The sequence below is a fragment of the Neorhizobium galegae genome (assembly GCF_017877135.1).
In the GTDB taxonomy this organism is placed as follows: Bacteria; Pseudomonadota; Alphaproteobacteria; order Rhizobiales; family Rhizobiaceae; genus Neorhizobium; species Neorhizobium galegae_A.
The window spans coordinates 513,637-569,510 of record NZ_JAGIPH010000003.1 but is presented as its reverse complement, the minus strand read 5'-3'; the positions used below and the strand labels follow the sequence as shown (position 1 = coordinate 569,510).

Sequence of the window (55,874 nt, the reverse complement as noted above, 5' to 3'; positions counted from 1 at the left end):
CTGACTAGCCATCAGGCGTTCCACGACATCTACAATTCCCTCCAAGGGGCCGCGGCGGTGAAGACGTTGGGGCAGCCGATGACTCACCTCGAACCGGCGTTGAACGAGGATGTGGTCTTCAAGATGCTCTATTGCGCTGGTGTCTTCTCTCAGACTGAGAGCGAGAAATACCGCCACCTCGCGCAGTCGATTGCTTTGAACATGTTGCTTCTGGACCATGGCGAGAATGCCCGAAGCCGAAGTCTTCGTCTGCTTAGCGATCTCGGCAACTTTCCAGCCGTCACCTATGCTGCGGGCCATGGCGGTGCCGAGCCAGGCGGTAATTTCCTGGCGGAGTTCCTCCGGACTTCGATCTCGAAAGCTCTGAATACCGTCGAAGTAGGTGCCGAATCAATCGCGCTTACCGATTTCCAGAAAGAGGCGTGGGACAGTTTACCCGATGCCAACACGATCGCCATCACCGCGCCGACATCAGCAGGGAAGTCGTTCCTGGTGATCGAACACATGTGCCGCTCGATCGAGGCCGCGTCCCAGTTTTGCGCCGTCTTTGTCGCGCCCACGCGCGCGCTACTGTCAGAAGTCTTCGAGAGCGTGACACGGAGGCTCGCCGGCAAATCGGGCATCCGGATATCGACCGTTCCCAGTCGTGACTCCGAAGATTTGCCCAAACAGGTATTCATCCTGACACAGGAGCGGTTCCAAGTCCTTCTGGCCGTTTCCGACATGGTCTTCGACCTGATAATCGCGGACGAGGCGCAGAACATGTCTGATGGTTCCCGTGGCATGATCCTTCAGGAGTGCCTTGAGCAGGCCTTGGAACGCAGCGGCGACACTCGGCTAGTGATGCTCGCCCCCGGCGCTGACGGCTTCAAAGAGGTCGGAACGGCAATCGGCAGGAAGGAGATGCGGATCGCCGCCTCGTCGATGCCTTCTGTCATCCAAAACAGGATCGTGGTTACGAAGAGCATGGTGCCGCACACACTCGAACTGAGTCTGTTGACGGAAACGGGCACGCAGAATCTGGGCCGCCTTACGGGCACTCGCGGATTCGATCTGCCGGCCACCCGTCTGGCCGCAGTGGTGCTTGAACTCGGCCAGCAGGACGGTTCCCTGGTGTACTCGACCGGACCCAAAGACTCCGAGACCGTCGCTAAGCTCATAGCGCGCGAATGCAAAGTAGTCGGCGATAAGTCGCTCGAAGACTTGGCCGTGTTCATCGAGAAACATATCCATGAGCGCTATGGTTTGGCAGACCTTGTGCGCAGGGGGGTGGCGTTTCACTACGGCAAGATGCCGACCCTCCTCAGGGAGTCGCTGGAGGCCGCGTTCAAGCAGGGGGCAATAAAGTTCCTAGCCTGTACAACGACGTTGTTCCAAGGTGTTAACCTGCCCGCGCGAAACGTTTTCATCGATACTCCGAAGCGGGGATCGGGCGACGCGCTCGAACCTGCGGCGATATGGAATTTCGCCGGCCGCGCTGGAAGAATGAAAAAAGACATAGTGGGCAATGTGTTCCTCGTCGACTATCAGGAATGGTCGGCGAAACCGATGGATCGATTCGTCGGCTACAGCATTGAGCCCGCCTTCAGGAGAACTGTCACCGACGCATCGGATCGGGTCCACCGAGCATTGGCGGGTGACATGCCCACCGTCGGCCGGCGAGACGAGGAGGGCCTTCGGGTAAGGTCTGCGGCGGGGCTGCTGATCTCTAGGGCGGCGAAAGGCGATCTCGCGCCCTTCGTCGAACGGACTCTGAGCGAACTTGCAGTGGAAGATCGAACCGCTCTCGTGGAAATATCTAACGCCGCGAAAACGGAGATAGGCCTGCCGTCTACATTGCTCGCGACGAACTGGACCGTCGATCCTTTCGGGCTCCGGCGTCTTTATGACAACATGCTTGCGAAAATTGCCGAAGGCGACTTTGACGAGTTGATACCAGTTAACCCGCACGACACAGGCTCGAAAAAGAGGTACGCGTCGATTTTCCTCAGAATCCAACGCTGTGTCTTCAATGTTCAGAACGCGTTTGGGGCCGTGGCGGCGGGTACCGCGGTAGAGTGGATGAAGGGACTGCCGTATCCCGCGCTGCTAGCGATCGCGGTGAGGAAGGCCGAGGAGAAGCGAGCTAAGAAGATCGCGGATAACGAAGCTGAGAAGGTGGCGAATCCCAACGCCAAAGTGCGGACTCCACGCGAGGTCGACATCAACGGCGTCATCCGACGCGAGTTCGATATGATTGAAGACGTGTTGCGGTTTCAATACGTCCAACTGGGCAAAGCCTATGTCGACATATTGAACCTGGCGCTGCGGGAGTCGGGAAACGCTGCGCGCATAGCCGAAATCTTCGACTTTCCTCTTGCCCTCGAACTAGGTGTGGCAACCAAATCCGGATGGTCTTTCATGGAACTGGGACTATCGAGAATTGCGGCTTCTGCACTTGAGCCGAACTTTCCCAATTCGAACCTATCGGTCCAGGATGCCCGAGCATGGTTGGCTACGGTTGACGTCCGTGATCTGGGTTTGAGCTCCGTTATTGTGGACGAGCTGAAGAAGTTGAATCTCATCCAGTTGGCGGCGTAGGGCGACATCATGGCTAGGACTCTGGTTCTTTCAGACAATCCTGAAGAAGTACGGAAGCTGGCTGAGTCCTACATTCAGTCCGGAAACCTCAACTTCCTGATAGGGTCAGGAGCGTCCATGCCCGCGATCAACGTCGCAGGAAACATCGAGGCGGAAATCAACAGCCTCATGATCGGCGGTAACGTAGCCGACGCTGATCTCAGGGCGCTCGAGTTTATCGAGGAACTTGCCGAGACCAACGTTGATCTGCTCGCGGACATCGACGATCCGGCCCTCAATGAGACGCTTGGAAATTACACCGACTTTCTTTCAGCAGTGGACGGAATTTTGTTCGAGCGAAAGAACATCCTGCTGCCCCGGCAAGCAAACATCTTCACCACCAACTACGATCTTTTCATCGAGAAGGCGGCGTCCAAACTCCCCAATGTTACCTTGAATGATGGCTTCGACCGGACATCCGCGGTTGGGAGTAGATATGTACTCTCGCCCGAGAAATATTTCGACAGGACCTATCGATCCGGCAGCTCGATCGACCGGATCGCGGAACTGCCAGTCATAAACCTAATCAAAGTGCACGGCTCGCTGAGCTGGCAACGCGACGCCGATAAGGAGATTCGTTTCGCGTCCGACGGTGTATCACTTTCAGGTCACGTCCAGAAAAACGATCCAAGTGCTGTTTCTAACGCCTTGGCCAAGAGGGCAGTGATCCTGCCGAACATCCGCAAATTCGAGTCGACGCTTCTGGAACGGGTCTATTTCGATTTGCTTCGTCTCTACTCGAACTGCATGGACAGGGATAACGCGCTCCTCATCGCGTTCGGCTTTTCTTTCGCAGACGAGCATATTCTGGACATCACGAGGCGGGCGCTACGCAATCCAACGTCGCAATTACTGATGTTTGCCTATTCTAACGCTAACGCCCTCGCGTTCTCAGATAAATTCTCGCAGAACAGGAACGTGACCGTAATCGATCCAGGCGCTGGGCCACCGACGGACTTCAAGGTATTCAATTCAATCCTTCGACAGGTCATTCCGCAAGGCGGTAAATCCGTATGAGCGACGTCCGTCTGCAAAAGGAAGCTGTCCTTCGTATCGGAGAAGTCTCGGGTGTCACAGGACGGCGCATTCTGGTGACGGTCGATAAGGACAAAAACCTATCGGAGCTGTTCTACGACGGCGACCTTTTGAGGAACATCGCGGTTGGAAGCTACGTGGATATCCGAAAGGGTTTCATGAGCCTCATCGGGAAGGTTGACGGCGAGAACGCGAACCCGGATTCTTCAAGATTAGAGTACCCTGAGCCTATCGTGCGCGGCCGTCGTGTGCTCTCGATATCGCTGGTTGGTTTCATCGATCGGAAAGGTAGCTTCTTCGGGGGTACAAAGGAGCTGCCACTGGTCGGCAACGAGGCTTTTCTTCTCACCCGCGAACGCGTGCTTCAGGTCCACAATCTGATCGCGGAGGATGGCATCGCCCTGCACATCGCTACGTCGGAATATGAAGGCTACGACATTGCGCTTCCGGTCGACGGGCTCATGAACAGTCACATTGCCATTTTTGGAAACACGGGCAGCGGTAAGTCGAACACGCTCGCAACGCTTTACCAGAATTTCGTCGCGGAGCTACGAGCGATAAACTCCGAAGCGTTCAACGAGAGTTGCCGGATCGTTGTGCTAGACTTCAACGGCGAATACGCGCACGCGGATTGTATTGCGGTGGACAAGACAGTCTACAATCTTTCGACTCGAACCGACCAGGGCGACAGGATTCCATTAGGCAACGCCGGACTTCTGGACATTGAAATGCTGTCGATCGTGTCGGATGCGACCGAAAAAACTCAGAAGCCATTCCTGCGTCGTGTTCTAACGCAGTACGAAAGGGTGATGGAGGGAAACGATCCTGCGGAACACCTGAGGAACATGATCCGCCAACAGGTGGCGCAAATCCTGAGGATGTCGGACAAGGTCAGGGCCGACTTGCTCTTCGATTATCTGCGTCAGTTGCTTCCCGAGCACGACCCCGGTGGAAACGTAGTCGAGATAGCCATGGACCTGGAGTGGCACAACAACACCTCCCAGTTCAGATGCGGTCAGAATTGGCTGCGCGACGATCCAGGCGCGATATTGAACACGGTCGTTTACCAGCACATCGCCAATTTCGCGTTCGCTGGCGACATTATCGAGGATTTCGTCACGTTCTCTTACGTCCAATTGATCTACGACGTGTTAGCGAACCGCGCCCAGAACGAGCATATCGCGCCCGTCATAAACAAACTGCGCAGCAAGCAGAAAGACATCCGCAAGGTGTTCGATCCAGCGATTGAGGGAGAGCTTTTCGAAAGCAACATCGTTGTGATCAATCTCAACGACGTCAATTTGGAAATGAAGAAGACTATTCCGCTACTTCTGTGCCGGCGTATTTACCAGGAGCACAAGACTTCGTTTCAGGGCAAGACGCTCAATATCGTGATCGACGAAGCCCACAATATCCTATCAACTGAGTCCTCGAGAGAGACCGAGGGCTGGAAAGACTACCGTCTCGAAACGTTCGAAGAGATAATCAAGGAAGGACGTAAGTTTGGCGTCTTTGTGACGATCGCCAGCCAACGTCCCAATGACATCTCTCCCACGATAACCTCTCAGGCCCACAACTACTTCATTCATCGGTTGATCAACCAAAAAGACCTGCAATCGATTGCTAGCGCCGTGTCTTACATCGACAAGCTCACGGAGGAGTCCATTCCGACGTTGCCGACAGGAACCTGCATCTTTAGCGGCATGGCTGGGCAGATGCCGTTGAAGCTCAACATCAAGGCGCTCGAACATCGGCTGCAGCCCAAGAGCACTACACTGCGGTTTGATTCGTTGCTTTCTCGCGATGACTAACCGCAGCACAGGCTTCAACGATCATCTATCAATGATCGTGGTCGCGTTGAGGCCCAATTTCGCACCTCGGCTGGTCGCCTTCAGCAAATCCGGTCGTCAACGGTTCAATGTCAGCCGATCGGGATTCTAAACTGGACTTGGGCGTCGAGTTGGTCGTCGATCTCCACTGAAAGGTCACCGCCCCAGTCCGAGGCTATCGACCTCGCATACTCGAGACCCATGGCGGATAATAGCTCCACCGGCATCGCCACACCATAGTGCCCCCCAAATGCCTTTGTAGACCTCCAACTCTTCCCCAGCCTGCCCGTGTACGTGAGGACACAGCTGTTCCCGTCAATCCACCCGGCGACGTCTCGGTCGTGAAGCGGATCGAAGTTTCCTATGCAAAGCGCCGAAACAAAGAACAGGGATTGCTCCACTGGTTCTCTCGCGACATTGATCATCGTGCCGTTGAACTTGAAACTGCGTCTGAGCTTTTCGTCGAGAAGGCCCTCGCACGTAGCGAGCACGCCCGTGACCAGCTTTTCGTAGTCCATCTTTTGGGCGGGGAGGTCGTTGTCGGGAAAATGGACGCCCGCCAGAGGTAGCTTCATCCCTTGAAAGAATTCTTCGTAACTCTTCCCCGACACGCCGATATGGTTCACCTGCGAGCGCACTCGCGTGGCCCACGATGTCCGCACGGCGCGTTCAGCCATGTTGTAATTGACCATCCGCCCGCGCAACGCTTGGAGTTCCTCTCCCAGTTTCGCATTGGCGGAAGACAGCTGCGCGATTTGGAGGCTAAGCGTGTCGATCGCGTTGCGATATATGCTGACGTCGTAGCCGATGCCCAACTTCCTCCCATCAGACATCTTCATTATTCGCCAGCTCAGGACCTTAGACTCATCGAGGCGAACCTCTGACGTATCCCATTCGTCGTAAGTCGACTCGCCGAATGTACGCAGGTAGATGCGCCACGTGTCCAGCGAAGGCGCTCTTCCCTGGCTAGCACCCATTTTCCCCAAAGCGTTGGCGAAGGCGTCGTTGTAGCCGGCAACGTCGTCATCGCGATCCCAAACGATCGCGGGACATGGGAAATTCGCCCACCACTTCGTCTCGTGGGTGGGTACGGTCACTTCCGGAGAATCGGGAGCCGACACATGGGCGATGGCGTTCGTGCCCGCGTCGGTTAGTTTGAAATGCGCGGTCTTTCCGACGAGCTTCCGCGTCACGAGCCCGGAGGACGAGAGCACCAACATCACCCGTGAGAGGTTGGCGTCGCCGATTTTGACATGATCGAGGATCGCCTGTCGGCTTGCCGCCAGGTCTTGGCTGCGCAGGAACAAGAGAATGGAGCGGACATGCTTACGCTCCAGGACCTCTTCGATCGGCTGGGCCTCGGCAAAACGATGCGCACGAGCCATCATCTCGTGCATCGTCTTGATCTGCCCAGCAGCCTCGAGGTTGCCCTTTCGTCGGAAATGACCCGCGACGAATTTCTGGAGATTTTGCCAGTCTATGAGTTCGTCGTCGAAGATGCGCGCCGAAAGCAATCGCCAAGTTGCCTCGAAGAGAGACGCGGAGATGTGGGGCGTGAGTTCGTCGTGGGCAAAAGCCGCTTTCACGATCGGCTGTGCCTCGTCGACCGGTACCTCGCCGCGGCCGATGAGTTCAAGCTGTTTGCTGATTTCTCGAGCTGTCGTTTCCATGGCCATCATCGCTCACTTTACATCGCTTTACATCGTGCTTATCAGCGCAAGTGTCAACCATCTGGCGTAAAGTTCAGGTAAACTTAGTTACCCATGTTTCACTTGTAAGTGTGTCCGCCAACGCAACAAGTGGACCTTCGCGTCGCAGGAGCACATAGCCGACTGTGTCCGGACGCACAGGATAACGCTGTTGGACGACAAACGTTGTCGTGGCATGCCGCACACTCGCGAAGTATGATCGGGTGATGTGACTCTCCATTGTCTTGTCGTCGCCGCACGACGGCACCAGCAGGAAATCGACGTCGAGTTCCGCATAGGGTCCTTCGTGTTGTAGGTCGCAGAAGTCCAGGCATATCGCCAGCGCCACGAGTCCTTCGGATGTGACGATGATGGGGAATCGTTTGCCAGGAACGATGCCTTCGCGCTCGATGCGGCCGCCGCCGTATGCCAGCCTCTTGTCGTAAGTCACGATCTTCTCGCCGTCGCCGTCGAGAACATGCGCCGTGTTCGTGTAGGTGGTGCCGTCGGTCTCGTGCCACGTGCCGGCGATCACGATCGCAGGCGGCAAAGCACCCGAGACGTAAGGGAACGGCTTCTCAGAGAGTATCTTGACCACGTCCTCCAGAGAGGTCGGGGAAACGAGTAGTTCCGGCAAGATGGTCGCGAAGCATCTCTCGTTGTGGGAGCGCGTGAGGCCCGTTTCGATTATGGCGGCGGTATTCTGCGTGGTCACACCATCGATCAGGAAAGTGCCGGACGCCTTCTTCTCCGAAAACTTCGGGGCTTCGAAAAGAACTCCGCCGAAACGGAGCGAGGCGTCGCACGGCCTCCTCTGATCGGCGTAATGGAAGGTGACCTCGGCTCCGTCGGCTGAAACCGGGATCAAGCGGTGGGCATACAAAATGCGCTTCTTGAATGACTCGTGGTCCTGCCCGGGCACCAGCGGCCGCCAACGCCTTCTCGGCACGGGCACCAGAAACGCGTCATCCTCATCGTCCTCGTCTTCGAAGGTAACCCGCCATGCGTCGTTTGGGTCCACTGGATGTCCACCTGTGTCGCCCATCATGAGCGCGAGCTCCAAGCTGCGTATGCGCACGACGAGGGCACGGAAGTTCGCCAGTTCGTCTCCGGGAGAGCCGGGAGTAAAACCGAACGCGTCGGTGGACAAAGAGTCGATCAAGTCGTCGGCATCGCGCTTGAGGTCAGATTCCTCCCAGTCGGAGAACCTTTTCTTGGTGCTAATCAGCGCCGCCGACGCGACCCTGTACATTAGGACGATCGCCGCACGGTAGTTGTCGGCATCCCGCGCCTTGAGAGTTCGCAAAGACTCGTGCAACGCGACCTGTTGGTCGTCGAAAGATTTCGTTTTCGGCATATGTTCCGTCCTCACTCTCGCTTTGGCGATTTGAGGACATGAAGTCAATAGCGACGTTGCAGTGCCAACATAGTACAACCGAATGCCGTCAGCGTTAGCAAATGCGAACGCCTACGCGACATCCATGACGGTCTCTATTCCTCAGCGCGGTCACGTGGTCCTTGGCGCAGCCACCGGGACAGAGCCGCATCGACCTCCTGCTCGATCGCCTCCTTGTCCGCACCTGCTAAGGCATCCTCGGCAGCTTCCGAACCAACGATGAATCGCCGGCGTCGTAACCCAATGGGTCATCAGTAGAGGGAACGGGATTGTCCGCTGTCGGCGACGCCGCTTCCGCGTGCAAGGTGGTCTGTGCCCGCTCGGCTTGCGCCTGCCGTCTGGATACCAGAATACGCCGTCCCAGTGGACGAAACCCAATCTCGTCGAGACCCGAACCGAAGGAGCGATCGTCAATATGTCTCTCTGCTCCTGTTTTGGACTTCATCGACCGTGATCCTCGCTTCTTCCGCGATCGACGTTTCCCCAGCATGTCTACGTACCCATGTTGCGAGGTATCTTCGCAAGGCTGACTGTTGGCCGACGGTGCCTTTCGACGATCTCCCGCACTTCATCGCCAGACAGTGACTTCGCTTGGATCAACCGGGCGGCAATCTCATCCAGGGCAGAACGTCTGTTCCTGAGGATGTTCTTTGCCCGCTCGAACTCGTTGCCAATTGTGTCGTGCACTCTCTTCTTCAAATCGGGGTCGCTCGCGCGAAGGGCGTCCAGGCGGGTGGGAGCGTTGTCCACCACGGCCAGCGTGTGTCCCATGCCGAGACCAACCTCCAGGAGGGTTGCGATTCTGGTCGCGGTATTCAGGTCGGCCGTTTGGGAACCTGCCGCACCGTCGAAGAACGCTTCGAACACCAGCGTTTCGGCAGCGATGCCTCCCAACGACACCGCGATATCGTCGAGGTAGGCAGCTCTAGTCCTACGCAGATGCCGCGGCAAGGAGTAGGTGGCTCCGCCAACCTGATTGCCGTTTCCAGGGATGGCGTAGCTGGCGATCGCAACGCTCACAAGTTCACCGAACCCAAGTTCAACGGCGACAATAGCATGCCCCGCCTCGTGTACCGCGACCGAATGAACGTAACTGGCGGGAAGCTCTAGGGCCGTCGGCAACTCTCGCACAATGTGATCGCCGGCTAAGTCTTCTCTTCTTCGGCGCGCCGATCTCTTAGCAAACCTAACGAGTTGCGCGATATCGGCTCCGGAGTACCCTTGAGTCGAAAGCGTGAACTGCTCAACCTGCTTCGGATCGAGATCGATGCCGCTGTGATACTTCAGGATTGAGTATCGGGCACTTTCATCAGGCAGCGAAACTTCGAAATGCTGACCGAGCCTGCCTGCTCGACGGATTGCCGGGTCCAACTGCTCTGGATTGTTACAGGCTGAGATGACGATCACCCCTTTTCGGCGGTTGAACCCGTCCAACAATTCGAGAAAACCCGCAATCACGGCCCGCATGTAGCCACGGTTCCGGTCCGTCTCACTTCGATCCCCGAATGTGTCGACCTCATCGATAAACAATATCGCGGGAGCTTTGGCCTTAGCCTCTTCGAAAGAGGCACGCATCGCCTTCAAATGATCGTCCAGAGCGCCTGCCGTTTGCCAGCTCGAAACGGAACCGTAAACTAGAGGAACACCGCAGGTTCGCGCCAAAGCACCAGCAAACATCGTTTTCCCTGAACCCGGCGGCCCCGAAATCAAGACTCCGCTGTCGACTTCCTCCCACTGGATTCGTCCAGCCCTGAATTCCTCGAGGTCGAAAGCTAGATCGCACCCCCACTCGAACAACGCTCCGAACCCGTGCATTTCTGCAAGCGTTGGTCCTTCGGATTCGTTGTCCGCTGCAATTGGTGGGTCTCGCGGGTATTGCCGAAGCCGATCCAACGCGGCAGTCGGCGTCCGACGGGTCTGAAAAGCCTGTTGCAATCGAGACCATGTCTCCGAAATCAGGATTTCGACGTCTCTCTCCGTTACGGGAATCCCGAAACGCCGTAGCGCCGCCTCCGCGTGCCTTCTCGTCGGAGGCGCAACGCTGACTACGGCATCCGCAAAAAGCCATGCCTCTGTGTCGAGTGGCTGCTCTGGTCCTGCGAAGAAAATCGCCTGGTCCTTGTTAAGGGCGGCGACTTGGTCCCTATGGTGTTTTTTGTCCCAAGCGCTAATGCACGGATTGTAGTCCCGCTCCTCCCGGAGCGCCATCAGAAAGACCTCGGCAGCCTGAGAGTAAATCGGCAAGAAACAGTCGCGTTGAATCTGCAGGATAGCGATGAACTTGGAATTTTTCCGGTTACGAGATCGAAGTGCCGCCGCGATTCCGCAATATGCAAGGTAGACGGGCAGGGTCACATAGGGATCGTCGCTCGTTTTTGACAGCTTCCACGGGCAACGCAATCGCTTCTCAGAACGTCTAGCCAACAGACCAATCTCCCAGGCGGATTACAAGACCCGGATCGAAATCAGGAACTGGTTCGTCGGGGTAGCCTCGCGGGTTGCAGATCACTCGGGTGTCAACGATTGTGTAGTCGCTACGATTGTGCAGATGACCGTGAAACCAGGCGATAGGTTGGTACATGGCGATGTCCGGCTCGAGGTCTGAGACGAAGCTTGGCGTCAGGGGAGCGCCAACAAATTCCGGAGCGAGAGAAAGAACACTGGGTGCGTGATGCGTTACGACCACCGTCGAGCCAACATATGGCTCTTCAAGGGTGGTCCGGATAAAGTGCTTGTCCATGCTGTTGAATCGGCTCGCATGGCCAGACGTGAACCGCTGAAACGGCTCCTTTGAAACCTTGATTTTTCGATAGTCGTTGAGCTCCGTCTGCGCACTACGCATCGCCCAGGACATATTGCCGTAAAGGTTGAAGTCTCCCCACAGCGTCGCGCCAACGAACCGATAACCGCCAAGCGTGACCACACGGCGGCTCAACACGTGAACGTTTGGATACCGCTCAGCAGCGATTTCCAGCGCTTCCTTCAGTCCCTCTACGATCGAGGCGCGGTAGTATTCGTGATTTCCGGGGACCAGGATTACTGGCATCGACCGCGAAACGTGTTCGCCGAGATAGCGGACCGTCCTACCAGGACCCCCATCGCAAACATCGCCGGCACAAATGCAGACGTCAGCCTCGGGAACCTTCAACGAACCGGGCTTTTCGTCGAACTCGGTGTGAAGGTCTGAAAAAATCCAAGCCTTCATGACCAGCCCCTATTTCGATCATCGAATTGTGCAGGTTCGACCGGCGTCCCAAGTCTGTACCAGCGAGAGAACGTCCTCGCGAGACCGGCTTGCGGGTCGAGGTAGTAGAGCTCACTTGAAAAGCACGGCTTCCCGTCGCCAATCCTCGGGTGTCCGGTTGTAGTGCCAATCAGACAGGGGACCGTCCGACTTGCCAATGCCCATCGGTCAAGCCGAACTGTGGGCAGGGGGGCTGCAGTCCCCTCGCTAATTACGTCCAGATCGTCGGCTAAGGACCTTAAACTGAAAACAAGGTCAGTTCGGCTAACTCCAAACCAGTTATCGGAAAAATTGCCTTGCATCGAACACCTCGCCCTGAGGCCACGCCGGGCACCGCAACCCGCACGGCTGGAAACTGCACCGACCGTAGCGGTCGGCCCCTTGATTCGTTGATATCGGTGTCCGTTCATAGGCGTTTTTTACCGTTAAGCAGAGTCTTTTTTTCATACTGTACGTATAATTTGACAAGGATATCGAATGCCGGTCTTTCAGCGCAATGGCGACGGTATTGACGGCAGATTTAATACGTGCGGCTCGAGCCCTGCTCGGGTGGAGCCAGCTCGAGCTTGCTCATAGGTCAGGAGTGACTCAGAAGGCACTCAGCGACTTCGAGCTTGAGAAGAAGCCGCTGACCGCCAAGGCCAGCGAGAAATTGCGGACTGCACTTGAGGACCATAAGGTCCAATTTATAGCCGTGAACTCCGAAACCAGCGGGGAGATCGTGGGAGGGGGCGTTCGCTGGCGTCCCGACCCGCCTCGTATGGATATCAAAATTCTCTAGTCGCACCCAGTATCGGTGAGGCGCGGGCTGTCGCCAGAACCGTGAATTATCCTAGCGCATGCTCGTGTGTTTTAGGACGTCCGCCCAAGTCGACAGTTCCGCGATCGCTGACCATACTTGGTTCGTACTTTCTCCCGTTAAGTGCACCACCGGCCCTTCTTTTCCCCCAGCATGCAGCCTCAATTCCGCCAGAACAGCGGCAAAAGCAGTACCATCACGGTAAGGATTTCGAGGCGGCCCAGCAGCATCATCAGCGAGAGCAGGTTGAGGGCCGGGTCGCTGATCGTTGAAAAATTGCCGACGGGGCCGATGAGATGGCCGATGCCGGGGCCGGTGTTGGACAGGGCGGTGACGACGGCGGAGCTCGAGGTCAAAAGATCGTAACCGAGCAATGTCATGCCGAGCGTGCCGATGACCCACAGGAAGATGAACAGCGTGACGAACAGGAAGACGCCGCGTTGTACTTCCATGTCAACGGGCGTGCGCCCGTAGCGCACCGGATAGATCGCATTCGGATAGATCAGCCGTTTAAGGCCGGCGCGCACCACATTGAACAGGATGACGAAGCGATAGGCCTTGATGCCACCGGCGGTCGAACCCGAGCAGCCGCCCATGAAAGTGGCAAACAGCGCCAGCGCCACGGCAAAGGGTCCCCACAGCGTATAGTCGTCGCTGGCAAAGCCGCCGGTCGACAGGATCGAGGTGATGTTGAAGAAGGAATGGATGAGCGCGCTGTCGATCGGCACGCCATTGCGCAGGTGGTGATAAATCCCGAGCGCCGTCCCCATGCCTGCCAGATAGCCGAGGAACACGGTAATCTGCGGGTCACGCAGCGTATCCAGCCGCCCCTTGATCGACAGCAGGATCAGCACGGAAAACGGCAGGCTGCATACGGCAAGAAAGATGGTGCCGATGACCAGCAACGCCTCGTTGTCGAAATAGGCAAACGAGGCGTCATGCGTGGAGAAACCGGCAGTCGCCACGGTCGACATGGCATGGTTCAGCGCATCGAAGTGGCTCATGCCGGCCAAGTCATAGGCAATCGTGCATGACAGGGTCAGAGCCACGTAGATGGCCATGAAGGCGCGGGTAAAGCTTGCGAGCTTGGCAAACGGCTTGTCGTTGGTGTCAGACGATTCCAGCTTGAAGATCGACATGCCGCCGACATGCAGTGACGGCAGGATGAACAGCCCCAGAGCCACGATGCCGATGCCGCCAAGCCAGCACAGAAGCGAGCGCCACATCAGGATACCCGGGGCCGTGGTATCCAGTCCGGAAATCACGGTCGAGCCGGTGGTCGTGATGGCGGAAATCGATTCGAACAGCGATTGCGAGAACGTGAGGCCGAGCGGCGAAAGATAAAAGGGAATGGCGCCGGCCAGCGAAAACACCGCCCACAGAAGGTTGACCAGCACAAAGCCGAGCCGCTTGGTGAAGACGGGTGGCGAGCCGCGCATGGCCATGGCGGTGGCACAGGACACGCCGCCGACCAGCGATCCCGACAGGGCAAACAACCGCCAGTCCGGATTGCCGTAATAGAGGTCGACGAATGCCGGCACGAACATGGCGATGGAAATGTAGAGCCCGCAAAGAGCCGCCACATACAGGGAGGATCGGAACAGATTTGCGTTCAAAAGCTGGATGTCCTGATGGTTGGGTCCGGAAAGAAGCTTTTGTCTCTCTCGATCAGCTATGGCATAGCGGGGGGCGAATGGAATTTCAACGGATGGAATATGATGAACCGCGCAGTTGTGGATGAGGCGATGGCCGCGATGCGGGAGATCTTTCCCGAGACCCCCCTGCAACTCAACGAGCATCTGAGCCGCCGTTTCGGGGCGGAGGTGTGGCTGAAGCGCGAGGATCTGTCTCCGGTGCGCTCCTACAAGATCCGCGGCGCCTTCAACTTTCTGCGCAAGGCCATTGCCGACGGCGCCCGCGGACGGACCTTCGTCTGCGCCTCCGCCGGCAACCATGCGCAGGGCTTTGCCTTTGTCTGCCGCCATTTCGAGGTGCCGGGCGTGGTCTTCATGCCGGTCACCACACCGCAGCAGAAGATCGACAAGACCCGCATGTTCGGCGGTCCTTTCATTACCATCCGCCTGATCGGCGATATCTTTGACCAGTGCTATGCGGCAGCGCGTGCGCATGTGGAGGAGATCGGCGGCATGATGGTGCCGCCCTTCGATCATGCCGATATCGTCGAGGGACAGGCAACCGTCGCGGCTGAAATTGCCAACCAACTTCCAGACGGCGTGACGCCCGATCTCGTCATCATGCCGGTCGGTGGCGGCGGGCTGTCGTCGGGCATGACGGGTTATCTCCTGGACACGCTCCAACGCGATGCCTTCCTGATGGTGGAGCCGGCAGGGGCGCCAAGCCTGAAGGAAAGCCTGAAGGCCGGCCATCCCATAACCCTTTCGAAAGTCGACAATTTCGTCGATGGCGCAGCCGTCGCGCGCATCGGCGACCTGAATTTCGAGGCGTTGAAACAGTTTCCCGAAACCCAGGTGATGGCGGTGCCGGAAAACGCCATCTGCGTCACCATCACCGAAATGCTCAATATCGAGGGCGTGGTGCTGGAGCCGGCCGGTGCGCTTTCGCTGACGGCGCTTTCAGCCCTTCCGGACGATGCGGTGAAAGGCAAGGTCATCATTGCCGTCGTCTCCGGCGGCAATTTCGATTTCGAGCGCCTGCCGGATGTCAAGGAGCGCGCCATGCGGTATGCGGGGCTGAAGAAATACTTCATCCTGCGGCTTGCCCAGCGCCCCGGCGCGCTGCGCGATTTCCTGAACCTTCTCGGCCCGGAAGACGACATCGCGCGCTTTGAATATCTGAAGAAATCGGCGCGCAATTTCGGCTCGATCCTGATCGGTATCGAAACCATCCGGCCGGAGAATTTTGCCAGCCTTCTGGCCCGCTTCGAGGAGGCGGGCCTTGGCTACCAGGACATTACCGAGAACGAGATCCTGGCAAACCTCATCATCTGATCATTTCTTCAACCGACGCCGGCTGCCGGCGTTTCGTTTCACACGCGACACGGACAGGGACGACCATGGCCATTCTCTCCAAAATCCTCTCGATGTTTTCAGGCACCGACAAGCCGGCGGCCGCAGCCCAGACGGTCGAGCCGCAGGAGCATGCCGGCTGCATGATTTATGCCGAGCCGATGCGCGAGGGATCGCAGCTTCGGCTTGCCGGACGCATCGAGAAGGAAGTGAACGGGCAGGTGCTGGTGCGCACCTTCGTGCGCGCCGACATGTTTACCTCGATGGAAGATGCGCTCGACTGCACGTTTCGCAAGGCGCGCCAGATCATCGACCAGAACGGCGCCGGCCTGTTTTCCGATGGCGCCGCATCGCGCAGCGCCTGATGCACAAAGAGAAAAGGGCCGCAGCGTGAGCGGCGGCCCTTCGGAAAGTGGTAAGCGTCAGCGGACGGATCAGGCAGCTTTGGCCAGTTCTTCCGTGCGGCTCTTGGCAGAGGCCAGTGCATTTTCGACGGCTTCCGGACCGAAGGCTAGGCCCTCGACATAGATCACTTCCACGTCCGTCATGCCCAGGAAGCCGAGAACGGTCTTGAGGTAAGGAACGGCGTGGTTGAGCGGTGCGGCCGGGCCATCGGAATAGACGCCGGCTGCGGCAAGCACGATATAGACCTTCTTGCCCGTGACCAGGCCTTCCGGGCCTTCTGCCGTGTAGCGGAAGGTAACGCCGGCGCGCGCGACGTTGTCGATCCAGCTCTTCAGGCCGGAATAGACGTTGAAGTTGATGAGGCCGGTGGCGATGACGATTTCGTCGGCGGCAACCAGTTCGGCCACGAGGGCGTCGGAAATGGCAGCGGCAGCGGCTTCTTCGGCCGTGCGGTCGGCCGGAGCCTTGCGGATGGCCGAGGTCGTGACGGTATCGAGATGGGCGATCGGCTGAGCGGCAAGGTCGCGCACGACAACGTCGCCGCCGGTGCGGGTGGCCAGGGCGCTGGCCACATCGGTTGCGACCTTGGTGGATACGGACTCTTCGCCGCGCGGGCTGGAGGTGATGAGGAGGATCTTCGACATGGCAGTTATCCAAACCTGATTTCTGGCGGGAGGCTTGGGAGCGCCTCCATCGGTGCGGAACATAAGATTGGACAGCTATCGAGGAAATGGCGATAATATCGAAGAGATCCATCAACTCTCTGGATAATCCCATGGACGCCAATCCGACGCTCGATCAGTTGCAGGTGTTTCTTGCCGTTGCCGAAACCGGCAGTTTCTCGGCGGCGTCGCGCCAGTTGAACCGGGCGCAATCCGTGGTGAGCTATACGATCGGCAATCTGGAGGCGCAGCTGGAAGTGTCGCTGTTCCGGCGCAGCGGCTCGCGCCAGACGCAGCTGACCGAGGCCGGTCGTGCGCTTCTGGCCGATGCACGCCGCATCCATTCCGATCTGCAGGTGATGCGCGCGCGGGCCAAGGCGCTGAAGCAGGGGCTTGAGGCGGATGTCTCGCTTGCCGTCAGCAACATGGTGCCGACCGACGCCATCGTGGAAACGCTGACGGATTTCGGCAAGCGCTTCCCCTCCGTGTCGCTCAGCCTTCATGCCGGAGAACTTGGCATGGTGATGGACATGGTGGCGGGAGGGCGCGCTACGATCGGCATCGGCGGCAGCCTTCTGAAGGAAGACGACACGCTGACGGCGGAAAAGATCGGCCATTCCTACATGGTGCCGGTGGCTGCGGCCGACCATCGGCTGGCGCAGATGGAGCGCCCGCTGACGCGCCGCGACGTGCGCGAAGACGTGCAACTGGTGGTGACGGATGCTTCCGGCATTACCAAGGGGCGCGATTTCAACGTGCTGTCGTTCAAGGTCTGGCGCGTTGGCGATGTGGCGACGAAACACCAGCTGATCCGCGGTGGACTTGGCTGGGGCGGACTTCCCGCGCCGCTGGTGCGCGAGGATCTGGCGAGCGGCCGGCTGGTGGCGCTCGATATCGACGCCTATGAGACGGTGGAATATCCGCTCTATTACATCCGCCGCACCGCAAATCCGCCCGGGCCTGCCACGAGCTGGCTGGTCGAGGCGCTGGCGAAGCGGCTGAGCCAGTGCCCCAGCAGCCAGGATTTTCATCAGTTGATCGGTCGGCTGTCCGGTCCGGCGCGGTTGGCTGCCGAATAAGGCTCGCTGACAGGCCATCCCGAAGGCCGCGCGACGTGGCCGTTGCGCTGACGGGGCGGTGCCCTGCCGCGCCGCGCCGCAAAAATCGCCTTGAAAAGGCCCGATTGCGGAAAGCTTTCGTTTACCCTGGTCGCCTAGAATCGTCGCGTGTGGCTTTCCCGCACCACGAGATGTGACGAGCTTCGTATGGCGTATGCTTTTTCCTCCCGGCGGGCGATGGCCTTCCTGATGATTTCGACGATGCTGGTCGGATGCTCGGCAGATGGGCTGATGCCGCTCGAATCGGTCGATACCGGCGCGCGCGTGGGTTCGATCCGGCCTCTGGTGCCGCCGGCATCACTTCCAGCCACACCCGCCGAGCAGGGTTATGCGGCAGCGCCGCAGCCGATGGCGCAGACCTATAACCAGACGCAAGGAGCGGCGGGCGAAAGCCCATCCGGTTCCGTCTATGCCGGCGCGTCCGTGCCCCGTCAGGCGACAGACCGACCGATCGTGATGGGGGCACCCCCGACATCGCTTGGCACGCTGACGCTCTCTCCCGCCGGTCACCCGACATCCGCCGCAACCGCCGGAAAGGCCGCATCCGGTGGGGACGGTGTCTTGCCTCCGGTCCCCGAGAGCGCCCGGGTCGTCGGGCTTGCCGAGGAGCAGGATCGGGATATTTCCGGGAACGCCCCGCCAAGGCCGCTCGCGCCTGCACGCCAGGTGGCATCCGTGGTGCCAGCCGGCGCAGTGCCATCGGTTGGCCTCGGAACGAGCGCAACCGTTTCCACACGCTCGGGCCGCATCACAAATGCCGGTGCTTCGGTGGCCGCGGTGCCGCGCTGGAGCGACCAGAGCCCGGTCGTGCCGCCAAGCCGTGCCGAACCCGAGCCGGAGCCGAAGCAGGTGGCGATGCTGATGCCGCGCAATCCGACCGGGCCCATCGAAAGTCCCCGCATGGACGCTCCGGTTGACGGCCCGATGCCGGCTTCCGAGATTGCCTGCCGGCGCGAGCTGAAGCGCATTGGCGTCGAGTTTCGCGACAAGCCGCGCATCTCGGACGGGCCAAGCTGCGGCATCGATTATCCGGTGGAGCTGTCGGGCCTGTCCGGTGATATCGACGTGAGACCCTCGGTCACGCTCAATTGCCAGACGACCCTTGCCTTTGCCAAATGGGTGAAGAACGAGCTCACACCGTCCTCGCGCCTGCGCTATTTCACCAGCGTGAAGACGATCGAGCCGCTCGGCGGCTATTCCTGCCGGCGCATGAACAACAGCCGGCAGCGCTACAACCCGATGTCGGAACATGCTCACGGCAATGCAATCGATGTCGGCAAGTTCGTGCTGAACAACGGTCATGAGATCGATGTGCGCAAGAAGGGCCTGTTTTCGTTCCGCGAAGGCGCGCTCCTGAAGGCCGTGCGCTCCGACAGCTGCAAGTATTTCAACACCGTTCTCGGTCCCGGCAGCAATCCGGAGCACTGGAACCATTTTCACTTCGACCTGCGCAGCCGCGCCACCGGCAACCGCTATTGCGATTAATTTATTTGTCGACGCACGGTGGCTGCCCATGCGTGCGGCCCGACTTTCGACATAGTGGCGATGATGCTCACACATGCAACCGGAGCGGAATTGACCCCTTCTGCTCGGCTGCAGACGGCCCGACCTCCTTCCATCGCCCTTCCATTGCTGTCAAAAATCCTTTTCCGGAGATCCCATGAGCCCAAAAATCCGCATCGGCGTCCTGTTTGGTGGCCGATCCGCCGAACATGACGTGTCCATCCTGTCTGCCACCAATGTGATGAAGGCGATGGACCGCAACCGCTACGCGGTGGTGCCGATCGGCATTGCCCGCGACGGCGGATGGTGGCTGCAGGAGGATGACGAGACGGGGCGGGCGCTGGAAGCGCAACGCGGCATCAGGGTGGCGCTGGTGCCGGGCGGCGAGGGCCTTCTGGTGGCCGTCGAGCCCGGCGCGCCAAAGGACCTGCCGAAGCTCGATCTGCTGTTTCCGGTGCTGCATGGGCCGTATGGCGAAGATGGCACGGTGCAGGGTTATGCAGAGCTGGCGGGTGTCGCCTATACCGGCTGCGGCCTGCTCGGCTCGGCGGTTGCCATGGACAAGGATGTCGCCAAGCGGCTGCTGCGGGAGGCCGGCGTTCCCGTCGCGCCGGCACGCTGCCTTGCGGCTGGAGACGTGCCGGATGTGGCAGCGCTCGAGGCGGAGTTCGGCTATCCCTTCTTCGTCAAGCCGGCGCGGCAGGGATCATCCTTCGGCGTGTCGCGTGTCGATGGCGCGCAGGCGGCTCTGCCGGCGCTGACCAAGGCCTTCGAATTCGATGACAAGTTGCTGGTGGAGCAGTTTCTTGCCGGCCGCGAGATCGAATGCGCCGTGTTGGAACAGGCCGATGGCAGTCTCACCGTGTCGCCGCCTGGCGAAATCGTCACCTCCAGAAAACATGACTTCTACAATTACGAAGCCAAATATTTCGATCCGGACGGTGCGGCGATCCATGTGCCGGCACTGGTGTCGGACGAGATTGCGCAGGATGCGCGCAGGCTGGCCGCAAAAGCCTTCCGGGCGCTGGGCTGCGAGGGGATTGCGCGCGTCGATTTCTTCCTGCTCGAGGATGGAAGCCTCTACCTCAACGAGATCAATACTATGCCCGGCTGCACCGATCGCAGCATGTATCCGCTGGCACTGTCGCAGTGCGGCGTGAGCTATTCTGGGTGGATCGACGTGGCGGTGGAGTTTGCGCTGAAGCGCCGCAAATAGGACCCGAAGGGGCGAGCATTTGAGGGGGTCGAGGCGAGGGCACTTCGAGGGTTGGCGACCCCGACCCCTCGCTATTGCGGAGGCGTGCCTATATAAAGCGCATATCCTGCCCAACGCGTGTGCTCATCCCCTCATGTCCTCCATTGTGTCCATCCAAAAACTCACCAAGACCTATGCCAACGGGTTTTCGGCGCTGAAAGGCGTTGATCTGGAGATCCGCGAGGGAGAAATCCTGGCGCTGCTCGGCCCGAACGGCGCCGGCAAGACAACGCTGATCTCGATCATCTGCGGGATCTCCGTTCCCACATCGGGCACGGTGCTGGTTGGCGGGCATGATGTGGTCCAGGAATTTCGCAAGACCCGCGCGCTGATCGGACTCGTGCCGCAGGAACTGACCACCGACCAGTTCGAAACCGTGTGGAATACCGTGACGTTTTCGCGCGGCGTGCATGGGGCAAAGTCCAATCCGGCGCTGATCGAGCAGATCCTCAAGGACCTGACGCTGTGGGACAAGCGCAATGCCAAGCTGCGCGAGCTTTCCGGCGGCATGAAGCGGCGCGTGCTGATTGCCAAGGCTTTGGCGCATGAGCCCCGCATCCTCTTCCTTGATGAGCCGACGGCAGGCGTCGATGTCGAACTTCGCCGCGGCATGTGGGCCGCCATCGGCCGGCTGCGCGAGACGGGCGTGACCGTCATCCTCACCACGCATTACATCGAGGAAGCCGAGGAAATGGCTGACCGAATCGGTGTCATCAGCGGCGGTGAACTGCTGCTGGTCGAGGAAAAGCGGGCGCTGATGCAAAAGCTCGGGCGCAAACAGTTGCGACTGGAGTTGAAGGAGCCGCTGGAGAGCCTGCCGCCTACGCTTGCAGCCCTTGGCCTGACGCTTGCCGATGGCGGGCGCGGACTGGTGCATGAGTATGGCAATGGCGCCGGCGAGGGGCGCATCGGCGCCGTGCTTGCCGCCATCGAGGCGGAGGGACTGTCAATCAGCGATGTCGCCACCCGGCAAAGCTCGCTTGAAGACATATTTGTCTCGCTTGTCGGAGAACGGCCATGAATATCGAGGCAATCAAGGCCATCTATTTCTTCGAGATGGCGCGGATGAAGCGCACGCTGCTGCAGAGCGTCATTTCGCCCGTCATCACCACATCCCTCTATTTCATCGTGTTCGGCACGGCGATCGGCTCGCGCATCAACGAGGTGGGTGGCGTCTCCTATGGCGCCTTCATCACGCCGGGCCTGATCATGCTGACGCTGCTCAGCCAGTGCATCGGCAACGCCTCCATCGGCATCTATTTTCCAAAGTTCACTGGCACGATCTACGAGATCCTCTCAGCCCCGGTCTCCATGGCGGAGATCGTCATCGGCTATGTCGGGGCGGCGGCCACCAAGGGGCTCATCGTCGGCCTGATCATCCTGGCGACCGCATCGCTCTTTGTCGACCTTACTATCGCGCATCCGCTGATCATGCTGATGTTCATGGTGCTGACGGCGGTGACGTTTTCGCTCTTCGGCTTCATCATCGGCATATGGGCGGATAATTTCGAGCAGTTGAACCTGGTGCCGATGCTGGTCGTGCCGCCGCTGACGTTTCTGGGAGGCAGCTTCTATTCCATCGACATGCTGCCGCCCTTCTGGCAGGCGGTGAGCCACCTCAACCCGGTGCTTTACCTCGTCTCCGGCTTTCGCTGGAGCTTTTACGAGATCGCCGACGTCAATCCGCTGATCAGCCTGGCGATGATCGCGGTCTTCCTGACCCTGTGCCTGAGCGTGCTGGCCTGGATCTTCAAGACCGGGTATCGCCTGCGCAAATAGCATCAACAAGGGCGGTGCCGTCGGCGACCGCCCCTGTTCCTATGCAGATCAGGCGGCGTCCTCTGCCGCCTGCCTTGAGGTTCCAGCCATCATCATGAACGCGCCGAGCGCCGTCGCCGCCCCGGCAAAGCTGATGACGCCGATCGGTCCGATCGCATCCACCAGAAGGCCGCCGATGATGGCACCGGCCGATATCGCGACCTGAAAGGTGGTCAGCATCACGGCGCCGGCGCTCTCCACCTCGTCGGAGGCGATGCGGGTGATCCGGCTCTGGACGCTGACGGGAAAGGCGCCGAACCCGAAACCCCAGACGGCGACAGCGGCGATGGCGAGAGCCGGAATGCTGGCCGACAGCGCCATGGTGGCCGCCGCAAGCGCGATGAGGCCGGCGGCGAGGCCAAGTGAGAGGCTGCTGCTGCGCGCCGACACCGCGCCACCCGCCATATTCCCGAAGAATCCGGCAATCCCGAAGGCGAGCAGAACCAAGGAGACGTTCGTCACGTCGAGACGGATGACCTCATCCAGATAGCTGCGGATGAAGGTGAAGCCGGCGAAATGCCCCGCGACGGCAAAGACGATGACGAGCAGCAGGGTGCGCAAAGCAGGGCGGCGAAACAGCCGCGCCATGGTGGCAAAGCCGGCGTGACCAGCCGGCGGCATGGCGGGCACCGTCAGTGCCTGGATCGTGAGGGCAATGATTCCGAGCCCCGCCGTCAATGCAAAGGCCGACCGCCAGCCGAGGAGGTTGCCGATCCAGGCACCGAGCGGGGCGGCGCAAACGGTGGCGACGGAAACGCCGGCCATGACGATTGCCATGGCGCGGGGCAGGTTGTCCGTCGAAACGAGGCGCATGGCGAACGCCGCCGACAGTGCCCAGAAGCCGCCAAGCGCGACGCCAAGAAGCAAGCGGGCGAGAAGCAGCAGCGCAAAGCCCGATGCCGTGGCCGCAATCAGGCTGGAAATGACAAGCAGAAGGCTGAGGCTCAACAGCACCACCCGACGATCGAGCCTGCGTGCGCCAACGACGATGCCGGGCCCTGCAAAGGCCGCGATGGCGGCTGTCGCCGTGACCGTTTGTCCGGCAAGACCGGGGCTGATCGAGAGATCGGTCGCAATGGCGGGGATGAGACTTGCCGGCAGAAATTCGGCCGTGACGAGACTGAAGCTGCCAAGAGCCAGGGAGGCGACCGCAAGCCAGGCGGACCGGCTCTCATCGCTGCGGCATATGTCGTCCGCGCAGGATTGATGCGTCATCAGAGAATTGTCCTTGTATGGGGCTGGAAGAACCATCCGCACCATGGACCTCAGGACCGTTTGGCTCCATGCCGGAAAGTCCGGCATGCTTGATCAATCCTCCGGATCTTGTCTTTTGGCGGACACGGCCACCTGCGAAAGAAGGGCCGGCATTGCGGAAGGATAGAGGGCGCGGTGGGGCTGCTGCCGTCAGTCGCGCAGCTTCAACTCGTCGGTCTGGATCTGCAGCGAGCCCAGGGTGGAGAGGAAGGTCATGCCGAGCAGGCTCTCGGTGAGGCGCCCTTCTTCGGCCACCAGGGCGCGGATATTTTCGCGCTCGATGGGGCCGATTGCCACGCGCGACAGGCGCACCGGAGCCGCATAGGCTTCGCCGTTTGCCGTCTGCACCCGCACGGAATAGGTCAGTGTCTCCGGTTTCAACCCGAGGCGTTCGGCATCTTCCGCCGACAGCACGACCGCACTTGCGCCGGTATCCACCAGCATCTGAATCGTCGTGCCATCCACCTCGACCCGCGCCTGAAAATGACCGCCGAGGCGGCGGTGCAGGATGACTTCCTGGCCGCCTTCGCTCGTCGTCATCACCACGGCGCTGCCCGGCATCAGGCCGGCCGTCATGCGCGCGGCAAAGCGGCTGAAATCGTCGCGGTACAGATAGCCGGCGACGAGCACCGTGATGATCATCAGCCAGATGACGATGTTGCGCAGCACTTCTCCGGCCGGTCCGCGCCGGCCGGCCAAAATGCCCGCAGACAAAACCGCTGCAATGGGCAGGAGATAGATGAGGTGGGCAAAATCGTCATTGGCCATGCCGAAGGTCTGGCCGGTGTCGTGGTTGAAGACCAGAAGTCCAAGGCCGCCGACAAGCAGGATCAGCACGAGGGTAAGGCCGTTCATGAGGCGTGACCATTCCGACCGGTTGACGGCGCGCCTTGAACAGCCGTCAGCGCAAGGCTTGCAAGCCGCGCGGGAAGCGCTGCCATGATGTCTCGCCGCTCATGCTCGGTGAAGGTGACCCAGCCGCCGATCTCGTCAAGGCTGCGGGCGCAGCCGGTGCAGAGGCCGGTTGTCTCATCAAGGCTGCAGACGCGAATACAGGGGCTGATCATAAGGATAATATTGGCCTGTCAGAGCATGATCACAAGGGTTGAGAGCAGTGCCATTTCCGTGATCTGCTGGGTGGCGCCAATCGTGTCGCCCGTATGTCCCCCGATCTTGTTCGACACAAAGCGCGTGAAGAGATGGGCAGACAGGGCGGCGACGCCAAGCGACAGCAGCAAGGGGAAAAGTCCGAACGGTCGGCCGAGGCAGACAAGCGCGAGGAGGCTTGCAGAGACCAGGGCGAAAAGGCGCGCATCCGCCTGGGGCTGGCCGACGGCAACCGCCGTGCCATTGGCGCGGGCAGGGGCAAGTGCTGCCCAGTGCCACACCATCAGCGCGCGCGATACCGCCGCGGCGGTGACGAGCGACAGGGCAGCGAGCGATGCCGAGCCCGCCGTGATCAGCGCGGAAAGGGCCGCAGCGCGCACGCCGACCGACAGGATGAGGGCAAGCACGCCGTAGCTGCCGGTCCGGCTGTCCTTCATGATGGCAAGCGCATGCTCCTTGTCGCGGCCGCCACCGAGCCCATCGGCGCAATCGGCCACACCATCCTCGTGTAGGCCGCCGGTCAGACCTGCCATCAGTGCAAGCGTCAGAAGTGCGACGACCAGCGGCGCCGCCGTCTGGTGTCCAAGCACCAGAAGCACGAGCGCCGGCGGTACGGCAATCAGCGCGCCGGCCAGGGGAAAGGCGCGGCAGGCGCGTGATACCGTTCCGTCATGGCCCTTGAAAAACCGCGCCGGAACCGGCAGGCGCGACAAAAAGGCGAGCGAGCGGGCAAGATCGGTCGCAAAATCCAACCAAAATTCCTTGGCGTTTGGCAGTTGTTCCTCCGTCGATGCCTGATAAACAGGGGGCCAGCAAATCAGATTCCGTCGCACAAACATAGCGCGGCGAGACAAGACCAAAGGAAGAATCATCCGATGAGCATGAGCGGCCTGCCTTTCGACGATTTTCGCGTGCTGCTGCGCGAGCTTCCCGGCCCCGACACCCGTGCGCTGGTCAATGCCCGCGAGCGTGACCAGCAATTGACCAAGCCCGCCGGCTCGCTGGGTCGGCTCGAAGAGATCGCCTACTGGCTGGCGGCCTGGACGGGGCGGGCGCCGGCGGTCAACCGTCCGCTGGTCGCCATCTTTGCCGGCAATCATGGCGTGGCAAAGCATGGAATCACGCCCTATCCGCCAAGCGTGACGCAGCAGATGGTGGAAAATTTTGCCGCAGGCGGTGCCGCCATCAACCAGATCTGCGCCACCTATGACCTCGGCCTGAAGATCTTCGATCTGGCGCTGGATTATCCGACCGGCGACATCACCTGCGAGCCGGCGCTTTCGGAGCGCGACTGTGCCGCAACGATGGCCTTCGGCATGGAGGCGATTGCCGGCGGCACCGACCTTCTGTGCATCGGCGAAATGGGCATCGGCAATACGACGATCGCCGCCGCCATCAATCTGGCGCTTTACGGTGGCGATGCGGAAGACTGGGTTGGCCCCGGCACCGGCTCGCAGGGTGAGGTTCTGGCCCGCAAGATCGCCGCGGTGAAGGCGGCAGTGGCCTTTCACAAGGATCATCTGTCCGATCCGCTGGAAGTGCTGCGGCGTCTCGGTGGGCGCGAAGTGGCGGCCATGGCCGGCGCGATCCTCGCCTGCCGGGTGGAAAAGATCCCGGTGCTGATCGACGGCTATGTGGCAACGGCGGCCGCCTCAATCCTGAAGGCCGCCAATCCGGCAGCGCTCGATCATTGCCTGATCGGCCACGTGTCCGGCGAGCCGGGCCACCTGAAGGCCATCGAAAAGCTTGGAAAGACGCCGCTTCTGGCGCTTGGAATGCGGCTTGGCGAGGGAACGGGCGCGGCACTTGCTGCCGGCATCGTCAAGGCCGCCGCCGCCTGCCACTCCGGCATGGCGACGTTTTCGCAGGCAGGCGTGACCACGGCGGGCGAACCGCACCGCCACTAAGGCGGATGGCTGCCGAGAAGACCTTGTACCGATCCATTGCAGGAAGGCCGGCTTCGGCCTTCGCTGCTGTCAGCGGTTGCGCCCCCGGCAGTTTGCGTCCCTGCATGGGTGGCCTTGAGCGCTTGCGATCGCTATGACGCGATTGGCATCTCCTGGATGAAACTGTTGCGCCCTTCGACTGTTGGGAAGCATTGAACAGGTGGCAGCAGGTGTGCGTAAATATTAAAGAGATGTCCAGCGCCTGGGAGCCGCATCAAGGTGCAGAAATTGAAGATCATCATCGTTGCCGCCGAGGATTTTGTCTCTCCTTCGGCGCGGCGGGCCTGGGCAGCATCCGGCGTGGAGATCGTAGGTCCGATCACACCGGAAAAACTGGATGCCAAGATGTTGGCTGGAGCCTCCGGCGTTCTGCTCGATGTGTCGCTGGATGCATCGGTGCTTTTTGAGGCATCCGAAACGCTGATGCTGGAAGAGGTCGCCTTCCTGTTCGTCGTCAGCCACGCAATGCCGGAAAGCGCGGCAAAGCCATTCGTAGTCAACGATGATCCCGAGGACATGCAGGCGGTGTTCGAAGCGCTTGCCCGCGAGAGCCACGGCGGGCAGCTGCATTGACGCCGTGACCGCCGGCATGGTCCTGCCGGCGGCGTGTCTGTCGAGGCTGTCCGCTCAGAGCACCAGGCGGAACTTTGCAAAACCTTCGGCGCCGTCGCCGGCATCCTCGATTTTTGCGCCCTTCACGTCGGCGAGATACTGCCGACCTTTCGGGCCGCTTTCAAAGACGGCGGTCGTGCCCGGCAGCGGCTTGAACGACCAGTTGGCGTCGGCGGACGGATTGATCGTGCCCTCGGCGATGATGTAGCGCACGATCACGTCGCGGTTGGTGTCGGGTGCCACCAGGATCACCTTGTCGCCGGCAATGTCGGGAAACTTGCCGCCGCCGCCGGCGCGGTAGTTGTTGGTGGCGACGACGAATTTCTGTGCCGGATCAATCGGTTTGCCGTCGAACTTCAGATCCGTGATGCGGTTTGAATCCGGATTTGCCAGCTTGCCGTCCTTGTCGAAACGGGCCGGCTGCGACAGGTCGATCTGGTAGGTGACGCCGTCGATCACGTCATAATTATAGGAGGGGAAGGAGGTGCTGAGCAGCGGCACATCCTTTGCCCCTTCCGGCACCTGGTTGAACATTCCGGCCGACATTTCGAGCCAGTTTTTCACCTGCGCGCCGGTGATCAGCACCGCCTGCACCGTATTCGGATAAAGATAGAGATCCGCCACGTTCTTGATGGCGATGTTGCCGGCCGGCACATCGGTGAAGTAGTCCGGGCCGTTGCGGCCACCGGCCTTGAAGGGGGCCGCCGCCGAGAGCACCGGATAATCCTTGTACTGGCCTTCCTTCAGGAGATCCTTGACGTACCATGTCTGGGCATTGGAGACGATCTGCACCGACGGATCGTCGGCCACCAGCGCGAAATAGGAATAGAGCGGCGCCGACGTCTTGCCGACCGGACGGCGCACATAGGCAAGTGTTGCCTCATGCTCTTCCTTCACGGCGGCCACGATCTCCGCCTTGTCCTTGGCATCGGCCACCACCTTGCGGTTTTCGTCGCGGTGATAGATCGGCCGGGCTTCGGTGGTGAAATCGACGATCTTCCAGCTGTTGCCGTCCTTTTCGATCAGAAGATCGATGAGACCCATATGCGAGCCCCAGAAGCCGGCCATGACCGCCGGCTTGCCCATCAGCGTGCCCTTCTTGATATCGGCGCCGGCAATGCCGTCGAAATCTTTCGGGCCGGGGAAGACGAGATGCTGGTGGCCGGTGAAGATCGCATCGATGCCATCGACTCCGGCCAGATACAGCGAGGCGTTTTCCATGCGCTCGCTCTGGCCGGTGCCGTCGATGCCGGAGTGGGAGAGCGCGACGACGATGTCGGCGCCTTCTTCCTTCATGACCGGCACCCAGGCCTTGGCGGCTTCTACGATGTCACGCGTCTGCGCCTTGCCCTCAAGGTTCTTGGCGTCCCAGACCATGATCTGCGGCGGCACGAAGCCGATGAAGCCGATCTTCAGCGGGCTCGTGGCGCCGGAACCGTCGCGGATCTGCTTCTCGATGATCCGGTACGGCTTGAAGAACAGGTCGTCCTTCTTCGGGTCCGACGCCAGCTGGCCCTTGGTGAGGTTTGCGCAGACGACCGGGAATTTCGCGCCGGCCATGACGTTGAACAGGAAGTCGAGCCCGTAGTTGAATTCGTGGTTGCCGAGCGTGACGCAATCATAGCCGAGCACGTTCATCGCCTTCATTACCGGATGCAGGTCGCCGCCCTTCGTGCCCTTCTCATAGGCCATGTAATCGCCCATGGGATTGCCCTGCAACAGGTCGCCATTGTCGATCAACATGGAATTGCCGGCTTCGGCGCGAACCTGGTCGATGAAGCTTGCGGTGCGCGACAGGCCCAGCGTGTCGTTCGGCTTATCGGCATAATAGTCGTAGGGCATGATGTTGACGTGGATATCAGTCGTCTCCATCAGCCGCAGATGCGCCTGGTTGGCGGCCGCGCGCGCTGCAAAGGGATGCAGCAGCACCAGCGCGGAGCCGGCGGCAAGACCGCCCAGGAGCGAGCGGCGGGTCATGGAGTTCGGGGCGAGCAGCAGTGACATGGACGGTCCCTCGTTCGTTACAGCGCAAGTGTAGGGTCAATGCCACGGGGGCGCATCAGGAAAATGACAATGGCTCGGCGTTCAGATGCATATTTCAACATGTGCGCAGCTGCTGTCGGAACCTGTCAGATGCGGTCCGCAGCCTGTGAAATGAAATCTTCGATATATCTGAGACAGCAGGTGCGTTCCTGCTTTGCCTGGCGCTATCCCACAGGATCCGGGGATCCTGCGGCGTTCAATCAAAAAAAGATCGATCTTAGATAGGTCTGCCTCTTGCGCTTCGATGGATGTCGATTATCTTAGATATATCGAAAAACAATCGTGAGGAATAATCGATGTTTGGACACAGATGTGACGGCGGTCATCACCGCGGCAACCGGATGCGCATGGAACTGGAAGGCCTGTTTGCCATGCGTGGCGATGGTTTCGGTCGCGGCTTCGGCCGGGGCGGGCGGGGGCGAGGCCCCGACGATGGCGGGCAGGACGATGGCGGCGACAGCCGCATCGGTCGCTTCCTGCTGCAGGGCGATCTGCGCCTTCTGGTGCTGGCGCTCATCGAAAAGGAGCCGCGCCACGGCTATGAGATCATCCGCCATGTGGAGGAACTGACCTATGGCTTTTATGCGCCGAGCCCAGGCGTCATCTATCCGACGCTGACCTATCTGGAAGAAGCGGGCTATGTTTCTGCCGAAATGGATGGCAACAAGAAGCGCTATTCCATCACCGACGAGGGCCGCGCGCATCTCGACAGCAATCGCGGACTGGCGAGCGCCATTCTGGAGCGCCTCTCGATGGTGGCAGAACGCATCCGCCAGCGTCGCGAGGCCGGTCGAGGCCGGCGCGAGGATCAGGGGCCGGATCTGCCCCGCAGTGTCGATGCCGCCCTCCTCAATCTGCGCGAGGTCATCGCGCGGCGCCTGAGCGAGGATGAACGCAGCGCAGGCACCATCGTGAAGGCGCTTTTGCAGATGGCCGAGGATCTGCAGGCGGACGCGTCCCGCGACTGACCCCGCCTCGACTTGAGCCGGGCCGCGTCAGGCCCGGTCCACCCGGCATTGATAGCAGTTGTTGCGCGCCGAGCGGATATGCACATAGGCGATCTCGGGGCGCTGAAGAAGCGCATCGGCCCGCGCCGCAATCGCTTCCGTCGCGGTCACAGCGCCGGTGCCGTAGACGATGCGGTCGTTTTGCCCATAGCCGCGCACGATGTAATCCGGGCTGCTCAGCATCGGCGGCAGGATTTCCACCGCCTCGTAACGCGGGCAGTCGCGGCCATGCAGAAAGATCGGACCGGTTTCGGCATAGGGCTGCAGCGCCTCGAAGGGACGGTATGCAAGCACCAGCATCTCCTCGCCTTCAGCGATCATGTCGAGGCAATGGCGACAAGGCATGCCGCCGCCGGGCGCGATCATGCGCTCGGGCACGTTTCCATAGGCGTCGACGCCGCCCTTGCGGAAGGTATCGGCCACTGTCGTGGGCATGGCGGTGAACTGGATGTTTGGCATGGCGGCATCCCTCTGTTGCGATGCTTGCGACCATGCGGACCGGGCGGCGTTGCCGCCACCCGATTCCTGCGCGTTACGCGGAAAAGGTCAGTCGCGCTTGGCCAGCGCCAGAAGCTCGGCATCCGACATGGGCTCAACCCACGCCTCGTAGGTGCCGACAGGGGCAAATCCCATCATCTGGTAGAGCGGCAGGGCGCGCGGGTGATCCAGCGTGTTGGTGGTCACCGTCACCGTCTTCGGATTGAACTGCCAGGCGGCATAGAGCGCCTGCAGCAGGAACCATTTGCCGATGCCAAGGCCGAGCGCATGTTCGAAGAGGCCGAAATAGCTGAGCTCCACCACGTCTTCATTCACGTGATTGAGTTCGAAGAAGCCAGCCGGCGCTGCGTTCACGTAAAGGATGGTGACCGACACCCGTTCGTCGGTGAGGATCGCCGACAGCTCCTCGTCGCTGAGGCGCAGGCGGTTGTACCAGTGCCACCGCTTGCCGACCTGCCGGTAGAGATACCGATAATAATGCAGCGGAATGTTTTGGGCACTCATGAGTGCGGTATGGAGATTGACCGGCACGGCAAGGCTCTGGCGCGGCGGTGCCGTCATTTCCAGACGCGTCACATGCGCCTTGAGCGGGCCGTGGGGCACGGGCTCCAGCGGCTCGGCCGGGCCGGTGACGACCGGCGTATCGGAGCGTCCGCCCCATTCCGACCAGGAGCCGTCATAAAGCGAATTGCTGGTGTGGCCGAGGGATTCGAGCGCGAGCGTTACCACCGCGGCCGTGACGCCGGAGCCGCAGCTAGTGACGACCGGGCGCGACAGGTCGATGCCGGCTTCGGTCATCATCGTCTTCAGCGTGTCGAGGCTTTTCAGGTGGCCGCCCTCCGACAGGCTTGCGGCGGGAAGGCTGCGCGCGCCGGGCATGTGACCCGACCGCATGCCGGCGCGCGGTTCGGCCTCGTCACCGGTAAAGCGGCCGGGACCGCGCGCATCCACGACCTGCGCCGAGCCGCTGTCCACCACGGCGCGCATCTCGGTGAGGCTGGTGATGCGGCGGGCGCTGAGGCGCGGCGTGAAGATGGCAGGTTCAGGCTCGGGGAGTTCCGTCTCGAGCGGACGGCCGCTCGCCTTCCAGCCATCCAGCCCGCCATCCAGCACATAGACGTGTTCAGCCCCCATGACCCGCAGCATCCACCAGACGCGCGGCGCCGAGAAAAAGCCGGGACCGTCGTAGACGACGATGATGTCATGCTCGCTGATGCCGAGTTTGCCGACTTCGGTTGCGAAAAACTCCGGCGAGGGAAGCGAATGCGGCAGGCCGGTGGTGTGATCGGCAATGGCATCCTGATCGAAGAATACGGCGCCCGGAATATGGCCGGCTGCATATTCAAGCGCGCCGTTGCGCCCCTGTGCCGGCAGATACCAGGAGGCGTCCACCACGCGAAAACCCGGGTCCGCAAGCTGGCTTTCCACCCATTCAGCGGAAACGACGAAGCGGCTTTGACCCGTGCTCATGGTGTTCTCTCCTCGATAGTCGGCGGCTTTTGACGCGCCCCGATGGTGTGTTGGAGCAAGGCGCCGCAACGGCGGTTTCAAGCGCTTTCGCTGTCCGGTGTCCCGAAGCGGATGCGCAGCCGGCGGTTTTCCTTGCCCTTCTTCTCGATCCGGGCAATGTAAACCGCCCCGACCTCCTGTGTTTCGGACACATGTGTGCCGCCGCAGGGTTGGCTGTCAACGGCGGAATTTTCGCCGATGCACACGAGGCTCACCCGGCCGAGACCGACCGGCGGGCGAACGTTCTTCGATTTGACGATATCCGGATTAGCTGCCAGTTCCTCGTCGGTAATCCATTGCAGGAAGACCGGATGGTTCTCGGAGACGAGGCTCATCAGTTTGGCCGTCACCTCGTCCTTGTTCACCGTATCGCCCATGTCGAAATCGACACGCGATTCGTCTTCGCCGACGGCCGCACCGGTAATGGGGAAGGGGCAGACGACGGAGAGCAGGTGGCAGGCGGTGTGCATGCGCATCAGCTTGTAGCGCCGCGGCCAATCGACATGCAGGACAAGCTTTTCACCGAGCTGAGGCGCGCTCTGGCCGTCAAGCGGCACATGAAGGATGATGTCTTTCGTCGCGCCATGCCGTGTCGGGCCGAGCAGGATCTTGGAGCCGTCGGCGCGCTCCAGAAATCCGGTATCCCCCGGCTGGCCGCCGGAGGTTGCGTAAAAACAGGTCTGGTCCAGCTCGATGGCGCCATCCTCGTGGACGGCTGTCACCGTGCCCTCTGCCGTGGAAAGATAGAAATCGTCACGGTAGAGGGCTTTCGTCGGCATGGAGATCCTCAGGCTTGCTGGAAGGGAATGACAATATCCCGTTTCTCTACCAGCCATTGCGGGATCGGCAAACCCTTCGAGGAGAGGAAGTCCGGATTGAACAGCTTGGACTGGTAGCGGTTCCCATAGTCGCACAGGATCGTCACGATCGTGCGGCCGGGGCCGAGATCCCGGGCCAGCCGAATGGCGCCGGCAATGTTGATGCCGGAGGAACCGCCGAGGCAAAGTCCCTCTTCTTCCACCAGATCGAACACCGTCGGCAAGGCTTCGGCATCAGTGATGCGATAGGCGTAGTCGGGCGTAAAATCCTCGAGATTCGCGGTAATCCGGCCCTGGCCGATGCCTTCGGTGATCGAAGACCCCTCCGATTTCAGTTCGCCATGGGTGTAGAATTCATAAAGGGCCGCCCCTTCCGGATCGGCAAGGCCGATCTTTATGGCGGGGTTCTTCGCCTTCAGGCCCATGCCGGTGCCGGCAAGGGTTCCGCCGGAACCAACGGCACAGATGAAGCCATCCACCTTGCCGTCGGTCTGCGCCCAGATTTCTTCGGCCGTCGTTTCGATGTGCGCCTGCCGGTTGGCGATATTGTCGAACTGATTGGCCCAGATCGCGCCATTCGGTTCCGTCTTTGCCAGTTCCTCGGCAAGGCGCCCGGACAGTTTGACGTAATTGTTGGGGTTCTTGTAGGGCACGGCCGGCACTTCGACCAGCTCGGCCCCGAGAAGCCGCAGCGCATCCTTCTTTTCCTGGCTCTGTGTTTCCGGAATGACGATCACGGTGCGATAGCCGAGCGCCTTGGCGACCAGTGTCAGGCCGATACCGGTGTTGCCGGCCGTGCCTTCGACGATCACCCCGCCCGGCCGCAGCAGGCCCTTCTTTTCCGCATCCCGGATGATGTAGAGGGCGGCGCGGTCTTTTACGGACTGGCCGGGATTGAGAAATTCTGCCTTGCCGAGAATTTCGCAGCCCGTCAGCTCGGACGGGCCTTTGAGGCGGATCAGAGGCGTATTGCCGATCACACTCAGCACGGACGGATTGATGGTCATGGGGATGCCCTACCTTGCAAATATTGGCTGAAATGCTTTTCCGACGTTGAGGGGCGCTCGGCAAGGAAATACGTTCTGCATCCACACCTGCGCGTGCAAAAACCGTTCGGATTGTTTCAGCCGCTTAAAGGTGCCGTTGCAACCCGGCTCTGCCGGTCGGTGCCCGTCAGACGGCGAAAAAAAGGGGCGGCCTTCAGCCACCCCTTTCGATAGATCGCTACCGACCCTGTGTCGGTGGCCGGTGTCAGCACTGCGTGCGCGACACCGGGCTCTTGGAGGCTTCGACCTGATCGGCCGGAACCGGTGCGCTGCAATTGCCCTGCAGAGACAGGGACGTGCCGCTGTGCGCCGGCGGGGTCGTGCTGTAGGTCATCGTCGGATCAACCGTGCCCGCACCGGACGTCGTGCCGTAGCCGGAATTGGTCGATACGCCATAGCCCGTGTCGGAGCCAGCCGAGGAACTCCCGCTCATCGAGGTCTGTGCGACAGCGCCACCTGCAAGGCCAAGCGAGAGGATGGAGACGGTCATCAGTGTCTTGATCATGAGTGTTACTCCTGTTTTTCGTTCAGGCATTCCGATTGTGCCGTGGATAGAACCGATGAAAACAGGAGTGGTTCCGAATTTTTAACTGTTTGGTGCGGCTCAGCCTGAAACCGGGCTCGACGGTCAGCTGAAGCGCAAGGGCATCTGCACGCCTTTCGGGACGTAAAGAGGCTTCTGGCTGGCAATCTGGATTCGCTGAAATGTGTTGCGGCGTTCTTCAGCCGCTTTTTCCCGCAGGGCGCGGGAGGCGGCAACGGCGGCCAGAGCATTCTGTACGGCCTGTTCTGCGCTTGTCATAAGGCATCTCCGTATTCGTTCTCTTTTTGTTCTAATTCTGTTTGCGACTCACGTCAAGGGGTTGTTGACGGTTTGCTGATGAAGCAACGCCTCGATGGCCAGGCGGGCAGGAGAGGGGTGTAGCGGAGAGGGCCGGCGAGCGGATGCCGAAATCTGCGAGAACAACGAAAAAAGCCGGTTCACAGAGGAACCGGCTTTTATCTATAATCAATCAATGACTGAAGAAACTGGCTCCCCGGGCCGGATTCGAACCGGCGACCTGTCGATTAACAGTCGAATGCTCTACCGCTGAGCTACCAGGGAACATCGCGTCGCCGCGGTGTGAGCGGGGTAATACAAACGCTTGGCGGTTTTGCCAAGCGGTTTTTTCAAAAAAATTTCACGCGCTTGCTTTATCCACATTCCCTTCCCATCTGGCGAACGACAACAGGCGATGCTGCTGGAAGGTGAAACAGGTGGACCAAAGGGAAAAGGCAGGGAAATTCGGCTTCGACGCAGCCAGTGGCCGGTTGCATCTGGGGCGTGTGCGCGTTCCCATGCCGCGGTCGCGCATTGGGCGCATCAGCGTCGGTACGGCGCTGATTGGCGGCGGTGCACTGGGCTTTCTGCCGATTCTCGGTTTCTGGATGTTGCCGCTTGGGCTTCTGGTCCTGTCGCACGATCTGCCTTACGTGCGCCGCAAGCGCCGTCGCCTGACCCTCTGGTGGGGGCGCAAGCGCGCCGCGCGGCAGAAGTCATAACAACGGCAGGCCGTTTATCAGTATCCGCCGCCGCGGCTTCCGGTCTTCGCGCGAGATCGTGCGATCAAGCAAAGGTGCCGGCAAGTCCTTTCCCGGCGGCAATGGCCATGAAGGTCAACGCGCCAAAATAAACAGTGGTGATCGCCAGGAACAGATAACCGCCCAGCACCACCAGCCCATCCCGCTGCATCATGCCGGTCGACAGCAGCAGGATGGCAATGCCCGGCAGCGTGTTCGAAAAGGGGATGAGGCCGAGCGGAAACATCAGCAGCACGCCGCCAAAGGTAATGGCAAGGGCGTTGATGCGGCCAATGGCGCCCCCGGCAGTCAGAGCCGCCAGGCGCGGCTTGAAAAAGCGATCCACGCGGCCGACCAGATGCGCGCCCTTTTCCAGCGCCGGAACCAGCTTTGCCGAATCAAGCCTGCGGTCCAGGATGCGGGCCGGCAGCCAGGGCATGCGGTTGAGGCAGATGGCGATGCTGACCAGAATGATCGCCGCCCCGAACACGGTGCTGACGCCGGGAATGGACACCGGGATGAGGAACGGCAGCGACGCCACGGCGCAGATCAGCAGCAGCCCCTGTTCACCCACCTGGTCCATCAGATCGCGCAGGCTGACCGTCTTGCCCCGGATACCGCTGATCAGATCACGGAGCGTCTGGCTGAGCGATCTGGATGTATCGTCAAAGGTCATGGTCTGCTGCACGAGAAGGCTCCCGGATTATTTCACCGGAGAGACTTTAACAGCATTCCCGTGATGCTTGAAGGGAAACCGGCCTTCAACAGCTGCAAGCGGCAGCCGATGAATGCAATCCCGCTTCCAGCCGCATCAATGTGAATTGTGCCATCGATCATAGGCGCCGCAAGCCAGAACCAGGGCGAGAACGGCCAGAATATAGGGATTAAGGGCCGTCACGAGCGTGAGATAATGCATTGCCGGTCTCCTCAAACCGAAATGACAAGGCGCCGAGCCCACTCCTCAATGCGCTCGACTAGGCTATCATAACAGAATTTTGATCGATCGGCCATCCATGTCCGACGCTTGGTGGATAGGTCCATTCTCACATTCTTTCGTAATGATGGACGCATGTAGGCGCGCCAGACGTGTCACTGTTCAGGTTCCCGCAAGCTTGGCGGGTCACACAGGTGTCAGAAAGAGCGAAGGACTGCAGGGGGCAAGCATGGCATCGACATTGCGGTTGATCAGGGGCGGGTTGTACCAGCCGGTTGAAGAACTGGCGCCGCCGACCGTAGCAGACGTCTACGTCGAGGCCGCACGGCGCCTCAGCGAACGCGGCTATGACGGGCATCGCCTGCGCTCGCTCGGTCTCGGTGTCCGCATGCCGCAGGAGATCCGCGACCTGAAGCTGCGGATCAGCTATGTGGTCGAGGCTTTGCTCACCGCACCCGAGATTCCGGTCAATTTTCGCGATGACGCCTACTGGCCTGTTTGAGCCGGTTTGAGCCTTTATGAGGCCGTGCCACACGGCTTCTGGCGTTGCGGCCACATGTTCTTTGACGCGCGCCATGTAGTGTGCATCGCTTGCCGATCTCCAACTTCTACCGACCCGTTTCAGAAGCTGCTGGACAAGCAAGTCGACGGCCGGCACGCCTTGCTGATGGGTTAGCTGCGCACCAGAATGCCGGCCTCAACGGCTGCATCGACAAAAGCCTGGCGGGCATCTTCCGGCTTGCTTTTGCGCGCGTCCACGGCTGCGCAGACGGCGAGCGCGCGGTCGAGCGCCGGCCCGTCCTCAACCGGCCAATCCTCGATCATGGCCCAGGCGGCAGCCTGGGTGGTGGTGATGAGAGTTTCTTCCGGCGGTTCACCGATCAGGATGGCAACCGGTTTGCTCCAGGGCGTGTTCATAAGATTTCCAATCTTGCAGGGACACGGGATGTGCCCGACCATTGCCGGGCAGGGGCATCACGGCGCGTGGTGCGCCCGACGCCCTGCCGCACTCCGACGCGGTCTTAGCGAATGCGCCATCCGGCGACAAGCTGCCGTCCCCTGAGATCACGGTGAAGAGAAATGTCCAGCCGACCGGCCGCCGTTGTAAATCCGGTCAAGTCGCAAGTTTCGCACGCCCTTGCGGCGCCACACGGTTCACGGGCTTAGCCTTGAAAATTCGATGTCATGGCGCGGCGTGTGCCCGGCATACTTAACGGCGAGCGGCAGGGAAACCACGAACAGGACGAGGCCAAGGACAAAGGCCGTTCCGTGCAATGCCATACTATTCCCCCTTGCGCATATAACCGAGGAAGAATGTAAGACGGTAAGCTTAACCGTACCTGAATGCGGTCTGCGGCATTGACGACCGGCGGTTGCGAGTGTCCCGATGTGACGAGCGCCTACGCGCCACTGCCGGGCTCGATGTCCTCCGCAGTCCCTTTCGGGTGAGGTTCAAAACCGTCTGGCGGGGCGGCAGTCGACAAGGGATCGGCCGCCGGCTGGAGGTGCGGCGGGCGTTGTGGCAGCGCATAGCGGATTCGCACGGCAGAGTGTCGCTCCTGCAGCAGATCGAGGAAACGCTTGCGCAACTGCGACATCTCGATGGTGCCGGCAATCCAGTCGTTGATCGCACAGAGAAATTGCGGATCCGTCTCAAAGGCCATGCCATGGGCATCGAGTCGCTGGATGACCTGTTCCACGATCCTGCGCCTCTTGTCCTCGGTCATGCCTGCACTGCCGTTAAAGGATGCGAAGGCCGTGCCACCGCATCACTGTATTCCACGATTCCGGTTCGGTCTTCGACCGCCTAGTCGGGGTATTGCGACGTCATTCGGACGCAATTACGGCGGTGATGAGATCGCGTCGCCGATCGGTGGCGTGCGGCCCCTTGGGGGCAGGCAGGCTCTTACCAGAGGCCGGTCTGACGCCAGGCGCACAAAATGACGATGACGGATACGCCCATGGCAATGCGTGCGACGATGCGTGTGATCCTCTGGATCGGAATATCCGAAAGGGCTGCGACGGAGGTCTGTCTGCTCGACGTTTTGTCGGTATCCAGCTGCACAATGGTCATTGCTACTCTGTCTCGTTTACGCGTTGCCGGCGAGATCACCTTGCGATTAACACGCCGTCCTGACGTGTGGCTTACGTCGCAAGGGATCTAACGCCTCTGCTCAGTGCCGGTTCCGTCAGTTCGATCTCATCATGCTAACTAGTTCGCATTCGCGCAGTTCAAGGCGAAGCTACCATCAAAGGGGTCGATTGCCTGTCACATTGTGTGGCAGGCTGTAATGAAATGGAACTTGGTGCGCCAAAGTCACACAGTTGCCACATCGTCGCTGCGCCAAAACCGGATTTCCGCTATAAACTGAACCCGAGATGGAGGAGGACCTGGGGGAGTGACGCCTGGTTCGGCGTGTGGCCGCACCAAAATGAAATACCAGATCGAGGGCCTCCGTGATGACCCGCATTCTCCTGGCTTTTTGCTTTTCCGCTACCGTTGCAGCACCCGTGTCCGCCGAAGAACCCTTGATCATCTGGGTCCCGAGCAAAACCTCCGACACGTCCTACGCAGCACGGATGGGGTTGCGCATTCCCGGCTGGACGGCGGCCTCTGCCGGGCTGGAGACGGGTGTGGCGTCTGCCGTGGCGGGCGGCCCGGTCGACATGCCCGTCAGGCTGTGGGGGCAGGTGAGGGCGGAGCAGCTGACGACACCGGCACTGCAGCTCAACCGCACTCTCGATTTCACCCTCAATGCGCTGACCGGCAGCGCGGCTGCGCAGATGAGCCGAAGCGAAAAGGAAATCCTGACGCCTGATCTCGACCTGCAGGTGAGCCGCACCTATGCCTTGCGCTATGATGGCGGCACAGAGAGCTGGAGCGGGCTGGACGTGAACCAGGCGCTGAAGCTCTCCTATGGCGATACGGGGTCGGCCATCCAAGTGAAAGCGGGCGCTATCGACAGTTTCAAGCGGGTCGGCGGCGGCGTTGTGCTCGAGCAGAAGATCGGCAACCGGTTGAAGATCACTGGCGAGATGAACCGCGCAGCCGGCGGCGACCCGGCTGGACGCGTGAATGCCCGTTATTTTTTCCGCTGGTAAAGAGCGGAGTTATGGGATGACCACTCGATGCGGCGCAGGTCGCACAACGACAAAAGGGCGCACGCGGCGCGCTTTTGCCTGGCTGGTGGGTCTTGTGCCCTCAGTGCAGGATCTGGCTGAGGAAGAGCTTTGTGCGCTCGTGCTGCGGATTGTCGAAGAAGGCAGCCGGTGCATTCTGCTCGACGATCTGGCCCTGGTCCATGAAGATCACCCGGTCGGCAACTTGGCGGGCAAAGCCCATTTCGTGCGTCACGCACAGCATGGTCATGCCTTCTTCGGCAAGGCTCACCATGGTGTCCAGCACTTCCTTGACCATTTCCGGATCGAGCGCCGAGGTGGGTTCATCGAACAGCATGATCTTCGGTTTCATGCACAGCGAGCGGGCAATGGCCACGCGCTGCTGCTGACCGCCGGAAAGCTGGCCGGGATATTTGTTGGCCTGCTCGGGGATCTTGACGCGCTTCAGATAGTGCATCGCGACCTCTTCGGCTTCCTTCTTCGGCATCTTGCGGACCCAGATCGGCGCGAGCGTGCAGTTTTCCAGGATCGTCAGATGCGGAAAGAGGTTGAAGTGCTGGAAGACCATGCCGACTTCGCGGCGCACTTCGTCGATCTTCTTCAGGTCGTTGGTAAGCTCGATGCCGTCGACGAGGATCTGACCGGACTGATGTTCCTCCAGCCGGTTGATGCAGCGGATCATCGTCGACTTGCCGGAGCCCGAGGGCCCGGCAATGACGATCCGCTCGCCGTTCTTCACCTTGAGATTGATGTCGCGCAGGACGTGAAAATCACCGTACCACTTGTTCATCGCCGTGATTTCGATCGCGACGCCGCTCTGGGGAACGGCCACTTTTGACTTTGGTGCTTGGGTAGCGGACATGATGTTCCCCTTGATTATCGTTTGTGACCGGTGTCGAGATGACGCTCCATGAAGAGCGAATAGCGCGACATGCCGAAGCAGAAGATCCAGAAGACGAAGCCTGCGAAGACGTAGCCCGTGACCGGCGTCACCGGCGTCGACCAGTTCGCATCCGCCTGATTGAGCGTTACGATGCCGAGAAGGTCGAACATGCCGATGATCGACACGAGCGAGGTATCCTTGAACAGGCCGATGAAGGTGTTGACGATGCCGGGAATGACGAGCTTCAGCGCCTGCGGCATGATGATCAGACGGATTTTCTGCCAGTAGCTGAGCCCGAGCGAATCGGCGCCTTCGAACTGACCCTTCGGAATGGCCTGCAGGCCGCCGCGAATGACTTCCGCCATATAGGCGGACGAGAAGAGCGACACGCCGATCAGCGCCCGAAGCAGCTTGTCGAAGGTCCAGCCGACCGGCAGGAACAAGGGCAGCATGACGCTGGCCATGAACAGAACCGTGATCAGCGGAATGCCGCGGATGACCTCGATGAAGACAACGCAAAGCATCTTGATCACGGGCAGGTTGGAGCGTCGCCCAAGCGCCAGGATGATGCCGAGCGGCAGCGAGACCGCGATCCCGAAGAAGGACAGGATCAGGGTGATCATCAGACCGCCCCACAGCTGCGTTTCCACATGCGGAAGGCCAAAGCCGCCGATCAGCAGGAAGAACGACACGACGGGAAGGACGATGAACAGCGCCAGCGCATTCCAGCCCTTGTAGGGCACCTTCGGAATGAGCATTGGGATCAGGAGAATGACGAACATCGCCATCACCAGCAGGGGGCGCCACCGTTCTTCATACGTGTAACGACCGAAGATGAACTGCTGGAACTTGGCGCTGACGAAGGCCCAGCAGGCGCCCGATTGGCCGTCGGGAAGCACACCGCCCTGCGAGACGGTGGCGCAGGCCTTGCGATCGACACCGGTCCAGGTGGCGTCGATGAACAGCCATTGCACCAGCACCGGCACGATATAGGCAAGAAGCGCCAGCGCCAGAATGGTCAGCACCGTGTCCTTGGGCGTCGGAAACAGATTGAGACGAAGCCAGCGGGTGAGGCCTCCCTGGCCGGTGGGTGCCGGCAAGGGCGGGTTCATCTCCTGGCGAACGAATGCGGATTGGTTGATCGTCATCTTATCTCTCCACCAAAGCCATCTTGCTGTTGAACCAGTTCATGAGCACGGCGGTGCTGACCGACAGCGACAGGTAAATGACGAGCCAGAGCGTGACGATTTCGACCGCCTGACCGGTCTGGTTCAGCATGGTGCCGCCGACGGCGACCACATCGGCAAAGCCGACGGCCACGGCGAGCGACGAGTTCTTGGTGAGATTGAGATATTGGCTGGTGAGCGGTGGAATGATGATGCGCAGCGCCTGCGGGATGACGATGAGACGCGTCGTCATGTTGCCGCGCAGGCCAAGCGCGCTTGCCGCTTCCGTCTGGCCTTTCGCGACCGCCTTGATCCCGGCACGCACGATCTCGGCGATGAAGGACGCGGTGTAGAAAGAGAGGGCGAGATAGAGCGATATGAATTCCGGGCCGACGACCGATCCGCCGGTCAGGTTGAACTTGCCGGCCACGGGATATTCGAACGACAGCGGTGCGCCGAGCGCCAGGAAGGTTACGAGCGGCAGACCGATGATCAGCAAAAGGGCAGTCAGGCCGGACGGATACTGCTGGCCGGTCTTTTCCTGGCGCAGGCGCGCCCAGCGGCGGATCACCAGCGAAAGCACGATCGCAACGACAAGCGCGACGAGAATCAGCCAGGCGCCGCCGCCCCACAGCGGCTTGGGGAAAAACAGGCCGCGATTGTTGAGGTAGGTGCCGAAGGGCAGCGCAAGCGAGGCGCGCGCCTGCGGCAGAATGGCGATGACGCCCTTGTACCAGAAGAAAATGACGAGAAGCGGCGGGATGTTGCGGAAGATTTCCACGTAGATCTGCGCCAGCTTGGCAATCAGCCAGTTGCTGGACAGCCGGGCAATGCCGACGATGAAGCCGATGATCGAGGCGGTGATGATGCCGATGATCGCCACTTCGAGCGTGTTCAAAAGGCCGACCAGCAGAGCGCGTCCATAGGTCGAATCACTGGAATAGTCGATCAGCGTCTGGCCGATGTCGAAGCCAGCGCGGCCTTTGAGAAAGTCGAAACCTGAAGCGATATTGGCGCGATTGAGGTTGGTGATCGTGTTGTTGACGATGATCCAGACAAACAGGCCGAGAATGGCGACCGTCAGGACCTGGTAGAAGATGCCGCGCGCCTTTGGGTCGTACAAAAGCGACGAGCTGCCGGATGATGTCGGCTTCTCCGATGGTAGTGCGTTGCCTGCCATAGGCACTTTTCCCTCTTATACGCTCTTTGCGAGCTTTTTGCCCTCATGGGGTGCTGCTCGGGAGGCGGGGTCGCCGCCTCCCGGCATAATTCCTGCCTGTCGCGCGATTAGCGGATCGGCGGAGCGTACTGGAGGCCGCCCTTGTTCCACAGGGCGTTCAGGCCGCGCTGGATCTTCAGCGGGGTGTTCGGGCCGACGTTGCGTTCAAACACTTCGCTGTAATTGCCGACGAGCTTGATGACGTTGTAGGCCCAGTCGTTGGTCAGGCCGAGGTCGGTACCGATCTTGGTGCCTTCTTCGTTGCCGAGCATGCGCTTGACGTCCGGGCCGCCCTTGGTCTTCATCTCGTCGACATTCTTCGAGGTGATGCCGAATTCTTCAGCATTGACCATGGCGTAGTGAACCCAGCTCACCACGTCGAACCACTGGTCGTCGCCCTGGCGGACGGCCGGTCCAAGCGGCTCCTTGGAGATGACTTCCGGCAGAACGATGTTGTCATCCGGGTTCTTCAGCTTCAGGCGCATGGCATAGAGGCCGGACTGGTCGGTCGTGTAGACGTCGCAACGGCCGGCGTCGTAAGCAGACGTCGCGTCAGCTTCCTTTTCGAACACGACCGGGTTGTACTGCAGGTTGTTGGCCTTGAAGTAGTCGGCCAGGTTCAGTTCGGTCGTGGTGCCGGTCTGAACGCAGACGGCAGCGCCCGACAGTTCAAGCGCCGACTTCACGTTCAGGCCCTTCTTCACCAGGAAGCCCTGGCCGTCATAGTAGTTGACGGTGCGGAAGTTGAAGCCGAGCGAGGTGTCGCGGCTGACCGTCCAGGTCGTATTGCGCGTCAGCACGTCGATTTCGCCGGACTGCAGGGCCGGGAAACGGTCCTTGCTCGACAGGGCGACGAACTTTGCCTTCTTCGGGTCGCCGAAGACGGCAGCGGCGATGCCGCGGCAGTAATCGACGTCGATACCCGACCACTCACCCTTGTCGTCCGGGTTGGAGAAGCCCGGAACACCCTGGCTTGCGCCGCATGTAACAAAACCCTTGGCCTTGACGTCCTGGAGCGTGCCGGCGGAAGCGGCAGAGGCAGCACCCAGAATTGCCGCGCCAATTGCGGCGGACAGAAGCGTCTTTTTCATTTTCCCAACCTTTATCTCTTGTTTTTTGATAGACCTGAAGCCCCATTACCGATCCCTGATCAGCAACGACAGGCCGCCCGCAAGGCCTCCCGAGACGAGCTGCTTTATCACAGTCGGAAATATGTGCAGGGGTCAAGTCTTGCACTTTAATTTAGCGCCTCAAATTAGACAAATTGCCGTGGGTAGATGATATATTAGGCAGAGTGTAGGATTTTGTGCAGTCTTCTGCCTAAAGGCGCGACATTGAGGAGCGTTGTAGCGCATAGGTAGCAGGCCGCGCCGCCTACCGGGCTTGACCGGCGCAAGCCTTGCCTTCAAGACTTTGGCCCTCGTCAATACGAAGGCCGCAATTTTCCATGAAAAACAAAGAGACCCTTTTCGCCGGTGCCGGCGACAACACCCGCCTTGCGCATCTCGGACACGATCCGATGAGCTATCACGGGTTTGTCAATCCGCCGGTGGTGCATGGCTCCACCGTTCTTTTTCCCGACTGCAGGACGATGGAAAGCCGGGATCAGAAATATACCTATGGCACGCGCGGGACGCCGACGACCGATGCGCTGTGCGATGCGCTGAATGCGCTCGAAGGGGCGGCCGGAACGGTTCTGGTGCCTTCCGGGCTTGCCGCCATCAGCGTTCCGTTCCTGGCTTTCCTGTCGGCGGGCGATCATGCCCTGATCGTCGATTCGGTCTACACGCCGTGCCGGCATTTCTGCAATACGATGCTGTCGCGTCTCGGCGTCGAGGTGGAATATTACGCCCCCGGTATCGGCGGCGATATCGAGGCCCTGATTCGTCCCAACACCCGCCTTATCCATACCGAATCGCCCGCATCCAACACGTTCGAGATGCAGGATATCCGCGCGATTGCCGATGCCGCCCACCGGCACGACTGCGTCGTCACGCTGGACAATACCTGGGCAACGCCGCTTTATTTCCGCGGTCTGGATTTTGGTGTCGATGTCATCATCCATGCCACGACCAAGTATCCCTCCGGCCATTCCGATATCGTGATGGGATCGGTTTCCGCCAATGCCAAACACTGGCCGCGCCTGCATGAGGCGACGATGACGCTTGGCATCTGCGGCGCGCCGGACGATGCCTACCAGATCCTGCGCGGGTTGCGCACCATGGGCGTGCGCATGGCGCATCACCAGAAAAGCGCGCTCGAGATCGCCCGCTGGCTCGAGGGGCGCGCGGAGGTGGCGCGCGTGCTGCATCCTGCCCTCGAAAGCTTTCCCGGACACGCGCTGTGGAAGCGCGACTTCAAGGGCGCATCCGGAGTGTTTTCCTTCGTGCTGAAGGCCGATGGTGCGGAGCAGTTTCGTGCCAAGGCGCATGCTTTCCTGGATGCGCTTGCGATCTTCGGGCTCGGCTATTCCTGGGGCGGCTACGAGAGCTTGGCGGTGAAGGTCAATCTGGGTGACCGCACGATTGCCAAGGCGCCGTCCGAAGGGCCGGTGATCCGGCTGCAGATCGGGCTTGAAGATGTGGCTGATCTGCAAAAGGATCTGGAAGCGGGGTTTGCCGCTGCAGCCGGCGCCTGATCAGAAGCCGGCGTCATAGCCATAGAGCCAGTCGAGATCCGCCGCAAGCGCTTGCGGCGGACGCAGGGCCAGCACCATGTCGCGGCCGAAACGCAGCGGCCCGCGCACGTGATAGGCAAAGCGGTTGAAGGCGCCACGGTTGCGAACGCGTGCGATGCGCGCCCGGCGCACCGATTCGTAAGTCGACAGCGCATCGGCAAGAACGGGCGTCATGGCGAGCCGGGCCGCCAGTTCCCAGCCGTCCTCGATGGCCATGGCGGCCCCCTGGGCCGCAAACGGCATCATGGCATGGGCCGCGTCGCCCACCAGAACCACATCGCGGCCATTGTGCCAGCGTCCGTCGCTCACCTGATAGAGCGGCCAGAATTTTCCCGATTCCATGCCCGTCAGCAGCGACAGGATCTGCGGATGCCAGCCCTTGAACTGGCGCAGCAGCATGCGTTTCTGTTCAAGGCTTGCATGCACTTCCCAGGTCTCGCCGGGGCTGACGCCGCTTGCGATGGCCACGACATTGAAGCCGCCCGCTTCGCGCAGCGGATAGCAGACCAGATGGCAGGAAGGCCCGACATAGGCGGTCACCGCCTGCGGCATCAGGAAGGCCGGGGCCTTTTCCGTCGGCACGGTAAAGCGCCAGGCGACGTTGCGGGAAAAATCCGGCTCCGGGGCGTTGGCAATTTCCTCGCGCATGCGCGACCAGACACCGTCTGCACCGATGGTGACGTCGGGCGTTGCGCCGACCACGCTCGCAATGGATTGACGCCAATCGGCGCCGATCCGTATGCCCAGATGCAGGCGGCACAGCGGATTTTTGTCGACCGCCGCCTGAAGTCCCCGCTGCAGGGTTGCCCGGTGCATCACCCCGTAAGGCGCGCGCCAGCGCTCGCGTGCGAACCGGCCGGCCGGCACATGCGCGAGCTGGCGCAGCGACTTGCCCGACGAGATCGCGATACGCTCCGGCTCTGTCCAGACGGCCTCCAGATCGGCAAGCACGCCGAGACGCGCCAGAATGCGGCTGGCATTGGGCGAGATCTGCAATCCTGCGCCCACTTCGGCCAGATGCGGTGCCTGCTCGATGATGTCGGACCGGATGCCGCGCGCGGCAAGTGCAAGCGCCGTCGTCAGGCCGGCCATGCCGGCGCCGACGATCACTGCATGTGTGATGGCCATGGCCGTATCAGTTCAGGCGGCTTTGACGTGGAAGGTGCAGCCGGCCGGAATTGTCTGTTCGGCTTTCAGCGTCGGATTGTAGCGGTAAAGCGTCGAGCAGTAGGAGCAGACTTTCTCGTTGTCGTCGCCCATGTCGATATAGATGTGCGGATGGTCGAAGGGCACGTTCGCCCCGGTGCACATGAATTCCTTCACGCCCACCTCAATGAGGCGATGTCCACCGTCGTTCTGGAAATGAGGGATACCGTGACCGGCCATGTTGAACTCCAATGCTTGCGATGTGCGCCGACATTATAGAGGCATGCCGTGAAAGTGTAGGGGGAAACAGCCGGCAGAAACGTGATTTTGTCGCCTTGCCTGTTCAGGCAGAGCAGGACATGGCCTATGGTCGCGCTCTTCGAAGGGAAGCCTGCCCATGAACCTCAACGCACCCGATTTTTCCACGTTTACCCACCAGAACCTGCAGCTCGCCTACTTTGACGCGGGCAATGCGGATGGCGAGCCTGTGCTTCTGATTCATGGTTTTGCCTCCACCGCAAACGTCAACTGGGTCTATCCCGGCTGGCTGAAGGCCCTTGGCGAGGCCGGCTACCGGGTGATTGCCATCGACAACCGGGGCCATGGCGCAAGCGACAAGCCGCGTGACCCCGAAGCCTACCGTCCTTCAGTGATGGCCGGCGATGCGATTGCGCTGCTCGATCATCTCGGCATCGATCAGGCGCATTTCATGGGCTATTCGATGGGTGCGCGCATCTCGACCTTCGCCACGCTTGCCCGTCCTCAGCGGGTCCGTTCGCTCATTCTCGGCGGGCTGGGTATCGGGATGACCGACGGGGTCGGCGACTGGGATCCGATTGCCGATGCGCTGCTTGCGCCATCGCTCGACGAGGTCACCCATGCGCGTGGACGTATGTTCCGGGCCTTTGCCGACCAGACCCGAAGCGACCGTGAGGCGCTTGCCGCCTGCATTCGCGGATCGCGCGACCTCGTCTCGCGCGAGGATATCGGTCGCATCGCCGCGCCGACCCTGATCGGTGTCGGCACCAAGGACGACATTGCCGGCTCGCCGCAGGACCTGGCGGCACTGATGCAAAATGCCCGCGCGGTGGATATTCCCAACCGCGATCATATGCTGGCGGTCGGGGACCGGGTGTTCAAGGCCGCCGTTCTCGACTTTTTAAGCAGCCACGCCGGGTAAGCGCGGCCCGCTTTGCGCCGGCGTTGGTGTTTTTGAAAGAATGTTCTATATACGGGCCTCTGCGTACACGAGGATACTGCCATGTCGGCACGCACTGAAATTCGACCCCGGGAGCCAATCGCGTCGGTTGATCCGATCTGGGATACATTGCGGCACGAAGCGCAGACCAGTGCGGAGCGTGATCCGCTGCTGGCGACATTCCTCTATTCGACGGTGCTCAATCATGGCTCGCTCGAGGAGAGCGTGATCCACCGGATCTGCGAGCGTCTGGACCATCAAGATCTTCAGGCGGTGCTGTTGCGCCAGACCTTTGAGGAAATGCTGAGCGACTGGCCGGAATGGGGCGCGATCCTGCGCGTCGATATCCAGGCCTATTACGACCGCGATCCGGCCTGCCTGCGCTTCCTGGAACCGGTTCTCTATTTCAAGGGCTTTCACGCCATTCAGACGCACCGGCTGGCCCACTGGCTGATGAAGCGCGACCGTCGCGATTTTGCCATGTATCTGCAAAGTCGCGCCTCCGGCGTGTTCCAGACGGATATCAATCCGGCCGCGCGCATCGGCAAGGGCATTTTCCTTGATCATGCCACCGGCTTCGTGGTCGGCGAAACGGCGGTCATCGGCGACAATGTCTCGATCCTGCACGGCGTGACGCTGGGCGGCACGGGCAAGGAAGGCGCCGACCGCCATCCGAAAATCGGCAATGGCGTCCTCATCGGGGCAGGCGCCAAGATCCTCGGCAATATCGAGATCGGCCACTGCTCGCGCGTGGCGGCCGGTTCCGTGGTGCTGAAGCCGGTGCCGCCGAAGACCACCGTTGCCGGTGTGCCGGCGAAAGTGGTGGGAGAGGCCGGGTGTTCGGAGCCCTCGCGCCTGATGGACCAGATCCTGCGCTCGGAAGACTGACCGGCGTCTGACACCCGATTTGCCGCCCCGGACTTGATCGGGGCTCGCGGACGTCTATGTCGCATTGTCGAGGCTTTGCCGGGCGCTTGATACGCAGTGTGCGCGCCTCATCGGGCGGATCATGGGACGGATCATGGAGACACGTTCTTTACTTTCGCCTTTGTCCCATGCCAAAAGCCCCGCAACGAGAACACTGACGGAGAGACAAAAGTGAAAGCCGATGAAATCAAGAAGCTCGACGCCTACTTCAAGCGGGTGTTCAACCCCACGATGAGCGTGCGTGCGCGGCCCCGCAAGGACGATTCGGCCGAGGTTTACGCCGGCGACGAGTTCCTTGGCGTTGTCTACGTCGATGACGAGGACGATGAGCGCTCCTACAACTTCTCGATGGCCATTCTCGACGTCGATCTCTGATGGCCGCATCGGCCTGACAAACAGTTCGCAAGGCCGTCAGGCATCACCATCGGGACGGTCCCGATCACAAGTTCGGAAACGGCGGGCGCCTTGCGACCCGCCGTTTTTCATGGGTTTTGGAAGAGATTTTTGTCAATGCGCAAATGGCCGCCGCGGCATTCGGTCGTAGCGGGCTTCTTCGCGCCTGCGATACGATTCCGCTCTTGACTTTTGCACTGCGGAATTATTCCATCAGCAAATGGGAATACACCCATAGGAGGCGGAAATGTTCAATCTCGATGAAGCCAGCCGGAAGAACAAGGAAGCAGTCGACGGGCTGCTGAAAAACTATGCCGAGGTGACGAAGGGCTTTCAGGCCATCGCATCGGAAACCGGCGAATATTCCAAGAAGTCGATCCAGGAGCTGACCAGCTTCCTGGAGCAGCTGCTGGCCGTTCGCAGCATCGAAACCGCGTTCGAGCTGCAGAGCAAGTTTGCCAAATCCGCCTACGAGGGGTTCGTGGCGGAAGCGACCAAGATCGGCACCCTGTATACCGATCTCGCCAAGAGCGCCTACAAACCCTACGAGCTGCCGGCGACGCGGGCGACGGCCGTGGTGGTGTCCAACGCCGCCTGAGGCCGGTTGCAGGCCGCACAAAGACCTTTGCTGGTTAAAATGAACCGGTTGCGTTCCTGGCGCAGCCGGTTTTTGTTTGTGAGGCCCAAGGCAATGGCGTTAATTTACCGCCCTATCGGCCTCTTCACGCGGAATAGTGATTGCGCGTGGACGCGAGGGGCTTAAAATCGGCGTTCAGCGAACTAGATAAGTGCTTCTGATGTCCGGCTCCGGCTGTTCGTTCGGACGAGCCGTCGGACTGTTGGGGAATGATAGAAAGATGATCGCATTGCCGATCTACATGCAAGACGAGAAGGACGGACAGGGAGACGGCGGCAATCGCGGCACCTCGGTCATTACGCGCACCAAGGCCAAAACGAAAAAGCCCAATCTCTACCGCGTGCTTCTGCTGAACGACGATTACACGCCGATGGACTTCGTCATTCACATTCTGGAGCGTTTTTTCCAGAAGGACCGCGAAGCGGCCACCCGCATCATGCTGCACGTTCACAATCACGGTGTGGGCGAATGTGGGGTCTTTACGTACGAGGTCGCTGAGACCAAGGTGAGCCAGGTCATGGATTTTGCCCGCCAGCACCAGCACCCGCTGCAATGTGTCATGGAAAAGAAGTGAGGAACCGACGTGCCAACATTTTCGCCTAGTCTCGAAAAGGCGCTGCATCAGGCACTGACCTTCGCCAATGAGCGGCACCACGAATATGCTACCCTGGAACACCTGCTCCTGGCCTTGATCGACGATGCCGATGCCGCTGCCGTCATGGGAGCCTGCAATGTCAATCTCGACGTCCTGAAAAAGACCGTCTCCGATTACGTCGATAACGAACTCGCCAACCTGATCACGGGCTATGACGAGGATTCCAAGCCGACGTCCGGCTTCCAGCGCGTCATCCAGCGCGCGGTCATCCACGTGCAATCGTCCGGTCGCGAGGAAGTGACCGGCGCCAATGTTCTGGTGGCGATCTTTGCCGAGCGCGAAAGCCATGCGGCCTATTTCCTGCAGGAGCAGGAAATGACCCGCTATGATGCGGTCAATTATATCAGCCACGGCATCGGCAAGCGTCCGGGCGCCTCCCAGGTGCGGCCGCCGCGCGGTGCCGAGGACAGCGATGCGGATGCAAAGCCCGGCCGCGAGCAGGAAGAAGGCTCGGCCAAGAAGCCACAGGATGCGCTGAAGGCCTATTGCGTCAATCTGAACGAGAAGGCCGTCAACGGCCGCATCGACCCGCTGATCGGCCGTCACTCGGAGGTCAACCGCACCATCCAGGTGCTGTGCCGCCGCTCGAAGAACAATCCGCTCTATGTCGGCGATCCCGGTGTCGGCAAGACCGCCATTGCCGAAGGCCTTGCCAAGCGCATCGTCGAAGGCAAGGTGCCGGAAGCGCTGGCCGATGCCACGATCTTCTCGCTCGACATGGGCACGCTGCTTGCCGGCACGCGTTACCGTGGCGATTTCGAGGAGCGTCTGAAGCAGGTGGTCAAGGAACTGGAAGAGTTTCCGGGCGCCGTGCTGTTCATCGACGAGATCCACACCGTGATCGGCGCCGGTGCGACATCCGGCGGCGCCATGGATGCGTCGAACCTGCTGAAGCCGGCGCTGTCATCTGGTGCCATCCGCTGCATCGGGTCCACCACCTACAAGGAATACCGCCAGTTCTTCGAAAAGGACCGGGCACTCGTGCGCCGTTTCCAGAAGATCGACGTCAACGAACCGTCCATCGATGACGCCATCGAGATCATGAAGGGTCTGAAGCCCTATTTCGAGGACTATCACAAGCTGCGCTACACCAACGAGGCGATCAAGGCCGCGGTGGAGCTGTCGTCGCGCTACATTTCCGACCGCAAGCTGCCGGACAAGGCGATCGACGTGATCGACGAGACAGGGGCGGCGCAGATGCTGCTGCCCGCGTCGAAGCGCCGCAAGCTGATCACCGAAAAGGAGATCGAGGTCACCATCGCCACGATGGCCCGCATTCCCGCCAAGACCGTCTCCAAGGACGACGAGGCGGTGCTGGCCAACCTGGACAAGGAACTGCGCTCAGTCGTCTACGGTCAGGATGCCGCCATCGAGGCTCTCTCGACGGCGATCAAGCTGGCGCGTGCCGGTCTGCGCGAACCGAACAAGCCGATCGGCTCCTATGTCTTCTCCGGCCCGACCGGCGTCGGCAAGACGGAAGTCGCCAAGCAGCTTGCCTCCTCGCTCGGGGTGGAACTGCTGCGCTTCGACATGTCGGAATACATGGAGCGGCACACGGTCTCGCGTCTGCTTGGCGCACCTCCCGGCTATGTCGGTTTCGACCAGGGCGGCCTTCTGACGGATGGAGTCGACCAGCATCCGCATTCGGTGGTGCTGCTCGATGAAATCGAAAAGGCGCATCCCGACATCTACAACATTCTGTTGCAGGTGATGGACCATGGCTCGCTCACCGACCACAACGGCAAGAAGATCGACTTCCGCAACGTCATCCTGATCATGACGACGAATGCGGGCGCGTCTGAAATGGCCAAGGCCGCCATCGGTTTTGGGTCGTCCAAGCGCACCGGCGAAGACGAGGAGGCGCTGAACCGCCTGTTCACGCCGGAATTCCGCAACCGTCTCGATGCAACGATCCCGTTTGCGCCGCTGCCGACCGAGGTCATCCATCAGGTCGTACAGAAGTTCGTCATGCAGTTGGAAAGCCAGCTGTCTGAACGCAACGTGACCTTCGACCTGCATCAGGATGCCATCGCGTGGCTCGCTGAAAAGGGCTATGACGAGCGCATGGGGGCACGCCCGCTGTCGCGCGTCATTCAGGAGCATATCAAGAAGCCGCTTGCCAACGAGATCCTGTTTGGCGCGCTTCGCAAGGGTGGCGTCGTCAAGGTGACGGTCGGCAAGAAGCCGGACGGCACCGAAGGGCTGCTTCTCGAATCGATTGCCGAGGCGGCACCTGTGAAGCCGAAGCCCGAAGCGGAGGTGGAAGCCGTCGAGGATGGCGAAGCCTCTGTAAAGGCAAAGCCAGGCAAGGTGAAGGACGATCCGAAGTCGGCACCGCCCAAGGGCAAGGCCATCAAGGCCAAGTCCGACGCGGAGACGGACGTGCTGACCGAGGACAAGGAAAAGCCCCGCAAGGGCTCGACCGTCCCACGCGTGCCGAAGTCGAAATGATCGGTCCGATCTGACAATCCTGTGCCGGGGCTTTGATGAAAGCCCCGGCATTGCCTTTTCTGCATGCCGGTCGATTGCGAACGGCAATTCCGGACGGATCGATGCTCTCTTCTCAAGCTGACGCGCGTTCCAGCGTCTCCTGGTTCTTCACCGGCATGCGTGGCATCACGTCGCTGCCGGCGCTCATCCTCATGACATCCTTTGTCGGCTTCAGCGCCTTTGCCCTGGAATCGGGCATCACCCGCAGCCAGGCCGTGTTCATGACGCTCGCCGTCTGGGCGCTTCCGGCCAAGATGATCCTCATCGGCACCATGGTCGGCGGTGCGCCGATTGCGGCGAGCTTTCTTGCCGTGACGCTCTCCTCCATCCGCATGATGCCGATGGTCGCCTCGATCATGCCGGACATGAAGAACGAAAAAAGCCCGACCTGGCTTCTGCTGTTTCTTTCGCATTTCGTTGCGATCACCTCCTGGGTGTTTGCCATCCAGCATCTGAACAACGTGCCGCGCGACAAGCGTGTCGCCTATTTCGCCGGCTTTTCGATCACGCTGACGCTGATTAATGCGGTCATCGTCGGGGTCTGCTACGGGATCGTGGCGCAGTTTCCGCCCATTGTCGCGGGATGCCTGTTCATGCTGACGCCGGTCTATTTCTTCGCCTCGATCTGGGCCTCGGCACGCCATTCGGTGGTGAAACTGGCCTTTGTCATCGGCGTGGTGATGGGGCCGGCCATGGCGCTGATCGAGCCGAAATTCGACATCATCTATGCGGGCATCGGCGGCGGAACAGTCGCCTATGTCATCGACCGCTTTTTCGTGCGCCCGCGTCGTGCCGTGCCGCGCGCAGCCGGGCTGGAGGAAGGCCCGTGAACGGCGATCTCTGGTGGTGGACCTATCTTGTGATCATCGTCGCGGGCTGGCTTGCGACGGATTTTTGGCGTTGGCTGGGCGTTCTTGTCGGCAATCGTCTGGATGAAGATTCCGAGGCGCTGCACTGGGTGAGGGCGGTGGCCACGGCACTGGTGATGGCGGTGACGGCAAAGCTTGTCGTCTTTCCGACCGGCACGCTTGCCGGCTCGCCGCTCTGGTTGCGGCTCGGCGCCCTTGGCCTCGGCTTTGGCGCTTTCCTCATCTTCGGACAGCGCGTGATCGTCTGCGTCGTCGTGTCGATTGCGGCCCTGTCGGCCGGTTTGCTGCTGCTTTGACGTATTCCCGGTCGCTCTCGGCAAAGGGCGGCAATGAAGGGAGAAAGTCAGCCCAGGGGAGCGTCAGGCAACCATCAGAACTTTAAAGATGGCGCAAGGCATCCCGGGTGAAGACCGAGAGCGGCTGCGGCAGATCGTCGGGCGAAAACCAGCCCATGGCCGAGAGCTTGTCGGGCTCGGTCAATTGCGGTTCGCCGGAAAAATCGGAGGTGATGTAGATCATCGACAGCCAGTGCTGGCTGTCGGCCTCGATGCGCTGTTCGCTGATGCAGAGGAATTCGACCTGGCCGATGCAAAGGCCGGTTTCTTCCTCGGCCTCGCGGCGTGCCGCCTCGGCCGAGTGTTCCATGTGGTCGATCTTGCCGCCGACGATGTTCCAGAAACCTGCCTCGGGCGCTTTGACGCGCTTATAAAGGAGGATGCATCCGTCGTCACGGCGGATCACAAGACCGGCTCCCACGCCTGGAAAATCAGATCCCGGCTTTGGCGGCATTGGCTTTTCAGCCCTTGGCGCCGGCAACGATCAGCATGAAGGCAGGGATGTCGTCGCCGAAGCCAACCGGCGTCGGGCCGTCATCGTGGTCGCGGTGATGACGCTGGCGGCGTTCGCGCTGGTCGTCATTGGCCGGGTTCTGCTGGCGCACTGCATTGCGTGCACCGTGCTGGGGCCTGCGGTTATCCGCCTTGTGTTGCTCGGTGTTCACGCTGTCCGTCCTTGCTTCAATAGGGGTGATCGCTTCTTCGATGACGGCGGGGGCCTCAACGGGGCGGGCCTCCGCCTTCGGAACTGCGGACCGTCTGCCGCGGCCCCGATCCTTGTCGCGATCACGGCCCTTGGAGCGGGGGCGGTCGCTTTCCTGGCTTTCCATCGGCGCGGGAAGCGCCGAAATGTCGCCGTTCAGCCATTCGATCTTGTTGCCGATCAGCTTCTCGATGGCGTCGAGGAATTTGGTGTCAGACTTCGTCACCAGCGTGAAGGCGCGGCCGGAACGGCCGGCGCGACCGGTGCGTCCGATACGGTGGACATAATCCTCCGCATGGATTGGTACGTCGAAATTGAACACGTGGCTGACGTCTGGAATATCAAGACCGCGAGCGGCAACGTCGGAGGCAACCAGAAGGGTAATTGCATTGGCCTTGAAGCCGGCCAGCATATCGGTGCGCGAACGCTGGTCCATGTCGCCATGCAGCGCGCCAACGGAAAAGCCGTGGCGCTCGAGCGAGCGGAACAGATCGGCCACGTCCTTCTTGCGGTTGCAGAAGATGATGGCGTTCTTCAGGTCGTCCTGGGCGCGGATGAGATCGCGCAGGATGGCGCGCTTCTCGTAATCCTTGTTGTGCGAGGCAGCGAGGCGCTGCGTGACGGTGAGCGCCGTCGAGGAGGGCTTCGCCACTTCGACGCGTTCCGGATTCTGCAGGAAGCGATCGGCCAGCTTCTGGATTTCCGGCGGCATGGTGGCCGAGAAGAACAGCGTCTGGCGGGTGAACGGGATCATCTTGGCGATG

56 protein-coding genes and 1 tRNA gene (2 of these 57 only partly in view) are annotated in these 55,874 nt (G+C 60.7%); 26 read left to right on the top strand and 31 right to left on the bottom strand.

The annotated features are described in order from the left end of the window. From J2858_RS12955 to J2858_RS12945, 3 genes are all read left to right on the top strand, one after another. Window positions 1-2,580 carry the 3' portion of a DEAD/DEAH box helicase gene (locus J2858_RS12955; protein ID WP_210105209.1) on the top strand. 30 nt of this gene lie to the left of the window's left edge, so only the last 2,580 of its 2,610 coding nucleotides appear in the window; its start codon lies beyond the left edge, outside the window; the stop codon is at window positions 2,578-2,580. 117 nt (window positions 2,581-2,697) lie between these two features. Beyond that, window positions 2,698-3,636, top strand: a complete 939-nt coding sequence (locus tag J2858_RS12950) for an SIR2 family protein (RefSeq protein ID WP_210105208.1) — start codon at window positions 2,698-2,700, stop codon at window positions 3,634-3,636. Continuing rightward, the gene (locus J2858_RS12945; RefSeq protein ID WP_210105207.1) at window positions 3,633-5,465 is read left to right on the top strand and encodes an ATP-binding protein; all 1,833 of its coding nucleotides are present in this window, start codon (window positions 3,633-3,635) and stop codon (window positions 5,463-5,465) included. The genes J2858_RS12950 and J2858_RS12945 overlap by 4 nt, the downstream gene beginning before the upstream one ends. A 110-nt stretch (window positions 5,466-5,575) precedes the next feature. Here the strand turns inward: J2858_RS12945 and J2858_RS12940 are convergent, their stop codons facing one another. The 5 genes from J2858_RS12940 to J2858_RS24315 form a co-directional block, all read right to left on the bottom strand. Further along, window positions 5,576-7,153, bottom strand: a complete 1,578-nt coding sequence (locus tag J2858_RS12940; RefSeq protein ID WP_210105206.1) for a helix-turn-helix domain-containing protein — start codon at window positions 7,151-7,153, stop codon at window positions 5,576-5,578. A gap of 73 nt (window positions 7,154-7,226) precedes the next feature. After that, a complete protein-coding gene (locus J2858_RS12935; protein ID WP_210105205.1) occupies window positions 7,227-8,528 on the bottom strand; it encodes a hypothetical protein in 1,302 nt (433 codons plus the stop codon). 531 nt (window positions 8,529-9,059) lie between these two features. Next, complete coding sequence (locus tag J2858_RS12930; protein ID WP_245365740.1) at window positions 9,060-10,991, bottom strand: AAA family ATPase; 1,932 nt, start codon at window positions 10,989-10,991, stop codon at window positions 9,060-9,062. Then, window positions 10,984-11,772 carry a metallophosphoesterase gene (locus J2858_RS12925; RefSeq protein ID WP_210105204.1) on the bottom strand — a complete coding sequence of 263 codons (789 nt, stop codon included), beginning with the start codon at window positions 11,770-11,772 and terminating at the stop codon, window positions 10,984-10,986. The genes J2858_RS12930 and J2858_RS12925 overlap by 8 nt, the downstream gene beginning before the upstream one ends. Further along, on the bottom strand, window positions 11,769-12,113 hold the full coding sequence (locus J2858_RS24315) for a DUF6634 family protein (RefSeq protein WP_348635484.1): 345 nt from the start codon (window positions 12,111-12,113) through the stop codon (window positions 11,769-11,771). Before J2858_RS24315 ends, J2858_RS12925 begins: the two co-directional genes overlap by 4 nt. Before the next feature lie 194 nt (window positions 12,114-12,307). Here J2858_RS24315 and J2858_RS24350 point away from each other — a divergent pair, with 194 nt between their 5' ends. Further along, a complete protein-coding gene (locus J2858_RS24350; RefSeq protein ID WP_210105203.1) occupies window positions 12,308-12,592 on the top strand; it encodes a helix-turn-helix domain-containing protein in 285 nt (94 codons plus the stop codon). A gap of 179 nt (window positions 12,593-12,771) precedes the next feature. Here the strand turns inward: J2858_RS24350 and J2858_RS12915 are convergent, their stop codons facing one another. Next, entirely contained in the window at window positions 12,772-14,226 is a 1,455-nt protein-coding gene (locus tag J2858_RS12915) for a TrkH family potassium uptake protein (RefSeq protein ID WP_210105202.1), read from the bottom strand. Window positions 14,227-14,328: 102 nt separating this feature from the next. On the opposite strand from J2858_RS12915, the gene ilvA reads away from it, so the two are divergent. Together ilvA and J2858_RS12905 are read left to right on the top strand one after the other, a co-directional pair. Next, on the top strand, window positions 14,329-15,579 hold the full coding sequence (gene ilvA / locus J2858_RS12910; RefSeq protein ID WP_245365967.1) for a threonine ammonia-lyase: 1,251 nt from the start codon (window positions 14,329-14,331) through the stop codon (window positions 15,577-15,579). Between the two features lie 65 nt (window positions 15,580-15,644). Beyond that, window positions 15,645-15,962, top strand: a complete 318-nt coding sequence (locus J2858_RS12905; RefSeq protein WP_210105201.1) for an HlyU family transcriptional regulator — start codon at window positions 15,645-15,647, stop codon at window positions 15,960-15,962. A gap of 69 nt (window positions 15,963-16,031) precedes the next feature. Here J2858_RS12905 and J2858_RS12900 read toward each other — a convergent pair whose 3' ends face one another. After that, entirely contained in the window at window positions 16,032-16,646 is a 615-nt protein-coding gene (locus J2858_RS12900; protein WP_210105200.1) for an FMN-dependent NADH-azoreductase, read from the bottom strand. A 131-nt stretch (window positions 16,647-16,777) separates the two neighbouring features. Between J2858_RS12900 and J2858_RS12895 the strand changes: the two genes are divergently transcribed. From J2858_RS12895 to J2858_RS12875, 5 genes are all read left to right on the top strand, one after another. Next, on the top strand, window positions 16,778-17,743 hold the full coding sequence (locus J2858_RS12895) for a LysR family transcriptional regulator (protein ID WP_210105199.1): 966 nt from the start codon (window positions 16,778-16,780) through the stop codon (window positions 17,741-17,743). 186 nt (window positions 17,744-17,929) lie between these two features. Beyond that, entirely contained in the window at window positions 17,930-19,267 is a 1,338-nt protein-coding gene (locus J2858_RS12890) for an extensin family protein (RefSeq protein ID WP_210105198.1), read from the top strand. 175 nt (window positions 19,268-19,442) lie between these two features. Continuing rightward, on the top strand, window positions 19,443-20,501 hold the full coding sequence (locus tag J2858_RS12885) for a D-alanine--D-alanine ligase family protein (RefSeq protein WP_210105197.1): 1,059 nt from the start codon (window positions 19,443-19,445) through the stop codon (window positions 20,499-20,501). Between the two features lie 133 nt (window positions 20,502-20,634). Continuing rightward, window positions 20,635-21,561, top strand: a complete 927-nt coding sequence (locus J2858_RS12880; RefSeq protein ID WP_210105196.1) for an ABC transporter ATP-binding protein — start codon at window positions 20,635-20,637, stop codon at window positions 21,559-21,561. After that, window positions 21,558-22,319, top strand: a complete 762-nt coding sequence (locus J2858_RS12875) for an ABC transporter permease (RefSeq protein ID WP_210105195.1) — start codon at window positions 21,558-21,560, stop codon at window positions 22,317-22,319. The genes J2858_RS12880 and J2858_RS12875 overlap by 4 nt, the downstream gene beginning before the upstream one ends. Window positions 22,320-22,367: 48 nt before the next feature. On the opposite strand, the gene J2858_RS12870 is transcribed toward J2858_RS12875, so the two are convergent. From J2858_RS12870 to cobS, 4 genes are all read right to left on the bottom strand, one after another. Further along, complete coding sequence (locus J2858_RS12870) at window positions 22,368-23,573, bottom strand: MFS transporter (protein ID WP_210105194.1); 1,206 nt, start codon at window positions 23,571-23,573, stop codon at window positions 22,368-22,370. Between the two features lie 189 nt (window positions 23,574-23,762). Beyond that, complete coding sequence (locus J2858_RS12865) at window positions 23,763-24,467, bottom strand: retropepsin-like aspartic protease family protein (RefSeq protein WP_210105193.1); 705 nt, start codon at window positions 24,465-24,467, stop codon at window positions 23,763-23,765. Further along, complete coding sequence (locus tag J2858_RS12860) at window positions 24,464-24,679, bottom strand: DUF1289 domain-containing protein (RefSeq protein WP_210105192.1); 216 nt, start codon at window positions 24,677-24,679, stop codon at window positions 24,464-24,466. Before J2858_RS12860 ends, J2858_RS12865 begins: the two co-directional genes overlap by 4 nt. An 18-nt stretch (window positions 24,680-24,697) precedes the next feature. Continuing rightward, window positions 24,698-25,495, bottom strand: a complete 798-nt coding sequence (gene cobS, locus J2858_RS12855; protein ID WP_432443351.1) for an adenosylcobinamide-GDP ribazoletransferase — start codon at window positions 25,493-25,495, stop codon at window positions 24,698-24,700. Between the two features lie 99 nt (window positions 25,496-25,594). Here cobS and cobT point away from each other — a divergent pair, with 99 nt between their 5' ends. Both cobT and J2858_RS12845 read left to right on the top strand, forming a co-directional pair. Then, complete coding sequence (gene cobT / locus J2858_RS12850; RefSeq protein WP_210105190.1) at window positions 25,595-26,626, top strand: nicotinate-nucleotide--dimethylbenzimidazole phosphoribosyltransferase; 1,032 nt, start codon at window positions 25,595-25,597, stop codon at window positions 26,624-26,626. Window positions 26,627-26,893: 267 nt separating this feature from the next. Further along, window positions 26,894-27,238 (top strand): hypothetical protein, encoded by a 345-nt coding sequence (locus J2858_RS12845; RefSeq protein ID WP_210105189.1) that lies wholly within the window; start codon window positions 26,894-26,896, stop codon window positions 27,236-27,238. Between the two features lie 54 nt (window positions 27,239-27,292). Here J2858_RS12845 and J2858_RS12840 read toward each other — a convergent pair whose 3' ends face one another. Beyond that, window positions 27,293-29,281: a bifunctional 2',3'-cyclic-nucleotide 2'-phosphodiesterase/3'-nucleotidase gene (locus J2858_RS12840; protein ID WP_210105188.1), complete on the bottom strand. Its 1,989-nt coding sequence runs from the start codon at window positions 29,279-29,281 to the stop codon at window positions 27,293-27,295. Between the two features lie 335 nt (window positions 29,282-29,616). Between J2858_RS12840 and J2858_RS12835 the strand changes: the two genes are divergently transcribed. Beyond that, window positions 29,617-30,288, top strand: coding sequence for a PadR family transcriptional regulator (locus J2858_RS12835; protein ID WP_210105187.1), 672 nt, complete (start codon window positions 29,617-29,619; stop codon window positions 30,286-30,288). A 27-nt stretch (window positions 30,289-30,315) separates the two neighbouring features. Here the strand turns inward: J2858_RS12835 and J2858_RS12830 are convergent, their stop codons facing one another. From J2858_RS12830 to J2858_RS12800, 7 genes are all read right to left on the bottom strand, one after another. Then, window positions 30,316-30,786, bottom strand: coding sequence for a DUF1203 domain-containing protein (locus tag J2858_RS12830; protein WP_210105186.1), 471 nt, complete (start codon window positions 30,784-30,786; stop codon window positions 30,316-30,318). 87 nt (window positions 30,787-30,873) lie between these two features. Further along, the gene (gene sseA, locus J2858_RS12825; RefSeq protein ID WP_210105185.1) at window positions 30,874-32,295 is read right to left on the bottom strand and encodes a 3-mercaptopyruvate sulfurtransferase; all 1,422 of its coding nucleotides are present in this window, start codon (window positions 32,293-32,295) and stop codon (window positions 30,874-30,876) included. Between the two features lie 77 nt (window positions 32,296-32,372). After that, window positions 32,373-33,113, bottom strand: coding sequence for an alanyl-tRNA editing protein (locus J2858_RS12820; RefSeq protein ID WP_210105184.1), 741 nt, complete (start codon window positions 33,111-33,113; stop codon window positions 32,373-32,375). A gap of 8 nt (window positions 33,114-33,121) precedes the next feature. Continuing rightward, the gene (locus tag J2858_RS12815; RefSeq protein ID WP_210105183.1) at window positions 33,122-34,159 is read right to left on the bottom strand and encodes a cysteine synthase A; all 1,038 of its coding nucleotides are present in this window, start codon (window positions 34,157-34,159) and stop codon (window positions 33,122-33,124) included. Between the two features lie 244 nt (window positions 34,160-34,403). Continuing rightward, window positions 34,404-34,703 (bottom strand): hypothetical protein, encoded by a 300-nt coding sequence (locus J2858_RS12810; RefSeq protein WP_210105182.1) that lies wholly within the window; start codon window positions 34,701-34,703, stop codon window positions 34,404-34,406. A 123-nt stretch (window positions 34,704-34,826) separates the two neighbouring features. Beyond that, window positions 34,827-35,000: a hypothetical protein gene (locus J2858_RS12805; protein ID WP_210105181.1), complete on the bottom strand. Its 174-nt coding sequence runs from the start codon at window positions 34,998-35,000 to the stop codon at window positions 34,827-34,829. 228 nt (window positions 35,001-35,228) lie between these two features. Then, window positions 35,229-35,303 (bottom strand) — tRNA-Asn (locus J2858_RS12800). 233 nt (window positions 35,304-35,536) lie between these two features. Here J2858_RS12800 and J2858_RS12795 point away from each other — a divergent pair. After that, window positions 35,537-35,740 (top strand): hypothetical protein, encoded by a 204-nt coding sequence (locus J2858_RS12795; RefSeq protein WP_245365965.1) that lies wholly within the window; start codon window positions 35,537-35,539, stop codon window positions 35,738-35,740. A 64-nt stretch (window positions 35,741-35,804) separates the two neighbouring features. Here J2858_RS12795 and J2858_RS12790 read toward each other — a convergent pair whose 3' ends face one another. Then, window positions 35,805-36,446 (bottom strand): exopolysaccharide biosynthesis protein, encoded by a 642-nt coding sequence (locus J2858_RS12790; protein WP_432443347.1) that lies wholly within the window; start codon window positions 36,444-36,446, stop codon window positions 35,805-35,807. Between the two features lie 475 nt (window positions 36,447-36,921). Between J2858_RS12790 and J2858_RS12785 the strand changes: the two genes are divergently transcribed. Further along, entirely contained in the window at window positions 36,922-37,194 is a 273-nt protein-coding gene (locus J2858_RS12785) for a hypothetical protein (RefSeq protein ID WP_210105179.1), read from the top strand. A gap of 170 nt (window positions 37,195-37,364) precedes the next feature. Here J2858_RS12785 and J2858_RS12780 read toward each other — a convergent pair whose 3' ends face one another. From J2858_RS12780 to J2858_RS12770, 3 genes are all read right to left on the bottom strand, one after another. After that, window positions 37,365-37,610: a DUF982 domain-containing protein gene (locus tag J2858_RS12780; RefSeq protein ID WP_210105178.1), complete on the bottom strand. Its 246-nt coding sequence runs from the start codon at window positions 37,608-37,610 to the stop codon at window positions 37,365-37,367. Between the two features lie 482 nt (window positions 37,611-38,092). Then, window positions 38,093-38,419 carry a hypothetical protein gene (locus J2858_RS12775; RefSeq protein ID WP_210105177.1) on the bottom strand — a complete coding sequence of 109 codons (327 nt, stop codon included), beginning with the start codon at window positions 38,417-38,419 and terminating at the stop codon, window positions 38,093-38,095. A 179-nt stretch (window positions 38,420-38,598) separates the two neighbouring features. After that, window positions 38,599-38,766 carry a hypothetical protein gene (locus tag J2858_RS12770; RefSeq protein ID WP_210105176.1) on the bottom strand — a complete coding sequence of 56 codons (168 nt, stop codon included), beginning with the start codon at window positions 38,764-38,766 and terminating at the stop codon, window positions 38,599-38,601. A 386-nt stretch (window positions 38,767-39,152) separates the two neighbouring features. Here J2858_RS12770 and J2858_RS12765 point away from each other — a divergent pair, with 386 nt between their 5' ends. Then, on the top strand, window positions 39,153-39,794 hold the full coding sequence (locus J2858_RS12765) for a hypothetical protein (RefSeq protein WP_210105175.1): 642 nt from the start codon (window positions 39,153-39,155) through the stop codon (window positions 39,792-39,794). A gap of 100 nt (window positions 39,795-39,894) precedes the next feature. Here the strand turns inward: J2858_RS12765 and J2858_RS12760 are convergent, their stop codons facing one another. The 4 genes from J2858_RS12760 to J2858_RS12745 form a co-directional block, all read right to left on the bottom strand. Next, entirely contained in the window at window positions 39,895-40,674 is a 780-nt protein-coding gene (locus J2858_RS12760; RefSeq protein ID WP_210105174.1) for an amino acid ABC transporter ATP-binding protein, read from the bottom strand. Between the two features lie 14 nt (window positions 40,675-40,688). Further along, the gene (locus tag J2858_RS12755; protein ID WP_210105173.1) at window positions 40,689-41,843 is read right to left on the bottom strand and encodes an amino acid ABC transporter permease; all 1,155 of its coding nucleotides are present in this window, start codon (window positions 41,841-41,843) and stop codon (window positions 40,689-40,691) included. 1 nt (window position 41,844) lies between these two features. After that, a complete protein-coding gene (locus J2858_RS12750) occupies window positions 41,845-43,041 on the bottom strand; it encodes an amino acid ABC transporter permease (protein WP_210105172.1) in 1,197 nt (398 codons plus the stop codon). A gap of 107 nt (window positions 43,042-43,148) precedes the next feature. After that, window positions 43,149-44,171, bottom strand: a complete 1,023-nt coding sequence (locus J2858_RS12745; RefSeq protein ID WP_210105171.1) for an amino acid ABC transporter substrate-binding protein — start codon at window positions 44,169-44,171, stop codon at window positions 43,149-43,151. A 356-nt stretch (window positions 44,172-44,527) separates the two neighbouring features. On the opposite strand from J2858_RS12745, the gene J2858_RS12740 reads away from it, so the two are divergent. Further along, window positions 44,528-45,718: a cystathionine beta-lyase gene (locus tag J2858_RS12740; RefSeq protein WP_210105170.1), complete on the top strand. Its 1,191-nt coding sequence runs from the start codon at window positions 44,528-44,530 to the stop codon at window positions 45,716-45,718. Here the strand turns inward: J2858_RS12740 and J2858_RS12735 are convergent, their stop codons facing one another. Both J2858_RS12735 and J2858_RS12730 read right to left on the bottom strand, forming a co-directional pair. Then, window positions 45,719-46,885 (bottom strand): FAD-dependent monooxygenase, encoded by a 1,167-nt coding sequence (locus J2858_RS12735; protein WP_210105169.1) that lies wholly within the window; start codon window positions 46,883-46,885, stop codon window positions 45,719-45,721. A gap of 12 nt (window positions 46,886-46,897) precedes the next feature. After that, window positions 46,898-47,143 (bottom strand): zinc-finger domain-containing protein, encoded by a 246-nt coding sequence (locus J2858_RS12730; protein ID WP_210105168.1) that lies wholly within the window; start codon window positions 47,141-47,143, stop codon window positions 46,898-46,900. Between the two features lie 157 nt (window positions 47,144-47,300). Between J2858_RS12730 and J2858_RS12725 the strand changes: the two genes are divergently transcribed. The 8 genes from J2858_RS12725 (at window position 47,301) to J2858_RS12690 (ending at window position 54,368) form a co-directional block, all read left to right on the top strand. Then, entirely contained in the window at window positions 47,301-48,083 is a 783-nt protein-coding gene (locus J2858_RS12725) for an alpha/beta fold hydrolase (protein ID WP_210105167.1), read from the top strand. 81 nt (window positions 48,084-48,164) lie between these two features. Beyond that, a complete protein-coding gene (gene cysE / locus J2858_RS12720; protein WP_210105166.1) occupies window positions 48,165-48,989 on the top strand; it encodes a serine O-acetyltransferase in 825 nt (274 codons plus the stop codon). Window positions 48,990-49,199: 210 nt separating this feature from the next. After that, window positions 49,200-49,403, top strand: coding sequence for a DUF3126 family protein (locus J2858_RS12715; protein WP_210105165.1), 204 nt, complete (start codon window positions 49,200-49,202; stop codon window positions 49,401-49,403). A gap of 265 nt (window positions 49,404-49,668) precedes the next feature. Next, complete coding sequence (locus J2858_RS12710; RefSeq protein ID WP_210105164.1) at window positions 49,669-50,019, top strand: phasin family protein; 351 nt, start codon at window positions 49,669-49,671, stop codon at window positions 50,017-50,019. Between the two features lie 259 nt (window positions 50,020-50,278). Further along, window positions 50,279-50,632: an ATP-dependent Clp protease adapter ClpS gene (gene clpS / locus J2858_RS12705; RefSeq protein WP_210105163.1), complete on the top strand. Its 354-nt coding sequence runs from the start codon at window positions 50,279-50,281 to the stop codon at window positions 50,630-50,632. A 9-nt stretch (window positions 50,633-50,641) separates the two neighbouring features. Further along, entirely contained in the window at window positions 50,642-53,164 is a 2,523-nt protein-coding gene (clpA, locus tag J2858_RS12700; protein WP_210105162.1) for an ATP-dependent Clp protease ATP-binding subunit ClpA, read from the top strand. A 101-nt stretch (window positions 53,165-53,265) separates the two neighbouring features. Continuing rightward, a complete protein-coding gene (locus tag J2858_RS12695) occupies window positions 53,266-54,033 on the top strand; it encodes an AzlC family ABC transporter permease (protein ID WP_210105161.1) in 768 nt (255 codons plus the stop codon). Continuing rightward, window positions 54,030-54,368, top strand: a complete 339-nt coding sequence (locus J2858_RS12690; RefSeq protein WP_210105160.1) for an AzlD domain-containing protein — start codon at window positions 54,030-54,032, stop codon at window positions 54,366-54,368. Before J2858_RS12695 ends, J2858_RS12690 begins: the two co-directional genes overlap by 4 nt. An 82-nt stretch (window positions 54,369-54,450) precedes the next feature. On the opposite strand, the gene J2858_RS12685 is transcribed toward J2858_RS12690, so the two are convergent. Continuing rightward, window positions 54,451-54,861, bottom strand: a complete 411-nt coding sequence (locus J2858_RS12685) for an NUDIX domain-containing protein (RefSeq protein WP_210105159.1) — start codon at window positions 54,859-54,861, stop codon at window positions 54,451-54,453. A 7-nt stretch (window positions 54,862-54,868) separates the two neighbouring features. Beyond that, window positions 54,869-55,874 carry the 3' portion of a DEAD/DEAH box helicase gene (locus tag J2858_RS12680; protein WP_210105158.1) on the bottom strand. 509 nt of this gene lie beyond the right edge of the window, so the window shows 1,006 of its 1,515 coding nt (coding positions 510-1,515); the start codon falls outside the window, past its right edge; its stop codon occupies window positions 54,869-54,871.

Excerpts from the sequence above, each read along its gene's own strand:
- J2858_RS12695 (WP_210105161.1), top strand. The coding sequence starts at position 53,266 with ATGCTCTCTTCTCAAGCTGACGCGCGTTCCAGCGTCTCCTGGTTCTTC.
- J2858_RS12950 (WP_210105208.1), top strand. The coding sequence starts at position 2,698 with ATGCCCGCGATCAACGTCGCAGGAAACATCGAGGCGGAAATCAACAGC.
- J2858_RS12785 (WP_210105179.1), top strand. The coding sequence starts at position 36,922 with ATGGCATCGACATTGCGGTTGATCAGGGGCGGGTTGTACCAGCCGGTT.
- J2858_RS12925 (WP_210105204.1), bottom strand. The coding sequence starts at position 11,772 with ATGAAGGCTTGGATTTTTTCAGACCTTCACACCGAGTTCGACGAAAAG.
- clpS (WP_210105163.1), top strand. The coding sequence starts at position 50,279 with ATGATCGCATTGCCGATCTACATGCAAGACGAGAAGGACGGACAGGGA.
- J2858_RS24315 (WP_348635484.1), bottom strand. The coding sequence starts at position 12,113 with ATGCAAGGCAATTTTTCCGATAACTGGTTTGGAGTTAGCCGAACTGAC.
- J2858_RS12760 (WP_210105174.1), bottom strand. The coding sequence starts at position 40,674 with ATGTCCGCTACCCAAGCACCAAAGTCAAAAGTGGCCGTTCCCCAGAGC.
- J2858_RS12890 (WP_210105198.1), top strand. The coding sequence starts at position 17,930 with ATGGCGTATGCTTTTTCCTCCCGGCGGGCGATGGCCTTCCTGATGATT.
- J2858_RS12770 (WP_210105176.1), bottom strand. The coding sequence starts at position 38,766 with ATGACCATTGTGCAGCTGGATACCGACAAAACGTCGAGCAGACAGACC.
- sseA (WP_210105185.1), bottom strand. The coding sequence starts at position 32,295 with ATGAGCACGGGTCAAAGCCGCTTCGTCGTTTCCGCTGAATGGGTGGAA.
- J2858_RS12905 (WP_210105201.1), top strand. The coding sequence starts at position 15,645 with ATGGCCATTCTCTCCAAAATCCTCTCGATGTTTTCAGGCACCGACAAG.
- J2858_RS12935 (WP_210105205.1), bottom strand. The coding sequence starts at position 8,528 with ATGCCGAAAACGAAATCTTTCGACGACCAACAGGTCGCGTTGCACGAG.
- ilvA (WP_245365967.1), top strand. The coding sequence starts at position 14,329 with ATGAACCGCGCAGTTGTGGATGAGGCGATGGCCGCGATGCGGGAGATC.
- cobT (WP_210105190.1), top strand. The coding sequence starts at position 25,595 with ATGAGCATGAGCGGCCTGCCTTTCGACGATTTTCGCGTGCTGCTGCGC.
- J2858_RS12895 (WP_210105199.1), top strand. The coding sequence starts at position 16,778 with ATGGACGCCAATCCGACGCTCGATCAGTTGCAGGTGTTTCTTGCCGTT.
- J2858_RS12875 (WP_210105195.1), top strand. The coding sequence starts at position 21,558 with ATGAATATCGAGGCAATCAAGGCCATCTATTTCTTCGAGATGGCGCGG.
- J2858_RS12765 (WP_210105175.1), top strand. The coding sequence starts at position 39,153 with ATGACCCGCATTCTCCTGGCTTTTTGCTTTTCCGCTACCGTTGCAGCA.
- J2858_RS12810 (WP_210105182.1), bottom strand. The coding sequence starts at position 34,703 with ATGATCAAGACACTGATGACCGTCTCCATCCTCTCGCTTGGCCTTGCA.
- J2858_RS12775 (WP_210105177.1), bottom strand. The coding sequence starts at position 38,419 with ATGACCGAGGACAAGAGGCGCAGGATCGTGGAACAGGTCATCCAGCGA.
- J2858_RS12830 (WP_210105186.1), bottom strand. The coding sequence starts at position 30,786 with ATGCCAAACATCCAGTTCACCGCCATGCCCACGACAGTGGCCGATACC.
- J2858_RS12710 (WP_210105164.1), top strand. The coding sequence starts at position 49,669 with ATGTTCAATCTCGATGAAGCCAGCCGGAAGAACAAGGAAGCAGTCGAC.
- J2858_RS12870 (WP_210105194.1), bottom strand. The coding sequence starts at position 23,573 with ATGACGCATCAATCCTGCGCGGACGACATATGCCGCAGCGATGAGAGC.
- J2858_RS12885 (WP_210105197.1), top strand. The coding sequence starts at position 19,443 with ATGAGCCCAAAAATCCGCATCGGCGTCCTGTTTGGTGGCCGATCCGCC.
- J2858_RS12755 (WP_210105173.1), bottom strand. The coding sequence starts at position 41,843 with ATGACGATCAACCAATCCGCATTCGTTCGCCAGGAGATGAACCCGCCC.
- J2858_RS12725 (WP_210105167.1), top strand. The coding sequence starts at position 47,301 with ATGAACCTCAACGCACCCGATTTTTCCACGTTTACCCACCAGAACCTG.
- J2858_RS12880 (WP_210105196.1), top strand. The coding sequence starts at position 20,635 with ATGTCCTCCATTGTGTCCATCCAAAAACTCACCAAGACCTATGCCAAC.
- J2858_RS12840 (WP_210105188.1), bottom strand. The coding sequence starts at position 29,281 with ATGTCACTGCTGCTCGCCCCGAACTCCATGACCCGCCGCTCGCTCCTG.
- J2858_RS12865 (WP_210105193.1), bottom strand. The coding sequence starts at position 24,467 with ATGAACGGCCTTACCCTCGTGCTGATCCTGCTTGTCGGCGGCCTTGGA.
- J2858_RS12740 (WP_210105170.1), top strand. The coding sequence starts at position 44,528 with ATGAAAAACAAAGAGACCCTTTTCGCCGGTGCCGGCGACAACACCCGC.
- J2858_RS12745 (WP_210105171.1), bottom strand. The coding sequence starts at position 44,171 with ATGAAAAAGACGCTTCTGTCCGCCGCAATTGGCGCGGCAATTCTGGGT.
- J2858_RS12795 (WP_245365965.1), top strand. The coding sequence starts at position 35,537 with ATGCCGCGGTCGCGCATTGGGCGCATCAGCGTCGGTACGGCGCTGATT.
- J2858_RS12805 (WP_210105181.1), bottom strand. The coding sequence starts at position 35,000 with ATGACAAGCGCAGAACAGGCCGTACAGAATGCTCTGGCCGCCGTTGCC.
- J2858_RS12940 (WP_210105206.1), bottom strand. The coding sequence starts at position 7,153 with ATGGAAACGACAGCTCGAGAAATCAGCAAACAGCTTGAACTCATCGGC.
- J2858_RS12815 (WP_210105183.1), bottom strand. The coding sequence starts at position 34,159 with ATGACCATCAATCCGTCCGTGCTGAGTGTGATCGGCAATACGCCTCTG.
- J2858_RS12945 (WP_210105207.1), top strand. The coding sequence starts at position 3,633 with ATGAGCGACGTCCGTCTGCAAAAGGAAGCTGTCCTTCGTATCGGAGAA.
- J2858_RS12860 (WP_210105192.1), bottom strand. The coding sequence starts at position 24,679 with ATGATCAGCCCCTGTATTCGCGTCTGCAGCCTTGATGAGACAACCGGC.
- J2858_RS12900 (WP_210105200.1), bottom strand. The coding sequence starts at position 16,646 with ATGTCGAAGATCCTCCTCATCACCTCCAGCCCGCGCGGCGAAGAGTCC.
- J2858_RS12685 (WP_210105159.1), bottom strand. The coding sequence starts at position 54,861 with ATGCCGCCAAAGCCGGGATCTGATTTTCCAGGCGTGGGAGCCGGTCTT.
- cysE (WP_210105166.1), top strand. The coding sequence starts at position 48,165 with ATGTCGGCACGCACTGAAATTCGACCCCGGGAGCCAATCGCGTCGGTT.
- J2858_RS12750 (WP_210105172.1), bottom strand. The coding sequence starts at position 43,041 with ATGGCAGGCAACGCACTACCATCGGAGAAGCCGACATCATCCGGCAGC.
- J2858_RS12820 (WP_210105184.1), bottom strand. The coding sequence starts at position 33,113 with ATGCCGACGAAAGCCCTCTACCGTGACGATTTCTATCTTTCCACGGCA.
- J2858_RS12780 (WP_210105178.1), bottom strand. The coding sequence starts at position 37,610 with ATGAACACGCCCTGGAGCAAACCGGTTGCCATCCTGATCGGTGAACCG.
- J2858_RS12730 (WP_210105168.1), bottom strand. The coding sequence starts at position 47,143 with ATGGCCGGTCACGGTATCCCTCATTTCCAGAACGACGGTGGACATCGC.
- J2858_RS24350 (WP_210105203.1), top strand. The coding sequence starts at position 12,308 with ATGGCGACGGTATTGACGGCAGATTTAATACGTGCGGCTCGAGCCCTG.
- J2858_RS12835 (WP_210105187.1), top strand. The coding sequence starts at position 29,617 with ATGTTTGGACACAGATGTGACGGCGGTCATCACCGCGGCAACCGGATG.
- J2858_RS12735 (WP_210105169.1), bottom strand. The coding sequence starts at position 46,885 with ATGGCCATCACACATGCAGTGATCGTCGGCGCCGGCATGGCCGGCCTG.